The organism is Thalassobaculum sp. (assembly GCF_040219615.1).
Lineage (GTDB): Bacteria > Pseudomonadota > Alphaproteobacteria > Thalassobaculales > Thalassobaculaceae > Thalassobaculum_A.
On the sequence record NZ_JAVJSE010000007.1, the window covers coordinates 109,477 to 163,917 of the forward strand.

General features: G+C 70.3%; 53 protein-coding genes and 1 riboswitch (2 of these 54 cut by a window edge). Of the genes, 34 read left to right on the plus strand and 19 right to left on the minus strand.

What is annotated here, in order from left to right; all coding sequences use genetic code 11:
• On the minus strand, window positions 1-188 hold the 5' portion of the coding sequence (locus tag RIC31_RS02745) for a hypothetical protein (RefSeq protein ID WP_350102745.1). Its footprint begins 169 nt before the window's first position; the window shows 188 of its 357 coding nt (coding positions 1-188); the start codon lies at window positions 186-188; its stop codon lies off the left edge, out of view.
• Window positions 189-229: 41 nt separating this feature from the next.
• Here RIC31_RS02745 and RIC31_RS02750 point away from each other — a divergent pair, with 41 nt between their 5' ends.
• Window positions 230-949 (plus strand): lysophospholipid acyltransferase family protein, encoded by a 720-nt coding sequence (locus RIC31_RS02750; RefSeq protein ID WP_350102748.1) that lies wholly within the window; start codon window positions 230-232, stop codon window positions 947-949.
• 10 nt (window positions 950-959) lie between these two features.
• On the opposite strand, the gene RIC31_RS02755 is transcribed toward RIC31_RS02750, so the two are convergent.
• From RIC31_RS02755 to RIC31_RS02770, 4 genes are all read right to left on the minus strand, one after another.
• Window positions 960-1,403 (minus strand): DUF2501 domain-containing protein, encoded by a 444-nt coding sequence (locus RIC31_RS02755; protein ID WP_350102751.1) that lies wholly within the window; start codon window positions 1,401-1,403, stop codon window positions 960-962.
• A 28-nt stretch (window positions 1,404-1,431) separates the two neighbouring features.
• A complete protein-coding gene (locus RIC31_RS02760; protein WP_350102753.1) occupies window positions 1,432-2,487 on the minus strand; it encodes a hypothetical protein in 1,056 nt (351 codons plus the stop codon).
• Window positions 2,488-2,521: 34 nt separating this feature from the next.
• Window positions 2,522-3,529, minus strand: coding sequence for an N-acetyltransferase DgcN (gene dgcN, locus RIC31_RS02765; RefSeq protein ID WP_350102757.1), 1,008 nt, complete (start codon window positions 3,527-3,529; stop codon window positions 2,522-2,524).
• A 163-nt stretch (window positions 3,530-3,692) separates the two neighbouring features.
• Window positions 3,693-4,661, minus strand: a complete 969-nt coding sequence (locus RIC31_RS02770; RefSeq protein WP_350102762.1) for a tripartite tricarboxylate transporter substrate binding protein — start codon at window positions 4,659-4,661, stop codon at window positions 3,693-3,695.
• A 121-nt stretch (window positions 4,662-4,782) separates the two neighbouring features.
• On the opposite strand from RIC31_RS02770, the gene RIC31_RS02775 reads away from it, so the two are divergent.
• Window positions 4,783-5,586 carry an aspartate dehydrogenase gene (locus tag RIC31_RS02775; RefSeq protein ID WP_350102765.1) on the plus strand — a complete coding sequence of 268 codons (804 nt, stop codon included), beginning with the start codon at window positions 4,783-4,785 and terminating at the stop codon, window positions 5,584-5,586.
• A gap of 33 nt (window positions 5,587-5,619) precedes the next feature.
• On the opposite strand, the gene RIC31_RS02780 is transcribed toward RIC31_RS02775, so the two are convergent.
• On the minus strand, window positions 5,620-8,124 hold the full coding sequence (locus RIC31_RS02780; protein ID WP_350102767.1) for a DUF1217 domain-containing protein: 2,505 nt from the start codon (window positions 8,122-8,124) through the stop codon (window positions 5,620-5,622).
• 234 nt (window positions 8,125-8,358) lie between these two features.
• Here RIC31_RS02780 and RIC31_RS02785 point away from each other — a divergent pair, with 234 nt between their 5' ends.
• A complete protein-coding gene (locus tag RIC31_RS02785) occupies window positions 8,359-10,149 on the plus strand; it encodes a gamma-glutamyltransferase family protein (RefSeq protein ID WP_350102770.1) in 1,791 nt (596 codons plus the stop codon).
• 54 nt (window positions 10,150-10,203) lie between these two features.
• Window positions 10,204-10,476 (plus strand): hypothetical protein, encoded by a 273-nt coding sequence (locus tag RIC31_RS02790; RefSeq protein ID WP_350102773.1) that lies wholly within the window; start codon window positions 10,204-10,206, stop codon window positions 10,474-10,476.
• A gap of 22 nt (window positions 10,477-10,498) precedes the next feature.
• Here RIC31_RS02790 and RIC31_RS02795 read toward each other — a convergent pair whose 3' ends face one another.
• On the minus strand, window positions 10,499-10,759 hold the full coding sequence (locus RIC31_RS02795) for a hypothetical protein (protein ID WP_350102775.1): 261 nt from the start codon (window positions 10,757-10,759) through the stop codon (window positions 10,499-10,501).
• Window positions 10,760-10,873: 114 nt separating this feature from the next.
• Here RIC31_RS02795 and RIC31_RS02800 point away from each other — a divergent pair, with 114 nt between their 5' ends.
• The 7 genes from RIC31_RS02800 (at window position 10,874) to RIC31_RS02830 (ending at window position 17,305) form a co-directional block, all read left to right on the plus strand.
• Window positions 10,874-11,359, plus strand: a complete 486-nt coding sequence (locus RIC31_RS02800) for a flagellar basal body-associated FliL family protein (RefSeq protein ID WP_350102779.1) — start codon at window positions 10,874-10,876, stop codon at window positions 11,357-11,359.
• Window positions 11,360-11,406: 47 nt separating this feature from the next.
• Window positions 11,407-12,396 carry an N-acetyl-D-Glu racemase DgcA gene (dgcA, locus tag RIC31_RS02805; RefSeq protein WP_350102783.1) on the plus strand — a complete coding sequence of 330 codons (990 nt, stop codon included), beginning with the start codon at window positions 11,407-11,409 and terminating at the stop codon, window positions 12,394-12,396.
• Between the two features lie 14 nt (window positions 12,397-12,410).
• Window positions 12,411-13,259: a class I SAM-dependent methyltransferase gene (locus RIC31_RS02810; protein ID WP_350102786.1), complete on the plus strand. Its 849-nt coding sequence runs from the start codon at window positions 12,411-12,413 to the stop codon at window positions 13,257-13,259.
• A gap of 280 nt (window positions 13,260-13,539) precedes the next feature.
• The gene (locus RIC31_RS02815; protein WP_350102789.1) at window positions 13,540-14,730 is read left to right on the plus strand and encodes an acyl-CoA dehydrogenase family protein; all 1,191 of its coding nucleotides are present in this window, start codon (window positions 13,540-13,542) and stop codon (window positions 14,728-14,730) included.
• 59 nt (window positions 14,731-14,789) lie between these two features.
• Window positions 14,790-15,836 (plus strand): type III polyketide synthase, encoded by a 1,047-nt coding sequence (locus RIC31_RS02820; RefSeq protein WP_350102791.1) that lies wholly within the window; start codon window positions 14,790-14,792, stop codon window positions 15,834-15,836.
• A gap of 2 nt (window positions 15,837-15,838) precedes the next feature.
• Window positions 15,839-16,348, plus strand: a complete 510-nt coding sequence (locus tag RIC31_RS02825; RefSeq protein WP_350102794.1) for an isoprenylcysteine carboxyl methyltransferase family protein — start codon at window positions 15,839-15,841, stop codon at window positions 16,346-16,348.
• Between the two features lie 72 nt (window positions 16,349-16,420).
• Window positions 16,421-17,305, plus strand: coding sequence for a division plane positioning ATPase MipZ (locus RIC31_RS02830; protein ID WP_350102797.1), 885 nt, complete (start codon window positions 16,421-16,423; stop codon window positions 17,303-17,305).
• Here the strand turns inward: RIC31_RS02830 and RIC31_RS02835 are convergent.
• Window positions 17,262-19,505, minus strand: coding sequence for a patatin-like phospholipase family protein (locus RIC31_RS02835; RefSeq protein WP_350102801.1), 2,244 nt, complete (start codon window positions 19,503-19,505; stop codon window positions 17,262-17,264). The genes RIC31_RS02830 and RIC31_RS02835 overlap by 44 nt on opposite strands.
• A gap of 69 nt (window positions 19,506-19,574) precedes the next feature.
• Window positions 19,575-20,024 carry a GNAT family N-acetyltransferase gene (locus RIC31_RS02840; RefSeq protein WP_350102804.1) on the minus strand — a complete coding sequence of 150 codons (450 nt, stop codon included), beginning with the start codon at window positions 20,022-20,024 and terminating at the stop codon, window positions 19,575-19,577.
• 97 nt (window positions 20,025-20,121) lie between these two features.
• Between RIC31_RS02840 and RIC31_RS02845 the strand changes: the two genes are divergently transcribed.
• The 6 genes from RIC31_RS02845 (at window position 20,122) to RIC31_RS02870 (ending at window position 26,061) form a co-directional block, all read left to right on the plus strand.
• On the plus strand, window positions 20,122-20,829 hold the full coding sequence (locus RIC31_RS02845; RefSeq protein ID WP_350102809.1) for a vWA domain-containing protein: 708 nt from the start codon (window positions 20,122-20,124) through the stop codon (window positions 20,827-20,829).
• A gap of 3 nt (window positions 20,830-20,832) precedes the next feature.
• Window positions 20,833-21,546 carry a DnaJ domain-containing protein gene (locus tag RIC31_RS02850; protein WP_350102814.1) on the plus strand — a complete coding sequence of 238 codons (714 nt, stop codon included), beginning with the start codon at window positions 20,833-20,835 and terminating at the stop codon, window positions 21,544-21,546.
• Window positions 21,547-21,630: 84 nt separating this feature from the next.
• Window positions 21,631-22,500, plus strand: coding sequence for a UTP--glucose-1-phosphate uridylyltransferase GalU (galU, locus tag RIC31_RS02855; protein WP_350102817.1), 870 nt, complete (start codon window positions 21,631-21,633; stop codon window positions 22,498-22,500).
• A 50-nt stretch (window positions 22,501-22,550) separates the two neighbouring features.
• A complete protein-coding gene (locus RIC31_RS02860; RefSeq protein ID WP_350102819.1) occupies window positions 22,551-23,894 on the plus strand; it encodes a UDP-glucose dehydrogenase family protein in 1,344 nt (447 codons plus the stop codon).
• On the plus strand, window positions 23,891-25,279 hold the full coding sequence (pgmG, locus tag RIC31_RS02865; protein ID WP_350102823.1) for a phosphoglucomutase/phosphomannomutase PgmG: 1,389 nt from the start codon (window positions 23,891-23,893) through the stop codon (window positions 25,277-25,279). The genes RIC31_RS02860 and pgmG overlap by 4 nt, the downstream gene beginning before the upstream one ends.
• A 65-nt stretch (window positions 25,280-25,344) precedes the next feature.
• Window positions 25,345-25,496, plus strand: a riboswitch (FMN riboswitch).
• A gap of 76 nt (window positions 25,497-25,572) precedes the next feature.
• A complete protein-coding gene (locus RIC31_RS02870; RefSeq protein WP_350102827.1) occupies window positions 25,573-26,061 on the plus strand; it encodes a 6,7-dimethyl-8-ribityllumazine synthase in 489 nt (162 codons plus the stop codon).
• 95 nt (window positions 26,062-26,156) lie between these two features.
• Here the strand turns inward: RIC31_RS02870 and RIC31_RS02875 are convergent, their stop codons facing one another.
• The gene (locus RIC31_RS02875) at window positions 26,157-27,431 is read right to left on the minus strand and encodes a serine hydrolase (protein ID WP_350102830.1); all 1,275 of its coding nucleotides are present in this window, start codon (window positions 27,429-27,431) and stop codon (window positions 26,157-26,159) included.
• A 358-nt stretch (window positions 27,432-27,789) separates the two neighbouring features.
• On the opposite strand from RIC31_RS02875, the gene RIC31_RS02880 reads away from it, so the two are divergent.
• The 3 genes from RIC31_RS02880 to clpA all read left to right on the plus strand — a co-directional run bounded on the left by RIC31_RS02880 (window position 27,790) and on the right by clpA (window position 31,251).
• Window positions 27,790-28,314, plus strand: a complete 525-nt coding sequence (locus RIC31_RS02880) for a phasin family protein (RefSeq protein WP_350102833.1) — start codon at window positions 27,790-27,792, stop codon at window positions 28,312-28,314.
• 263 nt (window positions 28,315-28,577) lie between these two features.
• Window positions 28,578-28,904, plus strand: a complete 327-nt coding sequence (gene clpS, locus RIC31_RS02885) for an ATP-dependent Clp protease adapter ClpS (protein ID WP_350102837.1) — start codon at window positions 28,578-28,580, stop codon at window positions 28,902-28,904.
• A 4-nt stretch (window positions 28,905-28,908) separates the two neighbouring features.
• Window positions 28,909-31,251, plus strand: a complete 2,343-nt coding sequence (gene clpA / locus RIC31_RS02890; RefSeq protein ID WP_350102840.1) for an ATP-dependent Clp protease ATP-binding subunit ClpA — start codon at window positions 28,909-28,911, stop codon at window positions 31,249-31,251.
• Window positions 31,252-31,435: 184 nt separating this feature from the next.
• Here clpA and RIC31_RS02895 read toward each other — a convergent pair whose 3' ends face one another.
• From RIC31_RS02895 to RIC31_RS02910, 4 genes are all read right to left on the minus strand, one after another.
• Window positions 31,436-31,621 carry a hypothetical protein gene (locus tag RIC31_RS02895; protein WP_350102842.1) on the minus strand — a complete coding sequence of 62 codons (186 nt, stop codon included), beginning with the start codon at window positions 31,619-31,621 and terminating at the stop codon, window positions 31,436-31,438.
• A 170-nt stretch (window positions 31,622-31,791) separates the two neighbouring features.
• Window positions 31,792-32,964 carry a GNAT family N-acetyltransferase gene (locus tag RIC31_RS02900; RefSeq protein WP_350102845.1) on the minus strand — a complete coding sequence of 391 codons (1,173 nt, stop codon included), beginning with the start codon at window positions 32,962-32,964 and terminating at the stop codon, window positions 31,792-31,794.
• Window positions 32,965-32,996: 32 nt separating this feature from the next.
• Complete coding sequence (locus RIC31_RS02905; RefSeq protein WP_350102848.1) at window positions 32,997-33,464, minus strand: RidA family protein; 468 nt, start codon at window positions 33,462-33,464, stop codon at window positions 32,997-32,999.
• Window positions 33,465-33,954: 490 nt separating this feature from the next.
• Window positions 33,955-34,758: a universal stress protein gene (locus RIC31_RS02910; protein WP_350102851.1), complete on the minus strand. Its 804-nt coding sequence runs from the start codon at window positions 34,756-34,758 to the stop codon at window positions 33,955-33,957.
• A gap of 209 nt (window positions 34,759-34,967) precedes the next feature.
• On the opposite strand from RIC31_RS02910, the gene RIC31_RS02915 reads away from it, so the two are divergent.
• From RIC31_RS02915 to RIC31_RS02925, 3 genes are all read left to right on the plus strand, one after another.
• The gene (locus RIC31_RS02915) at window positions 34,968-36,383 is read left to right on the plus strand and encodes an aminotransferase family protein (RefSeq protein WP_350102854.1); all 1,416 of its coding nucleotides are present in this window, start codon (window positions 34,968-34,970) and stop codon (window positions 36,381-36,383) included.
• A 140-nt stretch (window positions 36,384-36,523) separates the two neighbouring features.
• Window positions 36,524-37,711, plus strand: a complete 1,188-nt coding sequence (locus RIC31_RS02920; RefSeq protein WP_350102856.1) for a pentapeptide repeat-containing protein — start codon at window positions 36,524-36,526, stop codon at window positions 37,709-37,711.
• 102 nt (window positions 37,712-37,813) lie between these two features.
• Window positions 37,814-38,956: an aminotransferase class V-fold PLP-dependent enzyme gene (locus tag RIC31_RS02925; protein WP_350102858.1), complete on the plus strand. Its 1,143-nt coding sequence runs from the start codon at window positions 37,814-37,816 to the stop codon at window positions 38,954-38,956.
• A gap of 6 nt (window positions 38,957-38,962) precedes the next feature.
• Here the strand turns inward: RIC31_RS02925 and RIC31_RS02930 are convergent, their stop codons facing one another.
• Window positions 38,963-39,625: a hypothetical protein gene (locus RIC31_RS02930; RefSeq protein ID WP_350102860.1), complete on the minus strand. Its 663-nt coding sequence runs from the start codon at window positions 39,623-39,625 to the stop codon at window positions 38,963-38,965.
• Between the two features lie 202 nt (window positions 39,626-39,827).
• On the opposite strand from RIC31_RS02930, the gene RIC31_RS02935 reads away from it, so the two are divergent.
• The 4 genes from RIC31_RS02935 to RIC31_RS02950 all read left to right on the plus strand — a co-directional run bounded on the left by RIC31_RS02935 (window position 39,828) and on the right by RIC31_RS02950 (window position 44,108).
• Window positions 39,828-41,096: an MFS transporter gene (locus RIC31_RS02935; protein WP_350102863.1), complete on the plus strand. Its 1,269-nt coding sequence runs from the start codon at window positions 39,828-39,830 to the stop codon at window positions 41,094-41,096.
• Between the two features lie 56 nt (window positions 41,097-41,152).
• A complete protein-coding gene (locus tag RIC31_RS02940; protein ID WP_350102865.1) occupies window positions 41,153-42,661 on the plus strand; it encodes an FAD-dependent oxidoreductase in 1,509 nt (502 codons plus the stop codon).
• A gap of 65 nt (window positions 42,662-42,726) precedes the next feature.
• Entirely contained in the window at window positions 42,727-43,413 is a 687-nt protein-coding gene (locus tag RIC31_RS02945) for a 3-oxoacid CoA-transferase subunit A (RefSeq protein ID WP_350102867.1), read from the plus strand.
• Window positions 43,410-44,108, plus strand: coding sequence for a 3-oxoacid CoA-transferase subunit B (locus tag RIC31_RS02950; RefSeq protein WP_350102869.1), 699 nt, complete (start codon window positions 43,410-43,412; stop codon window positions 44,106-44,108). The genes RIC31_RS02945 and RIC31_RS02950 overlap by 4 nt, the downstream gene beginning before the upstream one ends.
• Before the next feature lie 15 nt (window positions 44,109-44,123).
• Here the strand turns inward: RIC31_RS02950 and RIC31_RS02955 are convergent, their stop codons facing one another.
• Window positions 44,124-44,675 carry a dihydrofolate reductase family protein gene (locus tag RIC31_RS02955; protein WP_350102872.1) on the minus strand — a complete coding sequence of 184 codons (552 nt, stop codon included), beginning with the start codon at window positions 44,673-44,675 and terminating at the stop codon, window positions 44,124-44,126.
• A gap of 114 nt (window positions 44,676-44,789) precedes the next feature.
• Here RIC31_RS02955 and RIC31_RS02960 point away from each other — a divergent pair, with 114 nt between their 5' ends.
• Window positions 44,790-45,299, plus strand: a complete 510-nt coding sequence (locus tag RIC31_RS02960) for a winged helix-turn-helix transcriptional regulator (RefSeq protein ID WP_350102876.1) — start codon at window positions 44,790-44,792, stop codon at window positions 45,297-45,299.
• Between the two features lie 14 nt (window positions 45,300-45,313).
• Here RIC31_RS02960 and RIC31_RS02965 read toward each other — a convergent pair whose 3' ends face one another.
• The 3 genes from RIC31_RS02965 to RIC31_RS02975 form a co-directional block, all read right to left on the minus strand.
• Complete coding sequence (locus RIC31_RS02965; protein WP_350102880.1) at window positions 45,314-45,730, minus strand: VOC family protein; 417 nt, start codon at window positions 45,728-45,730, stop codon at window positions 45,314-45,316.
• 15 nt (window positions 45,731-45,745) lie between these two features.
• A complete protein-coding gene (locus tag RIC31_RS02970) occupies window positions 45,746-46,717 on the minus strand; it encodes a lysylphosphatidylglycerol synthase domain-containing protein (RefSeq protein ID WP_350102883.1) in 972 nt (323 codons plus the stop codon).
• Between the two features lie 114 nt (window positions 46,718-46,831).
• The gene (locus tag RIC31_RS02975) at window positions 46,832-47,425 is read right to left on the minus strand and encodes a PAS domain-containing protein (protein ID WP_350102887.1); all 594 of its coding nucleotides are present in this window, start codon (window positions 47,423-47,425) and stop codon (window positions 46,832-46,834) included.
• Between the two features lie 137 nt (window positions 47,426-47,562).
• Here RIC31_RS02975 and araD point away from each other — a divergent pair, with 137 nt between their 5' ends.
• The 6 genes from araD to cydB all read left to right on the plus strand — a co-directional run.
• On the plus strand, window positions 47,563-49,287 hold the full coding sequence (gene araD / locus RIC31_RS02980; RefSeq protein WP_350102890.1) for an L-arabinonate dehydratase: 1,725 nt from the start codon (window positions 47,563-47,565) through the stop codon (window positions 49,285-49,287).
• A 138-nt stretch (window positions 49,288-49,425) separates the two neighbouring features.
• Window positions 49,426-50,124 carry an SDR family oxidoreductase gene (locus RIC31_RS02985; protein ID WP_350102893.1) on the plus strand — a complete coding sequence of 233 codons (699 nt, stop codon included), beginning with the start codon at window positions 49,426-49,428 and terminating at the stop codon, window positions 50,122-50,124.
• A gap of 21 nt (window positions 50,125-50,145) precedes the next feature.
• Complete coding sequence (locus RIC31_RS02990; RefSeq protein WP_350102897.1) at window positions 50,146-51,381, plus strand: TCR/Tet family MFS transporter; 1,236 nt, start codon at window positions 50,146-50,148, stop codon at window positions 51,379-51,381.
• A 99-nt stretch (window positions 51,382-51,480) separates the two neighbouring features.
• Window positions 51,481-52,341 carry a TauD/TfdA dioxygenase family protein gene (locus RIC31_RS02995; protein WP_350102902.1) on the plus strand — a complete coding sequence of 287 codons (861 nt, stop codon included), beginning with the start codon at window positions 51,481-51,483 and terminating at the stop codon, window positions 52,339-52,341.
• A 107-nt stretch (window positions 52,342-52,448) separates the two neighbouring features.
• Entirely contained in the window at window positions 52,449-53,867 is a 1,419-nt protein-coding gene (locus RIC31_RS03000) for a cytochrome ubiquinol oxidase subunit I (protein WP_350102906.1), read from the plus strand.
• Window positions 53,868-53,872: 5 nt separating this feature from the next.
• Window positions 53,873-54,441, plus strand: the 5' portion of a protein-coding gene (gene cydB / locus RIC31_RS03005; RefSeq protein WP_350102908.1) for a cytochrome d ubiquinol oxidase subunit II. 463 nt of this gene lie beyond the right edge of the window; 569 of the gene's 1,032 nt are visible here — the first part of the coding sequence; the start codon lies at window positions 53,873-53,875; its stop codon lies off the right edge, out of view.

Below are 54,441 nucleotides of genomic sequence, written 5' to 3' on the forward strand. Positions count from 1 at the left end.
AGGGGCCGGCCGGCGGCATGGTCGTCGCGCATCAGCGCCTCCAGGGCGTGGGTGACCCGGTGGATGGCGCGCGGCGGCACGAGGCCGGCGGCGGTCGCCAACTCCAGGTAGGTCACGGTCGTGCCGCGGCCGGCGGCGTCCTCCAGGATCGGTCGCAGGCGATCGGCCAGGGAGATCGGATCGGTCACGGGATCTGGCGCTTTCTTCGGCGGCTCGCTATAGCCGAGGGATGATCGTCGTCCGCAGTACCCTGTTCAACCTCCTGTTCTACGGCTTCACCCTGCTGGTCGGGGTGCTGGGCCTGCCGTCGTTCCTGTTGGGGCGACGGGCGGTGCAGAGGGTGTCGCGGTTCTGGTCGGGCACGCTGGTGGCGATGGCCCGCGTGGTCGCCGGCATCGACGTCGAGCTGCGCGGCACCGAGAATCTTCCCAAGGGGGCGGCGATCGTCGCGGCCAAGCACCAGTCGGCCTGGGAGACGCTGTACTTCACCGAACTGCTCGACCGGCCGGCGGCGGTGATGAAGGAGGAACTGGTCAGGGTGCCGGTGGTCGGACCCTACATGCGGGCGATGGAGATGATCCCGGTCGACCGCAAGGCGGGTGCCTCGGCCCTGCGGCGGATGGTCGAGAAGGCGCGCGAGGCGACGGCGGCCGGGCGGGCGATCCTTATCTTCCCGCAGGGCACGCGGGTCTCGCCGGGCGCCAAGGCACCGTATCATCCAGGCACCGCGGCGCTGTATGTCGGCCTCGGCCTGCCGGTGATCCCGGTCGCCCTGAACTCCGGCATGTACTGGCCGCGCAATGCCTTCTGGAAGCGGCCGGGCAGGATCATCGTGGAGTTCCTGCCGCCGATTCCGCCGGGTCTGGACCGCAAGGCGTTCATGGCCCGGCTGGAGGAGGCCCTGGAGAGCGCGACCGCCCGTCTCGAGGCCGAGGCGCGCGCCGAGTAGTCCTGTCCGCTCAGCCGCCGAGGAAACTGGAGACCGCCCGGTCGGCGATGGCGCCGCACACCTTCTTGCCGACCACGTCCTTCAGCTTGCCGAGGTCGAAGGAGCCGCCGTCGCCGGCCTGCAGGACGCCGCCGAGCCCGCTCAGATAACCGCTGTCCCGGGAGGCCTTCTCCTGGCCGCCGACCTTGGCGAGCAGCCGGTCCTTCACCGTCGTCGCGGCGTCGGGCGCGTAGCCCTGCTGCTGGCAGTAGGCGAGGGCGCCGGCCGCGTTCTGCGGGCTGGCCAGCGACGTCGAGCCGGAGGCGAGGCCGCTCAGGAGCGACGCCCCGGTCGACGACTGGCCCGGGAGCGCGCTGCCGCCGAGCGTCGACAGGTCCTTGAGGGACTGGGCGGCGGCCGGCGCCGAGAGCGCGGCCAGGACCAGCAGGGCGGCGAGGGCTTCACGGGGCTGCATCGGGCTCTCCAGGCGGCGGTTCGTTGCGTCAGTAGCGGCAGGTCTCGGGCATCGCCCGGCCGCCGGCCAGGCCGGACACCCGGAACGGCGCGTGCGGGTTCGCCGGATCCACCTCGACCACCGCGATGTCGAGGGGCAGGGTGAAGTCGCCCCAGGCGTTCAGCCGCCAGAACAGCGGCCGGCCGTCGGCCGAGGTGATCGCCTCGAGACAGGCCGCTGTGGTGTCGCCGTGCACCAGCAGCACCGGCCCGGGATAGGCCAGGGCCTGCAGGGCCAGTTCGCGGCAGACCGGCGCGAAGGCCGGGCGCTCGAGGCATCGGGTCAGGCGCTGTTCCGCACCTGTCGGGGCCTTGTCCCGGTCGGGCGTGAACGGGTCGGCCTGCATGGCGATCACCACCGCGCCGGCGCGGCCGGCCCTGGCCGTCCGGAACGCTTCTGCGATCCAGGCCAGGTTCGCCGCGTCGCGTGCGTCGGCCAGGGCCAGGGCCAGATCCCGGTCGTCGAGTTCGATGCCCCGGCGGCCGTTCGCGGTGCCGACGACGTGGATCGTGGCGAACTGCACGCCACCGGTCGACCACAGGGCGTTCTCCGGCTGGCCGGGCTGCGCGCGATAGTGCCATTTCGCGTCGACGGAGGCCGGCGGCACCGCGAAGTGGATGCGGCGCAGGGCGTCCAGGCGGGCCAGCTCGGACACCGGGTGAGGCACGCGCTCGGCGTCGCAGTCGGTCCAGTCGTTGTCGCCGGGGGTCAGGAACACCGGCTTGCGGAAGCCGTCTCGCCACAGGGCACGCTGGGCGACCTGCCACTCGTCGGTGCAGGAGGTCGTCCCGCCACGCACCTCGGTCGCGGCGTTGCGGGCAAAGCCCTCCGGCCGGCCGAGATCGCCGAGGGCGACGACGAAGGCGATGCCGTCGTCGCCGGCGATCCGCCCGGCCGCCTCGCCGGCCAGGAAGTCCTGTTCCGATTCGCTGTACGGCATATCGCCGTAGACCGCGAAGCGCAGCCCGTCGGCGAGGGCGGGCGACCCCAGCAGGAGCAGGGCGAGGGCCGGGACGGCCGCGGCGATGCGGGCTGACGAGGCCATCCCGAACCCTCCCTTCCGAACGATCGGCGTGCGGCTACCCTGCCATCAGCCGGTCGACGATCGGCGCCACGCCGTCCTTCAGCGGGTCGACCACCGGCAGGCCGGTCTGCTCGGCGGTCTTCTTCTTGAACGCCGTCGCCTCCTCGGCCGAGACGTTCGAGCTGTTCAGGCTGACGCCGACGAACTTCACGTCCTCGTTCACCATCCTGGCCATGTGCAGGATGGTCTCCATGCAGGTCGGGATCTCCGGCACCGGATAGTCCGGCAGGCCGCGCATGTGCGGGCGGCCGATCTCGTGGCACATCACCAGGGCGTCGGCCTGGGCGCCGTGGATCAGGCCGAGCGTCACGCCGGAATAGGACACGTTGTACAGCGATCCCTGGCCCTCGATCAGGTCCCAGTGGTCCTCGCTGTTCTCGGGCGCCAGGGTCTCGACGCAGCCCGAGATGAAGTCGGCGATCACCGCGTCGATCGAGGCGCCGGAGCCGGCGATGAAGATGCCGGTCTGGCCGGTCGCCCGGAAGTCGGCGTTCAGGTTGCGGGCCCGCATCTCCTTCTCGATCGCCAGGGTCGTGAACATCTTGCCGACCGACACATCGGTGCCGACGGTCAGCAGCCGCTTGCCGGTGCGCGGCTTGCCGCTGGCGACCGGGTAGTCGCGGCTCGGATGGCGCACGTCGAACAGGTGCCGGCCCTGCCGGGCGGCGGCGTCCTTGAGCGCCGGGATCGCGGTGATCTTGGTGTGAAGCCCTGACGCGATGTCCATCCCCAGATCCAGAGCCTTGACCAGCTCGACGATCCAGCTCTCCGGGATGAAGCCGCCGCGGTTCGCGACCCCGAGGATGACGGTCTTCGCGCCCTGCGCGGCGGCTTCCTCGATGGTCAGGTCGGGCAGGCCTAGGTCGGCCTTGCAGCCCGGCAGCCGGAACTGCCCGATGCACCATTCCGGGCGCCAGACCTTGACGCCGTTGGCGGTCTTCGCCGCCAGCTGGTCAGGGGCGTCGCCCAGGAAAAGAAGATACGGATTCTGGATCGTCGCCACGGATAACCCCCTCGGATCGGAAGAGCGCCGGCCGCGGTGGCGGCCGGCTCACACGGGTGGCGGCTGTCCACCGGACGGAGCCGGTCGTCGCCGCGTTTCGATCGGAAAATAGAACGGACGGCAGGCGAGCACCACTGGGAAGGCGGCCCGGCCGCCGGGCAAGTCAATCGTTCGGCTTGTACAGGCCGGCGTCCTTGGCGACCCGGCGCCATTCCGCGAAGCTGTCCTGCCAGTAGCCGGCATAGGCCTTGGGCCCGAGATAGCCCTCGACCGTTCCGTGCTCCCGCAGCAGGGCGGTGACCCTGGGGTCGCCCAGGGCGGCCTCGAACAGTGTCGAGTAGTGCTCGACGACCTCCGGCTTGGCACCCTTCGGCAGCATTACGCCGCGGTCGATCGTGAACACCAGGTCGATCCCCTGCTCGCGCAACGTCGGGACATCGGGACTGTCGACCAGACGGTCTGCGCTGGTGACGGCGAGCACCCGGACCGGACCCTCCCCGGTGAGCCGCCGGGCGATCGCCTGGTTGAGCTCGGTGACGTCGATGGTGCCGTCGAGCAAGGCGTTCAGCCGCTCGCGCATACCCTCCAGGAACACCTGGTTGAACGCCGCCCCGGTGCGGTCCGCGATCAGCAGGAACAGGAAATGGCTGGCCAGGCCCTCGGTGGACCCGGCCTTGACGCCCTCCGGGCCGCGGGCTGCCTCCAGCATCTCGGGCATGGTCTTGAAGGCGGCCTCGGTCCCGGCGGCGACCACCACCGGCGTCCTGGTCAGGCGAGCGACCGATGTCAGCGTGTTCCAGTTCAGCTTGGACGTACCGGCGATGTAGCTGGTCATCAGGCTCTGGTGCACCGCCAGCACCGTGCAGCCGTCGGGACGGGCTCTGGCGGCCGTCTCGGTGCCGCGAACGCCTTCCTCGCCGCTGAGGTTGACGACCTCCAGGCGTGGCTTGGCCCCGCCGCGGTTGGCGGCGTCGGCGAGGGCGCGGAAGATCAGGTCGGTCCCGCTGCCCGAGCCCCAAGGCACGATCAGCCGTGCCGTCAGGCAGGGCAGGTCGGCGGCGGCGGCCGGCAGCGACAGGCCCAGGCAGACCGACACCATCGCCGCTACCGGCAGGCTGATCGCGAATCGCATCTTGGGCGGGGTTCCTCCTGCGCGCCTGGACTCGCCTGCGGGCTGGGTCTACGAACGCATCGTGGATCATCAACGTGTTAACGGCGAGGGCAAAGTGTCGGGACAACCAGCAGAGGGCAGCTTGACGGTCGCCGTCGGGGGACTCGGGGCGATCGGTCTGGCCGTGGCGCAGGCCCTGGACGAAGGGCGTATCGAGGGGCTGCGGCTGACCGCCGTGTCGGCGCGCGACGTCGCCAAGGCGCAGCGCGCCATGGCCGGCTTCCGCATGCCGGTCCGGGTGGTGCCGCTCGGCGAGCTCGCCGACCTCGCCGACGTGGTGGTGGAGTGCGCCCCGGCGGCGGTGTTCGGCGAGGTCGCGGGACCGGCGGTGGAACGCGGCCGGATCTTCATGCCGATCAGCGTCGGCGCGATGCTGCGCCACATGGACCTGGTCGAACGGGCGCGCAGGACCGGGGCCCGGATCGTCGTGCCGACCGGGGCGCTGATCGGCCTCGACGCGGTGCGGGCCGCGGCCGAGGGAGAGATCCGGGAGGTTCGGCTGGTGACCCGCAAGCCGCCGCTCGGCCTCGCCGGGGCGCCCTATCTGGTCGAGAACGGCATCGCGGTCGAGGGACTGACCGAGGCGAAGCGGGTGTTCGAGGGCTCGGCGCGCGACGGGGCGGCCGGCTTTCCGGCCAACGTCAACGTCGCCGCCGCCTTGTCGCTGGCGGGAATCGGACCGGACGCGACCCGCCTGGAGATCTGGGCGGATCCGGCTGTGACGCGCAACACCCACACCATCGTGGTCGACGCCGACAGCGCCCGCTTCACCATGACCATCGAGAACGTGCCGAGCGAGGAGAACCCGCGGACCGGCAAGATCACCGCGCTCAGCGTGATCGCCGCGCTCCGCCGGCTGAAGGCTCCGCTGGTCGCCGGGACCTGAGGTTCGACGGGGCCGCCGTTCGGCCGAAGGCGGCTAAGCCAGGAAGTTGATGCCGCCGCCGCCCTGCGGGAGGATCGAGCCGATCTGGCTGGCGATCGCCGCCTTGGCGTTGTAGGTGCTGCCGCCGACGCTGAGGCCCTGGGACTCGAGGTCCTTCTGGACCAGGTAGCGCTCGATGAACTTGAGCGCCTCGGCGGTGTACTGGACCGGCTTGAAGAAGTTGCCCGCGCTGCCGCCCTCGCCCTCCAGGAGGGTCTTCTGTTCGGTCAGGACCGATTTCTGCACGTTCAGCGCATAGGTCTCGGCCTTCAGCCGGCCCTGGGTGGTTCCGGCCGTGAACAGGAGGTCGTTCAGGGCGCTGGTCCGGTCGTCGATTGTGCCGCCCGACAGCACCGAGGTGTTGAACGCCTCCAGGCTGGCAAGGAAGGCGTCCTTGAAGCCGTCCTGGGCGTCGACGTTGATGGTCGAGCCGACCGAGCCGAGCGTCACCCGCAGGTCGTTGCCGGACGGCGACAGCAGGTTGGTCTTGTCGGACTTGGCATCCTCGATGAGCGTGTCGATGTCGGCCTGCAGCTTGCGGATCTGGGCGTCGAGCTTGCCGCGCGGATCGGCCGTGCTGTAGACGAAATCGAGCACCTTGCGGTCGCGGGTCAGGTCGTCGACCGCGTCGTCGAGCGCGACCTTGTAGACGTCGTCGACGTCGGTCGCCAGCTGGGCGCCGTTGCCGGCGGTGATGGTGCCCGGCAGGGCCGCCAGGATGCTGTTGGCGAGGTCGCCGCCCTCGGCCTGCACCACGGTGCCGGCCCGCACGCTGTAGGTGGTGGTGCCGCCGGTCAGCAGGTTGTCGAAGTTCACCGTGCTGGTGCCGTCGGTGATCGAGCCGGCGTTCTGGATCAGGTCGGTCAACTGCGCGACCCGGTCGGCATACTCGGTGTTGATCGCCGTCAGGTCGGCCCCGACCTCCTGGGCATCCTCGCCCAACGACTTGATGGCGTCCAGGACGCCCTCGATGGTGGCGGCGCGCTCCAGCGCGTCGGTCGCCGACTCGAAGCCGAGCGCCAGCTGGTCTGTGTCGAGCTCGACCGCGAAGGTCGTGGCGCTCAATGCGTTGTTGATGCTGGCGACGTTGATCTGGGTCTGGAACTCGGCTCCATCGAACGTGGTCTTGGCGGTGTCGAGGCTGGTCTTGGCGGTGTCGAGGTCGGCGGTCAGGGTCGCGAAGCTCGCGTTGGCGACGCCGTCCCGGAACGCCTGCAGGTCGGTCAGGAAGCCTGCCAGGTCGGTCGACTTGGTGACCACCCGGGTGCCCTCGGTATCGAGTGTGACCGACAACTCGTCGGCGGTCGCGTCGACGCCGGCCGGAAGGGCGCCGCCGGTACCGTTGCGCAGCAGGTTCTGCACCTCGCCGGTATTCGGATCGGCATAGACCGCGCCGCTGATGTAGCCGCTGTCGCCGAGGATCTTGTCGGCGATCTCGATGAAGTCGGTCTGGATGCCGGCGAGCGCATCGGCGTCCTCGGCGCTGCGGGCCTGGTTGTACAGCGCCTCGAGCTGGGTGAGGGCCTCGCGGGTGTCGACGACCGCGCCGTTCGCCGCCGCCACGAGGCCGCGCTGCTTGATCAGGTCCGGCAGCGCCGCCTGCTGGATCGGGATCTCGGCGGCATGCACGCCGGCCGGATCGATCACCGAATCGTAGTCGGCATAGAGGGTGCGCAGGCCTTCCAGCTTGCTCACGATCGTGTCGATCACGGTCTGGCTCTTCTGGATCGCCGTGCTGGCGTTTCCGATCGCCGCCAGGTCCGTGGTGAGAGTGTCCAGGCGGCTGGCGCTCTGCGTCGACGACGTCGTGGTCCTGAACGCGTCGAGGTTCAGCTTGGCGTCGATCAGCGAGGCCTGCTTGCCGACCGACTGCCGGGCGATCTCCCTCGGCAGGTTCAGCGCGTCGGTGACGATCGTGCGCAGCGGCAGGTCGCCGAGGATCTCGAAGGTATTCTCGACCTCGCCGATGCGCCGCAGGAAGAACAGCGCGTCGCGCGCCGCCGGGTTCTGGGCGGCCAGAGACTTCTCGAAGGTGGTCGTCAGGTAGTTGTCGATGACCGTGGATTGCTTGTCCGACAGCCGCAGGTTCTTCAGCCCGAACTGGGGGGTGTCGAGGAACTTGGCGAGTTCGCCGAACCGGCTGTCGGCGAGGCGGTTGGCGAACGAGTTGATGTCGTTCGGGTCGCTGTTCAGGACCGCCTTCAGCTTGCCCGGATTGTTGAGCTCGCTCTCCAGGCCGAAGGCCGAGAGCACGAACTCCAGGGTCTTGCGGTCCTTGAGCAGGTCCTCGACCTTGTCGAGCTTGCCGACGGCCTTCTTGAACTGCTTGATATCGCGCTGGATATCTTCCCGGTTCGCGAACGCCTTGCGGGCGGCGACCTGGTCTTTCTGATAGTTCTTGAAGGCTACCAACGCCGAGACGGTGGGCGCGCCCGTCGAGCCGCCCAGGAGGCTCGACCCGCCTCCCAAAATCCCAAGCGCCAGTTCTGCGTTCAACACGGCAAAGACTCCTGTTTCTGCCGCAGATCCCGATGTACATCCGCACACCGGGACCGGCCGTTTCTCGGCCACCTGACACCATAACCGAACGCGGGCGACCCGGCAATCGATTCCGGCCGACCGGCCCTGACGGTGCGGGAAGCGGCCGCCCCGGCAATCCTTGCCCAGCGATCCGGCCCGCTCCTATAGTGGCCGCCTTCCTCCATGCGAGAACCGCGCCAGCGAGAGCCCCCGATGTTCACCACGCGCCCCGAGATCCGCGGCACCTTCGGCGTCGTCACTTCCACGCATTGGGTCGCATCGGCGGTCGGCATGGCCGCCCTGGAGCGTGGCGGCAATGCCTTCGATGCGGGCGTCGCCTGCGGGTTCACGCTGCAGGTGGTCGAGCCGCACCTGAACGGTCCCGGTGGCGACCTGCCGGCGGTGTTCTACAGCAAGCGCGAGGACCGCGTGCGGGTGCTGTGCGCCCAGGGCCCGGCCCCGGCGGCGGCCAGCATCCCGGCGTTCCGGAATCTCGGGCTTGACCTGATTCCCGGCAGCGGATTCCTGGCGGCGGTCGTGCCCGGCGCCTTCGACGGCTGGCTCACCCTGCTGCGCGACTATGGCACCCAGTCGCTGCGCGACGTGCTGACCCCGGCGATCGGCTACGCCCGGAACGGCTATCCGGTGGTCGAGCGGATCACCGCGACCGTCGAGACCGTGCGCGAGCTGTTCGAGACCGAGTGGCCGACCTCGGCGGCGGTCTACCTGAAGGGCGGCCGGGCGCCGCAGCCGGGCTCGCTGTTCGCCAACCCGGTAATGGCCGAGACCTACGCCCGGATCCTGGCGGAAGCGGAGGCCGGCGGCGGTTCCCGCGAGGCGGTGATCGACCGGGCGCGGGCGATCTGGGCCAAGGGCTGGGTCGCCGCGGCGATCCATCGCTTCGTGCATGCCGAGCCGCTGATGGACGTCTCCGGGCGGCGCCATCACGGCATGCTGTCCGCCCAGGACATGGCGGAGTGGCAATGCCACTACGAGGAGCCGACGACCTACGACTACGGCCGCTATCGGGTGTGCAAGGGCGGGCCTTGGAGCCAGGGCCCGGCGCTGCTGCAGGCGCTGGCGATCCTCGACGGCCTCGGCGTCGCCGACATGGATCCGCACGGCCCGGACTTCGTCCATACCGTCACCGAGGCGATCAAGCTGGCCTTTGCCGACCGCGAGGCGTTCTACGGCGATCCCGACTTCGTCGACGTTCCGATGCAGGCTCTGCTGTCGGCCGAGTACAACGCCGGGCGCCGCGCCCTGATCGGCGACCGGGCGTCGCTCGAACTGCGGGCCGGCACGCTGCCCGGCTACGAGCGCTCGCTGGACGTCGCCCTCGGGGTCGACGCCTCGATCGACCCGCGGGCCCTGGAGAGCATGGGGGTCGGCGAGCCGACGGTGTCGAAGAGCGGCGTATCCTCGGGCGACACCGTGCACATGGATATCATCGACAGCGACGGGAACATGTTCAGCGCCACGCCCAGCGGCGGCTGGCTGCAGTCCTCCCCGATCATCCCGGAACTCGGCTTCTGCCTCGGCAACCGGGCCCAGATGTTCTGGCTCGACGAGCGTTCGCCCTCGGCGCTGGCGCCGCGCAAGCGGCCGCGGACCACGCTGTCGCCCGGCTTCGCGCTGCGCGACGGCGAGCCCTACATGGCGTTCGGGACGCCGGGCGGCGACCAGCAGGACCAGTGGTCGCTGCTGCTGTTCCTGCACCATGCCGACCACGGCATGAACCTGCAGGAGGCGATCGACTGCCCGGCCTTCCACAGCGAGCATTTTCCGAGCTCGTTCTGGCCGCGCGGCCGCACGCCGGGCCGGGTGGTGGTCGAGGGCCGCTTCCCGCAGGGCACGGTGGAGGCGCTGGCGCGCCGCGGCCACGACGTGCAGGTCGGCGAGGACTGGTCGGAGGGCCGCCTGACCGCTGCGGCCAAGGACGGGGACATGTTGAAGGCGGCGGCCAACCCGCGCGGCATGCAGGGCTACGCGGTCGGGCGGTGATCGCCGGGACGCAGGGAGCGCCGAACCGGCTGCCGGCCGGGCGGCGCAGGTGGGATGCCGGGACTCTCGGAACAAGAGGCGCTCGAGCTGTTCGCGCGCTGCATCGCCGAGGTGGTGGGTCAGCGCACCGAGGCGTATCGCGACATGCTGAAGGCGGTGCAGAGCGGCGAAGTGGTCGACCTGCTGCTGGCACAGTCGTCGTTCGACGCGCTGAAGCCGGAGGTCCGGCTGCGGATCTCGGAGATGGTCAGCGGCCTCGTGGCCCGGCATCTGGCCGGCGAGATCGACGCGACCGACCCGGATGTGCTCGACACCGGGAAGGCATGACGCCGGCGGACGGCGGACAGGTTCACGACCGCGGGCGGATGTACCCGATGCTGGCGAGGCCGTTGGTCAGGTATTCGCGGAGATACAGGGCCATGTCGGGGGACAGTTCGACCAGCGCGATCTTGCCGTCCTCGCGGCGGATCTTCAGCAGCAGCCCGTCCTCGGTCAGCTCGATCGCAAACGAGGCGGCGCGCGGGGCGGCGCCCGGCGCGCGTTCGGCCTCGGCCACGGCGGGCTGCGCCTTGACCATGTTCTTCCAGCTGTCGTCGGCGGGGTCGGCCATCGCCATACACACTCCGTTCCGCGAGGCGTGGCTCCGCGGCTCTCGGTTCGCTAAACCTAGAGCGGCCGGAGCGCAATCTCAATCCAGCGCTCGGAAAACCGAGGGTGGCGCCACATGAAGAAGCTGATCCTGTTCGTGCTGCTGCCCCTGCTGCTGCTGATCGGCGCCGGTCTCGGCGCCCTGGTCGCCGGCATGATTCCCGGCGTCTCGATCCCGGGTCTCGGCGGCCACGAGACCGCGCCGGAGGAGAAGAAGGAACTGGGGGCACCGCCGACCAGCCAGCCGAGCCCGGTCGACTCGTCGGTCTACGTGCTGCCGGAGTTCGTGGTGAACATCCGGACCAACCGGACCTATCCGGTGTTCATGCTGCTGAGCCTGGCGGTCGAGATGCGCGACGAGGGCGTACGCCCGACCATGGCGGCCCAGGAGCCGCGGATTCGTGACGCCATGATCATCTATCTCAGCAGCCTGACCCCGACCGACCTGAACGGCTATGAGGGGATCCAGAGAGTCCGCGACAACACCTGGAAAATCCTGCACAAGTTCGTTCCGGAGGGCGATCTGGTGAACGTCCAGATCGCCAAGCTGACGGTGAAGTGACGCCGTCCCGCCGCCCGCCCGATGCCGCCTTTCCGATGAGGAGCCCGATGTCCCGAACCCTGTCCGTCGCCGTGGAGAGCTGGCCGATCCGCGGCGTGTTCCGGATTTCCCGCGGCGCGCGCACCGAGGCGCAGGTCGTGGTCGCGACCGTGCGCGACGGCGCCGCCACCGGCCGCGGCGAGTGCGTGCCCTATGCCCGCTACGGCGAGAGCGTCGACAGCGTGGTGGAACAGATCCGCGGCGTCGCCGACGCGATCGCCGGCGGGCTGGACCGCGAGGGCCTGCTGTCGGCACTGCCGGCCGGGGCGGCGCGAAACGCCGTCGACTGCGCGCTGTGGGACCTGGAGGCCAAGCTGTCGGGGGTTCCGGCGTGGAAGAGCGCCGGGCTCGCCGCCGCGCCCAGCACTGTGACGACGGTGTTCACCCTGTCGGTCGACACCCCGGAAGCCATGGGCGAGGCGGCCGCCCGCAACGCCGCTCGGCCGCTGCTGAAGCTCAAGATGACCGGTGACGGCCTCGACCTCGACCGGGTCGCACGGATCCATGCCAACGCCCCGGACACCCGCCTGGTGGTCGACGCCAACGAGGCCTGGGACGTCGCGACCTACCTGGAACTGGCACCGAAGCTCGGCGCGCTCGGGGTCGAGATGATCGAGCAGCCGCTGCCCGCCAAGGACGATTCCGGGCTGCTCGGCCTGGAGCGGCCGGTGCCGGTATGCGCCGACGAGAGTTGCCACGACACCGCGACGCTCGACGCGCTCGTCGGCAAGTACGACAAGGTCAACATCAAGCTCGACAAGACCGGCGGCCTGACCGAGGCGCTGCGGCTGCGCGCCGAGGCCGAGCGCCGGGGCTTCGGCATCATGGTCGGCTGCATGATCGGCACCTCGCTCGGCATGGCGCCGGGTATGCTGGTGTCGCAGGGCGTCGACCTGGTCGACCTGGATGCGCCGCTGCTGCTGGCCAAGGACCGGGAGCCGGGGATGCGCTACGACGGCAGCATCGTGTATCCGGCCGACCCGGCGCTCTGGGGCTGAGCGGGGGAGCGGGCATGGACCGGGACAACCCCGTCGCCGCGCATTACGACCGGACCTCCCTGGCCGAGGCGCTGGTCGCCCGGCTGCGGGACCACGGGGTCGAGCGCGACGCGGTGACCCTCGAGCACCTGGCGGCGCTCGACCAGATGCATGTGCGCGGTCACGAGGCGACGGTCGAGCTGCTGGACGCCCTGGAGATCCGCAAGGGCATGAAGGTGCTGGACCTCGGTGCCGGAATCGGCGGTCCGGCCCGGGTGCTGGCGTCGCGGTACGACGCCCGGGTGACCGCGCTCGACCTGACGCCGGCCCTGTGCGAGGCCAACCGCGAACTGAACAGGCTGGTCGGGCTGTCGCGCCGCATCAAGGTGATCGAGGGCGACGCCACCGACCTGCCCTTCGAGGACGCGACCTTCGACCGGGTGGTGACCATCCACGCGTCGATGAACATCGACCGCAAGCGCACGATGTACCGCGAGGCCCATCGGGTGCTGAAGCCGGGTGGCCGTTTCGGGTTCTACGACATCGTCGCCGGCGTCGCCGGCTCGCCCGACTACCCGATGCCCTGGGCCGGTGACGACTCGGTCAGCTTCCTGGTGCCGCCGAGCACCATGCGGGCGCTCGCCGAGGAGGTCGGCCTGCGCGCGCTGGACTTCCGCGACCTGACCAACGCGTCGCGCGCCCACATGGTGCGCCAGCAGGAGGCGGCCGCGGCCGGCAAGGCGGCTGGCGGACCGCCGCCGCTGCAGGCCGGCGACATCCTGATGGGCCCGACCGCCGCCGCCAAGCAGCGCAACCTGCGCCGCGCCGTCAAGGAGGCGCGGGTCGGCATCGCGATGGCGGTGTTCGAGAAGCCGCGGAAATAGGGCGGGCGGCGACTCCAACGGAATGAGAGCCATTCGCCAAAGAAATTCGGAGCCGAGGGGGGCAATCCTCGGCTCCGGAGTCTGGTCCACGATGGGACGGAGGATGTCGGGCGTGTGGGGGCACGCCACGGATTAACGGATGATAATAATTGACCAATCAAGATGCACGCAAAAAGTGTCTTGGTGTGAAATTCTATTTCGGCGCTCGACCTCCCAGTGGGCCAGGGCTATTTCAGTCGGGCCCTGACAGTCCGACCCCGACCGCGAGGAGTTTGTTCCCATGGCGCAGCCCGCCGACGTCACCGCCACCGTCACGCCGGACGACGTGATCGAGGATATCCGGGCGGCGGTCCGCGACCTGTGCGCCCGCTTCCCCGGCAGCTACTGGCGCGAGAAGGACCGCGAGCGCGCGTATCCGGGCGAGTTCGTGAAGGCGCTGACCGACGCCGGCTACCTGGCGGTGCTGGTGCCCGAGGAATACGGCGGCAGCGGTCTCGGCATCCGGGCCGCCGCGGCGATCCTCGAGGAGATCCACAAGAGCGGCTGCAACGGTGCGGCCTGCCACGCCCAGATGTACATCATGGGCACCCTGCTGCGGCACGGGAACGCCGAGCAGAAGCAGAAATGGCTGCCGGGCATCGCCACCGGCGAGCTGCGCCTGCAGGCCTTCGGGGTGACCGAGCCGACCAGCGGTACCGACACCCTGTCGCTGCGCACCACCGCCCGCAAGGACGGCAACGACCGCTACGTGGTCAACGGCCAGAAGATCTGGACCTCGCGCGCCGAGCATTCCGACCTGATGCTGCTGCTGGCCCGCACCACCCCGAAGGACCAGGTCGCCAAGCGCACCGACGGGCTGTCGGTGTTCGTGGTCGACATGCGCGAGGCGGTCGGCAAGGGCCTGACGATCAGGCCGATCCGCACCATGGTGAACCACTCCACCACCGAGGTGTTCTTCGACGATCTCGAAGTCCCGGCCGAGAACCTGATCGGCGAGGAGGGCAAGGGCTTCCGCTATATCCTCGACGGAATGAACGCCGAGCGGCTGCTGATCTCGCATGAGAGCCTGGGCGACGCCCGCTGGTTCATCCGCACCGCCACCGAATACGCCAAGTCGCGCGAGGTGTTCGGCCGGCCGATCGGCCAGAACCAGGCCGTGCAGTTCCCGATCGCCCGGGCCTATGCCGAGACCGAGGCGGCAGCCCTGATGGCCGAGAAGGGGGTGCGGCTTTTCGAAGCGGGCCAGCCCTGCGCGCCGGAGGCCAACATGGCCAAGATGCTGGCTTCGGAGGCGGCCTGGCACGCGGCCGAGATCTGCATGCAGGCGCATGGCGGCTTCGCCTTCGCCGAGGAGTACGACGTCGAGCGCAAGTTCCGCGAGGCCCGGCTGTACCAGATCGCGCCGATCTCCACGAACCTGATCCTGTCCTACGTCGCCGAGCACGTCCTGGGCCTGCCGCGGTCGTTCTGAGCGGGCGCCGTCACGGCAAAGCGATTTGAATCCGCTTGGCGGCGCCCCATCCTCCCGGGATGCAACCGGCCCGCATCCTGTCCCTGGAAACCGCCGTCCCGCCGCACCGCGCCACCAACGACGAGGTCAAGGCGTTCGCGCGCTCGGTGTTCGCCGAGAGCCTGGCCGGCAACCGCGCGCTCGACCGGGTGTTCGACAGCAGCACGGTCGAGGAACGCTGGCTGGCGATGCCGGTCGACTGGTACGCCGCCGACCACGGCTGGGCCGAGCGGGCCGGCGCCTTCGAGCCGGCCGCGATCGCGCTGCTCGCCGACGTCGCCGGACGGGCGCTGGCGGCGGCCGGGGTCGCCGCCGCCGCCGTCGACCACGTGCTGTGCATCTCGACCACCGGCTTCGCCGCCCCCAGCCTGGACGCCCGGCTGATCGGCCGGCTCGGCCTGCGCGCCGACGTCCGGCGCACCCCGGTGTTCGGCTGGGGCTGTGCCGGCGGGGTGATCGGGCTGGCCCGGGCCGCCGACCTGGCCCGGCTGGAGCCGGGCCGGGTGGTGCTGTGCCTGGTCGTCGAGCTGTGCAGCCTGGCGTTCCGCCCGGACCCCGAGCCGGTCAACGTGATCGGCAGTGCACTGTTCGGCGATGGCGCCGCCGCCGCGGTGCTGTGCGCCGGCCCGGGCCATGAGCAGCGGCCGTCCCTCGTCGCCTCGGGCGAGCACACCTGGCCGGATTCCCTGGACGTCATGGGCTGGCGGATCGACGACGTCGGCTTCGGGCTGGAGCTGCGGCGCGACCTGCCGGCCTTCCTGGCGGCCCGGCTACGGCCGGTGGTCGACGGCTTCCTGGACGGCTGCGGCCTTACGATCGCCGGGCTCGACGGGGTGGTCGGCCATCCGGGCGGGCCCAAGGTGCTGCAGGCGGTCGAGCAGGCGCTCGGGCTCGGGCCGGCGGCGCTGGCCGACAGCCGGGCGGTGCTGACCCGCTACGGCAACGCCTCGGCGGCCGGGGTGCTGATGGTGCTGCGCCGGGCGATCGACCGCGGCGCCCGCGGGCGCCACCTGATGCTGGCTCTCGGGCCGGGCTTCACGGCCGCTCTCAACCTGCTGGAGCTGTAGGCATGGATCTCGACGCCGCGCGCATCGTCGTCGCGCTGGTCGCGGCCCAGCGCCTGGGCGAGCTGGTGCTGGCACGCCGCAACACCGCCCGGCTGCTGGCCGAGGGCGCGGTCGAGCACGGCCGCGCGCACTACCCGGCGATCGTGGCGCTGCATACCGCCTGGCTGGCCGTGCTGGCGGTGCAGGCCGAAGGGACGGTGGCGCCGTGGTGGTTGGCGGCCTTCCTCGCGCTGCAGGCCGGCCGGGTCTGGGTGCTGGTGACCCTGGGACGGTACTGGACCACCAGGATCGTCACCCTGCCGGCGGCCCCGTTGGTCCGGCGCGGGCCCTACCGCTGGGTCCGGCACCCGAACTACCTGGTGGTGGCATTGGAGATCCCGGTGCTGGCCCTGGCCCTGGGGCTGCCGTGGACGGCGCTCGGATTCGGGCTCGCGAACGCCGCGCTGCTGGCCTGGCGAATCCGCACCGAGGACCGCGCGCTCGCCGGCAGGCGCGGGATATCGCCCGCCTGAGCGCCGCCTTCGCCGCGCTTGAACCGCTGCGGGCGTCCGGGTATCGAGGGGCGGGATGCACATTCGGGAACGATGTCCGTGGCGGATCTGGCCCAGGGCCTGGAAACTCAATCGTCGGCGGCGGCGTCCGCCCCGGCGCATGTCATCGTGGTCGGATGCGAGAAGGGCGGGTCCGGCAAGTCGACCACGTCGATGCACCTGATCGTGGCGCTGCTCCGCCTCGGCTACCGGGTCGGCACCATCGACCTCGACGCCCGGCAGTGGACCCTGACCCGCTATCTGTCGAACCGGGCCGCCACCGTGCAGCGCGAGGGCCATGCCCTGCCGATGCCGCGGCACTTCTTCCTGGCGCCGTCAGAGAAGGTCAACCGCACCGAGGCGCAGGAGGAGGACCGGGCCCGCTTCGAGGCGATCCTCGGCCGGCTGGTCGGCGAGGTCGACTACGTGGTGATCGACTGCGCCGGCACCGACAGCCATCTGGCGCGGCTGGCGCATTCCTACGCCGACACCCTGGTCACTCCGGTGAACGACAGCTTCGTCGACCTGGACGTGGTCGCCCATGTGGACGGCCGCACCGGCGAGGTGCAGCGCCCGAGCGTCTATGCCGAGATGGTGTGGGACCAGCGCAAGGCGCGGGCCAAGCGCGACGGCGGCTCGATCGACTGGATCGTCATGCGCAACCGGCTCTCCAACCTCGACGCCAACAACAAGCGCGAGATGGGCGAGGTGCTCGAGAAGCTGGCCAAGCGCATCGGCTTCCGCCTCGCCCCGGGCTTCAGCGAGCGGGTGATCTTCCGCGAGCTGTTCCTGCAGGGCCTGACCATGCTGGACGTGTTCGACCGCTCGCAGCGCGACGGCAGTGCCAAGCCGCGGATGTCGCATGTCGCCGCGCGCCAGGAAGTACGGGCGCTGATCAATTCATTACAGTTGCCGGAGCGGGCTCCCCGTCGGGCATGACCGTCGCCGGCAGCATCGCCTCGAGCAGCCGGTCCATGGCGTCGCGGTTGCCCCGGGCGCAGGCCAGCATGCCCCGGATCGCCTCCGCCGACTGACGGGACAGCACCCAGCCGAGCGGTGGGTCGATGGCTTCGGCGCCCGGGCATCTCGCGGTCCTGTCGATCTCGGATCCCGGCGGCATCCTGAAGTGCACCCAGAGCGGGTCGGTCATGCTCGCCTTGTCGGGGCCGAGCGACTGCGGCCAGCGCCGCAGGGCGTTGGCCGCCAGGGTGCCGCGCGACGACCGGGCATTCAGGATGCCGCCGGCCGGGCCGCCGACCACGTTCCACAGCCGCGATCCCGGGCCGCCGCGGTCGACCGCCGGGTCGATTCGGCCTCCCGTCAGGGCATTCCCGATCTCCGGGTCGCTCGAGATCTGCACGACGATCGGCCGGATCGGGCAGCGGAGCGGATCGCTGCGGCTGCGGATCTGCAGGTATCGCAGCAGATCGAGCAGGGTCTCGGCCCCGAAGTTCTCGAAGTAGCCGCCGTCGACCACCATGCTGCGGCCGCGCGGCCAAAGGCCGCCCGGGCTGATCACCGGGAACCGGGCGCTGTTGTGGGCGGCGGTGCTGAGCCGCATGTCGGGTCTGCGGCCGTCGGGGTCGTCCGAGAGGTAGGCGTGCTGGTCGAGGGCGTCGACGATCACCTGCTGCGGCCGGTCGCCCCGGGCGTCCCGCAGCGCGACCGTAGAGGCGACCATGCGCTGTCCGGTCACCGTGTTGGTGCCGTTCAGCAGCAGTCGCGGAATCCAGCCGCCGCGCGGGGTCTCGAAGCCGGTGAACGCCGCCAGCCCGGCCGCGAGGCCGTCGCCGCCCGGCCACCGGGCCGCCCAGCTGGCCTCGAAGGCACGTTCCAGGATGGCGCCGCGGTCGGTCAGCAGGGGCCATGGCAGGAAGGTCTGCCAGAGATCGTGGTACAGAAGTCCGGTCAGGGTCGGCCCCAGGAAGTCGGCGGAAAGCGCCTGCTGCAGGGTCTCGGTGTTGGAGGTGGCGGCGCCGACGTCGCGGAGCGCTGTGACGTAGAAGGCCGCGCCGACGCTGCCGCCGGAAACCCCGCTGACGGCGAACAGGTGGTCGGAGAACGAGCGGCCATCGCCGAGCTTGCCGCGCACCTCGTCCTCGATGCCGGACAGCACCGTCGCGGTCCAGTAGGCGGCCCGGACGCCGCCGCCGGCGGTCGCCACCGCCACCACCGGCACCGGCTCGGTGCACGCACCATGGCGAGCCAGCATGGCGTCCAGGCTCTCCCAGGCGCCGGGCTTGGCGGCGGCCGGGCCGTCGATCGCCCGAACCTGGTTGTTGGCGTTCACGAAGCTGAACAGCACGGCCGCCGCGACGATCGCCGACAGCACCGGCCTGCCGCGCTCGCGGGTCGCCCAGATCGCCAGCGAGCCGGCCGGCAGGATCGATGCCAGGCCGATGAACACCACTGCCGCCGACCCCACGGCGAAGCCGTAGCCGACCGGATCCGCCAGCGCCCAGGCGCTGGTCGCCGCCATGACGGCGACGCCGGCCAGGATGGTGTAGGGCGCGAGGGTCGGCATGTCGGTATCGCCGCGCCACGCCGGGCGCAGCCGGAACAGCGGCTCGGCGATCCAGGCGATCCAGCCGGCGGAGATCTGCGCCCCGGACAGGACGGCCGATCCCGAGAACCGCCGGCGGATCCGGCGCCGGAAGATCACCAGCGCTGCGTACAGCGCGATGGTCGCGAGGTTGATCCCGACGAACCGGTCCAGCACGCCGTAGCTGGCGACCAGCGCGACGGTCGCCAGCGCCATCGCAAGCAGGCCGAGCGCGCGCGGATACCAGCGCACGAAGCGCACGGCGCCCGCACTGGCCGCGCGCGGGGCCCGGCACGGGTCGCGGTTCGCGCACGCCTCCTTCTCGCGATCGAGCGCGAGCTCGAGCTCGGTCAGCCGGTCCTGCAGCATGAAACGGGCCCAGAACCAGCTCTGCCAGCCCCAGGCGAACACCGCGAGGAAGAACAGCGCCTGGTGCACCGGGTCGCCGGTGGCGAGGCCTCGGACCACGTCGGCGCCCTGCTCGGCGCCGACCAGGAAGACGGCACCGAGGGCGATGACCCCGAGATTGAAGCGGGTGTAGTCGAGCGTCGCCCAGATCAGCGAACGCTCCGCCTGTCCCTTCGCGACGACGCGCATGTGCCGGCCCTCCCCGAGTGAAGGAAGGCCATTGACGGCCAGCCGGTGTGAATCGAGCGTGAAACGCCGTCAGTCGACCGCCAGCTCGAAATCCGCCGCCCGATAGCGCCGGGCGCCGAGCGCCCGGTAGAAGGCCAGCCCCTCGAGGTTGTCGGGATGTACCTGCCACACCACCCAGGTGCCGCCGCGGCGCCGGGCCTCCGCGGCCACGGCGGCCATCAGCGCCCGGCCGACCCCGTGCCGGCGGACCGCCGGTTCGGCGTAGAGGTCCATCAGCATCAGCCCCGGCATGCCCCGGCCGACATGGAACCCGTCGTGGAACAGCGCGTATCCGACCGCCCGGCCGCCGCGGTCGGCGACCATCCCGTCGAAGCGCCGGCCGGGCCCGAAACCCCAGCGCCGCACGGCTTCGGCGTCGAACGGCGGAGGCGCCGCGCCCTCGTGCGCGGACAGCGCTCTGGCCATCCGGGCGATCGCCGGGGCGTCGTCGGGGGCCATCGGGCGTATGGTGACGGTCATGCGACTGGACCCGACCGGTTGGAACGCCGCATCATGACACTAATTCTAAACTCATCGGTCGCCACGACGGATCGCCATGTCGACACGACGAGATCGGATGCCGGCTGAACGCCCGGGGCAGCAGGTGTCGAGCCGCTCCGAGGTCGACGCGTTCCTGGAGACGGTGCGGGCCAGGCCGGCGCGGCCGGGCGGCGCGCGGCGCGGCCGGCTGATCTTCGCCCTGGACGCCACCGCCAGTCGCAAGCCGACCTGGGACCGGGCCTGCCACATCCAGGCGGAGATGTTCCACGAGACAGCGACTCTGGGCGGGCTGGACGTCCAGCTGGTGTTCTACCGGGGCTTCCGCGAGTGCAAGAGCTCGAAGTGGCACTCCGACCCGGATGCGCTGGGGCGGGTGATGACCGGCGTCGCCTGCCTCGGCGGCCAGACCCAGATCGGCAAGGTGCTGAGCCATGCCAAGGCCGAGACCGGCCGCGACAAGGTCGATGCGCTGATCTTCGTCGGCGACGCCTTCGAGGAGGACATCGACGCGGTCTGCCACGTCGCCGGCGAACTGGGCGTGCTCGGGGTCCCGGTGTTCGTGTTCCACGAGGGCGGCGACCCGATCGCCGCCGATGCCTTCCGGCAGATCGCCCGGTTGACCCAGGGTGCGTATTGTCCGTTCGACCTGTCGAGCGCCGACCGCCTGAAGGATTTGCTGGCGGCGGTCGCGGTGTATGCCGCCGGCGGGCGCAAGGCCCTGGCCGACTTCGGCGCCAAGCGCGGCGAGGCGGTCAAGCTGCTGACCAGCCAGATGAGGCGCTGACGGATGGCATATGTGGTGCTCGGCCTGTCGCTGGTGGTCGGGCTGGCCCTGATGGGGCGCTGGCTCCTCGATACCGAGCCGAAGACGATCCTGAAGGTGGCGCGGTGGGTCGGGCTCGGTCTGCTGGCGGCGATCGCTCTGTTCGTGCTGATGCGCGGGCGGCTGGAATGGATGGTGATCGCGGCCACCGTGCTGCTGCCGCTGGTGATCCGCTGGGGCGGCGTGATCCGGGCCATCCGCAATGCCGCCAAGGCGGCGCGCGGGCCGACGCCGGGGCAGAGTTCGGACGTCCGCACCCGCTACCTGGCGATGAGCCTCGACCACGACACCGGCCGGCTGGACGGCGAGGTGCTGGAAGGCCGTCTGGCCGGGCGCCGGCTGTCGGAGCTGACACCGGGCGAACGCGCCGCGCTGCGGGCCGAGGTGGCCGACGATCCGGCGTCGGCGCAGGTGCTCGACGCCTGGCTCGAGCGCGCCGGCGAGGACGGCGGGCCGGCGGGTGCCGGGACCGGCGCCGGCGCCGACGCACCGAGCGACGGAACGATGACACGGGATCGGGCGTTGCAGATCCTCGGATTGTCCGAAGGCGCAAGCGAGGAGGAGATACGGGAGGCCCATCGCCGGCTGATGATGGCCAACCATCCTGACAAGGGCGGGTCGTCCTGGCTCGCCGCCCAGATCAATCGTGCCAAGGACATCCTGCTTGGCCGCCCGTGACTTCAGCGCTGTTGCGTGCGCCGAGGGGTTCGGGCGATAACCCGCCCCGTTCCGCCGTAGCGGTGGCCGTCGCGAGAGGACTCCATGCCCGTACCCGTTCGTAAGGCGATCTTTCCGGTCGGTGGTCTCGGTACCCGGTTCCTGCCGGCCACCAAGTCGATGCCCAAGGAGATGCTCACGGTCGTCGACAAGCCGCTCATCCAGTACGCCGTCGACGAGGCTCGCGAGGCCGGCATCGAGGAACTGATCTTCATCACGGGACGCGGCAAGGCCTCCATCGAGGACCACTTCGACCACGCCTACGAACTGCAGGACATGCTGGCGGCGCGCGGCAAGGACGAGGCCCTCCGGCTGGTCAAGGAAACCATTCCGAAGCCCGGACAGCTGGCGTTCACCCGGCAGCAGGAGCCGCTCGGCCTCGGCCACGCGGTGTGGTGCGGCCGCAACTTCGTGGGCTCCGAGCCGGTCGCCGTGCTGCTGGCCGACGACCTGATCCTCTCGGAGAAGGGCTGTCTCAAGCAGATGATCGACGCCTACAACCAGGTCGGCGGCAACATGGTCGCCCTGATGGAGGTCTCGAAGGAGCAGACCGCCTCCTACGGCGTGGTCAAGCCCGGCGACATCACCGACCGCCTGGTCGAGGTCCGCGGTCTGGTCGAGAAGCCGAAGCCCGAGGAAGCGCCGTCGAACCTCGCGGTCATCGGCCGCTACATCCTGCAGCCGAAGGTGTTCGAGGACCTGGGCCGCATGGAGAAGGGGGCCGGCGGCGAGATCCAGCTGACCGATGCGCTGGCCCGCCAGCTCGGGCTGCAGCCGTTCAACGGCTACCTGTTCGAGGGCCGCCGGTTCGACTGCGGCAACAAGGTCGGCTTCCTGGAGGCCAACCTGGCGTTCGCGCTCGACCGGCCGGACATGCGTGACGACATCGCCGGGTTCCTGAAGAACTACATCTGACCCGTCGGCCGTCCCGCGGGCTCGGCACCGGTTGCATCAAGGAGAGTTCGATGCGCATCGCGATGATCGGCACCGGCTATGTCGGCCTCGTCACCGGCGCGTGCTTCTCGGAGTTCGGGGTCGACGTGTGCTGCGTCGACAAGGACGCCGACAAGATCCGGCGCCTCAAGCAGGGCGAGATCCCGATCTTCGAGCCGGGCCTGGAGCAGTTGGTCGAAGGCAACGTCAAGGCCGGGCGGCTGTCGTTCACCACCGATCTCCGGGAGGCCGTCACCGGCGCCGACGCTGTGTTCATCGCGGTCGGTACGCCCAGCCGCCGCGGCGACGGCCACGCCGACCTGTCCTACGTCTACGCCGCCGCCCGTGAGATCGCCGAGAACATGCGCGGCTATACCGTGGTCGTCACCAAGTCGACGGTGCCGGTGGGCACCGGGCGCGAGGTCGAGGCGATCATCCGCGAGTGCCGGCCGGACGCCGAGTTCGACGTCTGCTCGAACCCGGAGTTTCTGCGCGAGGGGGCCGCGATCAACGACTTCATGCGGCCCGACCGGGTGGTCATCGGCTGCGAGTCCGAGCGCGCCCGCGAGGTGATGCGGACGCTCTACCGCCCGCTGTACCTGATCGAGACGCCGATCGTGTTCACCGCGCTCGAGACCAGCGAGATGATCAAATACGCGGCCAACACCTTCCTCGCCACCAAGATCACCTTCATCAACGAGATCGCCGATCTCTGCGAGAAGGTCGGCGCGGACGTCCACGACGTCGCCCGCGGTATCGGCCTGGACGGCCGGATCGGCCGGAAGTTCCTGCATCCCGGGCCCGGCTACGGCGGGTCGTGCTTCCCCAAGGACACGCTGGCGCTGGTCAAGACCGCGCAGGACTTCGGCTCGCCGCTGCGGATCATCGAGACCGTGGTCGACGTGAACGACCGGCGCAAGAAGGCGATGGCCGAGCGGATCGTCGCCGCCTGCGGCGGATCGGTCGCCGGCAAGACGGTGGCGGTACTCGGGCTGACCTTCAAGCCGAACACCGACGACATGCGCGACAGCCCCGCGCTCGACATCGTGCCGGCGCTGCAGGCGGCCGGTGCCATCATCCGGGCCTACGACCCGGAAGGCATGGACGAGGCGGCCAGGCACATGGATGGCATCAAGTTCGGCCAGAGCGCCTACGAGGCGATGGACGGCGCCGACGCAGTGGCGATCGTCACCGAGTGGAACGAGTTCCGCGCGCTCGACCTGGCCCGCATGAAGAAACTGCTGAAGGCGCCGGTCGTGGTCGACCTGCGCAACGTCTACGACCCCAAGGACATGCGCGCCGCCGGCTTCGAGTACACCTGCATCGGCCGGGGTACCGGACGACCGGCGCGCGCCGCTTCGGAGGCTGCCCAATGATCGGCCCGCATCGCTTCGACCCGACCATCCTGCGCGAGTACGACATCCGCGGAGTCGTCGGCAAGACCCTGTCGCGGACCGATGCCGAGGCGATCGGACGGGCCTTCGGGACACGGGTCGCCGAGAACGGCGGTCGGCGCGTGGCGGTCGGTCGCGACGGCCGGCTGTCGTCGCCGGAGATGGAGGCCGGGGTGGTGGACGGCCTGCGTGCCGCCGGGATCGACGTGCTGCGGGTCGGCGGCTGCCCGACGCCGACGCTGTATTTCGCCGTGTACGAGCTCGAGGCCGACGGCGGGATCATGATCACCGGCTCGCACAACCCGCCGGACTACAACGGCTTCAAGATGATGATCGGCAAGCGGCCGTTCTTCGGCGCCGACATCCAGGGAATCGGCCCGCTGGCCGCCGAGGGCGCCTATGCCACGGGCGCCGGCTCGGTGCAGGACGTCGACCTGCTCGGCCGCTACACCGAGCGGCTGCTGCAGGACTACCGGCCGGGGCGCGAGCTGACCGTGGTCTGGGACTGCGGCAACGGCGCGACCGGGCCGGTTGTGGAGGCGCTGGCGGCGCGGCTGCCCGGGCGCCACAAGGTGCTGTTCCCGGAGGTCGACGGCACCTTTCCGAACCACCATCCCGATCCGACGGTGCCGGAGACCCTGGAGATCCTGCGCGAGGCGGTGGCCGAGGCGAAGGCCGATCTCGGCATCGCCTTCGACGGCGACGGCGACCGCATCGGGGTGATCGACGAGAAGGGCCGGGTGCTGTGGGGCGACCAGCTGGTCGCGATCTACGCCACCGAGATCCTGGCCGAGCACCCCGGTGCCACCGTCATCGCCGACGTCAAGGCCAGCCAGGTGCTGTTCGACCGCATCGCCGAGCTCGGCGGCAAGCCGCTGATGTGGAAGACCGGGCATTCGCTGATCAAGACCAAGATGGCCGAGACCGGCGCACCGCTGGCCGGCGAGATGAGCGGCCACCTGTTCTTCAAGGACCGCTACTACGGGTTCGACGACGCCCTGTACGCCGCCGTCCGGCTGATGTCGCTGCTGGCGCGGACCGACCGGCCGATGTCGGCCCTGCGCGACGAGCTGCCGGAGGTGCTGAACACGCCGGAGGTCCGGTTCCCGTGCTCCGAGGAGCGCAAGTTCGCCGCCGTCGTCGAGGTCAAGGCGGCGCTGGCCGGCCGCACCGACGTCCAGGTCAACGACGTCGACGGGGTCCGGGTGACGTCCGAGGACGGCTGGTGGCTGCTGCGGGCGTCGAATACCCAGGACGTGCTGGTGGCGCGCTGCGAGTCCCGCACCGAGGCCGGGCTGGAGCGCCTGAAGGCGCAGCTGCGGGCCGCGCTCGACGGCGTCGGGATCGCCGCCCCCGACAGCTTCTGATCGGACCGGCTGGCGAGTACCCGGCAACGTGCTAGAACACCCCTGCCGTCCGGCGGTTCGGGCGGCAGCGTTCTCGGGGCGGGGTGGAAGTCCCCACCGGCGGTGATGGCGAGGTTTGCCTGAGCCCGCGAGCGCCCGTCGCCACCCGGCGGCGGGGTCAGCAGATTCGGTGCGATTCCGAAGCCGACGGTCACAGTCCGGATGGAAGAGAACGGGTCTTTCGACGGGGCCGATCATGCGCCCGTCCGATGCTCCCGTGCGCCCTGATTCTGGATCCAACCGTGGAGCAAGCCATGAATCAGAGCCTGACCGAAAACACCAACACCGACCCCGGCGCCGGCCGCATCGCCTTCGTGCGGGCGGGCTGGCACGAGGACCTGCTGGAGCACGCCTGGCGCGCGTTCGGCGAGACCATGGCCCAGGGCGGCTGGCCGTCGCACATGATCGACCTGGTGCGCGTTCCGGGCGCCTTCGAGATTCCGCTGCGGTGCCGGCTGCTGGCCGACAGCGGCCGCTACCGGGCGGTGGTGGCCAGCGCCCTCGTGGTCGACGGCGGCATCTACCGTCACGAGTTCGTGGCCGGTGCCGTGATCAACGGGCTGATGACCGTGCAGCTGGAGACCCGGGTGCCGGTGCTGTCCGCGGTGCTGACGCCGCATCACTTCCACGAGCACGCCGAGCACCACGGCTTCTTCGCCGGGCACATGGCGGTCAAGGGGGAGGAGGTCGCCCGTGCCTGCCTGGCGGTGCTGGAGCCGGAGCCCTCGGTCCGGGCCGCCTGAGCGGGAGGGTACTGCCCGGAACGAAATCGGGGCCGGCGCTGCCGCCGGCCCCTGTCTCCGTCTTCTGTCGGCCGCGGGTTTCGCGCGGCGGCGGCTCAGCCCTTCGGGCCGGCGGCCAGTTCGATGTCGTCGCGCCCGGGAACCGGGACGCAGGGCAACTGCTGGCGCTTCAGGCTGAGGCAGGCCGAGCGGGCTTCCTGCTCGCTCAACCCGAACAGCCGGGCGCGGAAGATCGTGCCGGTGCGGCGGTCCAGCGGCTCGACGGCGGCGTCGGCGCCGGTCAGCAGGTCGTTCAGATGGCCGCGAGCCAGGGCGATCGAGCGCTGGGCCCGGATCTCGGACGCATAGGCCCCGACCTGGATGCCCCACTCGACGCCCTCGTCGCGGGAGCCGGCTTCGAACTGCGGAGCCGGCTGCGGCAGCGGCGGCAGCAGGGCGGCGGCCTGGGCACCGATCGAGCCGGTGTCGGCCGGCACGGCCTCGGCCGACGCCACCTGCACGTCGCGGTCCGGCCGCGGCGCCGGCAGCGGCGGCACGACCAGGTCGGCGATCCGGATATCGCTGGCCTTCTCGAATCCGGAGTCGAGAAGGCGTTTCATGTGGCGGTCGCGGCGCGATCCGCTCTTGCCGCCGAACACCACGCCGATCAGGCGCCGACCGTGGCGCTCGACGGATGCCACCAGGTTGAAACCCGAGGCGCCGATGTAGCCGGTCTTGATGCCGTCGGTGCCCTTGTAGTGGCCGAGCAGCTTGTTGTGGTTGTTGTAGGTCCGGCCCTTCCAGCTGAAGCTGAGGGTCGAGAAGTACTCGTACTGGCCGGGGAAGTCGCGCCGGATGGCGAGCGCCAGCGTCGCCATGTCGTAGGCGGTGGTCACCTGGCGCGCGTCGTGCAGGCCGGACGCGTTGCGGAACCGGGTGCTGCGCATCCCGAGGCGCCGGGCCCGCTCGGTCATCAGCCGGGCGAACTTGGACTCGGTGCCGCCGAGCGCCTCGGCGACCACCACCGCGACGTCGTTGGCGGACTTGGTCACCAGGGCCAGGATCGCATCCCTGACCCTGATCGTCTCGCCGGGCCGCAGGTTCAGCGCCGACGGCGGCTGGGCGGCGGCGTGCTTCGACACCTTGAGGCGGTCGTCGAGGCTGATCCGTCCCTCGTCGATCGCCTCGAACAGGAGGTACAGGGTCATGATCTTGGTGAGCGACGCCGGATGGCGCTGGGCGCCGGCATGGCGCTCGAACAGCACGGTCCCGGACGCCGTGTCGATGATCAGAGCCGCGTATTTGGTCGCCGCCTGCGCTGGCGTGGCCACCGCCAGCCAGAGCAGTCCAAAGGCGATCATTGCCAGGATCCGGACGCCGCACCGCGCCATCACCGTCTCCCCTGCGTGCCGTCGTCGTTGCCCGATCGTCGGCACCGGGATCCCGCCCCGCCACCCGACGAATATCCAGAATCCTAGGTGACGTCTTAGCATTTGTCCATAAGCAATTGATTCAGTGTTCTTAGTCGATCTTCGCCAACCACGGTATTTGAGTATCCGCGTGCACAGACGCAGGTGCGGGAGCAACGTGCCGGTGGAGATGGTGCCGGGCCTTGCTCCATAAGGCGCTCAAGAATTTGTGCGCTGCACAAAATTTGCTCTTGACCCTGAGCCCAGGTTAACTACCTTTCAGTCATGTTGCGGTGCACAATCGCAGCCAATAAATTCCACCAGGACGATGGAGCAAGCCATGACCAGCAAGAAGACCACCGCGCCCGCGACGCCGGTCGATGCCGCCGTTACCGCCGGCAAGGAGACCCTCGAGCAGATGACCAAGATCGGCCAGGACGCCGCGCAGAAGAACATGGAGCAGGCGATGTCGATGGCGAAGGACAACGTCGAGAAGGCCTCGCAGACCCTGTTCAAGGGCTACGAGCAGGCCAACACCCTGGCGCAGGGCAACTACGAGGCGGTGACCAAGTCCTTCGGCATCCTGTCGAAGGGCCTGGAGGACGTCTCCAAGGCCTGGGCCGCCTACACGCAGGGCACCGTCGACTCCACCATGTCGTTCAGCAAGCAGGTGCTCGGCGCCAAGTCGCTGAACGAGGTCGTCGACCTGCAGAACACCTTCACCAAGTCGGCCTTCGACTCCTTCGTCGCCGAGAGCACGAAGATCTCGGAGCTGTCGGTGAAGACCGCCAGCGAGGCGATCGAGCCGATCAAGGCCCGGGTCGACGAGACCGTCGAGACCCTGAGCCGTCCGATCGCCGCCTGACCGGCGATCCGCATTCAGGCGACTCCGCCGCCGCTGCGGCGGCGCGAAGAGGCCCGGCCGATTTTCGGCCGGGCCTTTTTTGTTGCGCATGCACAGGCCATATTCGAGCACAGGCCGCGAGTCGCGGCCGCCGCCGGCCGGTTCCGGGCGAAGCCCGTCGGGCGCCCCCCTTTTCCGAGCCCCGGCAAATCTCATATGCTGAACGCCAACTGGAGTGGAGGCTGGCGATTCTCGCTGAATCGAACCTTTTGCGGATTGTTGCGATGAGTGACGACGATCGCGGGACCGGCGGGCGCCCCACCACCGGCGTGGTGGTGAAGACGCGTCCGAAGACCAAGAAGCCGTCGATGTACAAGGTCATCATGCTGAATGACGACTACACGCCGATGGAGTTCGTCGTTCACGTCATCGAAAGGTTTTTCGGAAAGAGTCGGGAGGAGGCGACCCGGATCATGCTGCACGTGCACCAGCGGGGCGTCGGTATATGCGGTGTCTTCACCTATGAGGTGGCCGAGACCAAGGTGACCCAGGTGATGGATTTCGCACGACAGCATCAGCACCCGCTTCAGTGCACCCTGGAGAAAGATTGACACCATGCTCTCCAAGAACCTGGAACAGAGCCTGCACCGCGCGCTCGGCATCGCGAACGAGAAGCATCACGAGTACGCGACGCTCGAGCATCTGCTCTACGCGCTGACCGACGACCAGGACGCGCTTGCCGTCCTCAAGGCGTGCGGCGTGGACGTGGACAAGCTTCGCCACGACCTGATGACCTACATCGACACCGAACTGAACGGCCTGGTCGGCGCGGCCATGGAGGATGCCAAGCCGACGGCTGGCTTCCAGCGGGTCGTGCAGCGCGCGGTCATTCACGTGCAGTCGTCGGGCCGCGAGGAGGTGACCGGCGCCAATGTGATGGTGGCGCTGCTGTCCGAGCGCGAGAGCCATGCGGTGTACTTCCTGCAGGAGCAGGAGATGACCCGGTTCGACGCGGTCAGCTACATCAGCCACGGCATCGCCAAGGTGCACGGCCAGACGGGCGCCGAGCAGCGCAAGGTCGACGGCGCCGACGAGCAGGCGAAGGCCGACCAGGTCAACAAGCAGGGCCACGAGGCGCTGGACGCGTATTGCGTCGACCTGAACAAGAAAGCGGCCTCCGGCAAGATCGACCCGCTGATCGGCCGCGAGGCCGAGGTCGAGCGCACCATCCAGATCCTGTGCCGGCGGACCAAGAACAATCCGCTGTTCGTCGGCGATCCCGGCGTCGGCAAGACCGCGATCGCCGAGGGCCTGGCCAAGCGCATCGTCGACGGCGACGTGCCGGCGGTGCTCATCGACGCCGTGATCTTCGCCCTCGACATGGGCTCGCTGCTGGCCGGCACCCGCTACCGCGGCGACTTCGAGGAGCGGCTGAAGGCGGTGGTCAACGAACTCGAGCAGAACCCGCACGCCATCCTGTTCATCGACGAGATCCACACGGTTATCGGCGCCGGCGCCACCTCCGGCGGCGCCATGGACGCGTCCAACCTGCTGAAGCCGGCCCTGCAGTCCGGCGGGCTGCGCTGCATCGGGTCGACCACCTACAAGGAATACCGCGGCTATTTCGAGAAGGACCGGGCGCTGGTCCGGCGGTTCCAGAAGATCGACGTCAACGAGCCCTCGATCGAGGATTCGATCAAGATCCTCAAGGGGCTGAAGCCGTACTACGAGAAGCACCACAACGTCCGCTACACGGCCGAGGCGCTGAAGACCGCCGTCGAGCTGTCGGCCAAGTACATCGGCGACCGCAAGCTGCCGGACAAGGCGATCGACGTGATCGACGAGGTCGGGGCGGCACAGATGCTGCTTCCGGCCTCCAAGCGCCGCAAGACCATCGGCGTCAAGGAGGTCGAGGAGGTGGTGGCGAAGATCGCCCGCATCCCCCCGAAGAGCGTCTCGACCGACGACAAGACCGTGCTCATCAACCTGGAGCGCGACCTGAAGACCGTGGTGTTCGGCCAGGATGCCGCCATCGCCTCGCTGGCGACCGCGATCAAGCTGGCCCGTGCCGGGTTGCGCGAGCCGGAGAAGCCGATCGGCAGCTATCTGTTCTCCGGCCCCACCGGCGTCGGCAAGACCGAGGTCGCCCGCCAGCTCGCGCATATCCTCGGGGTCGAGCTGATCCGTTTCGACATGTCGGAATACATGGAGCGGCACAGCGTCAGCCGGCTGATCGGCGCCCCGCCGGGTTATGTCGGCTTCGACCAGGGCGGCCTGCTGACCGACCAGATCGACCAGCATCCGCACTGCGTGCTGCTGCTCGACGAGATCGAGAAGGCGCATCCCGACCTGTTCAACGTGCTGCTGCAGGTCATGGACCACGGCAAGCTCACCGACCACAACGGCAAGAACGTGGACTTCCGCAACGTCATCCTGATCATGACCACCAACGCCGGGGCCGCGGACCTGGCGAAGGAGGCGGTCGGCTTCGGGCGATCGGTCCGCGAGGGCGACGACACCGAGGCGATCACCCGGATGTTCACGCCGGAGTTCCGCAACCGGCTGGACGCGATCGTCGGCTTCAAGCCGCTGTCGCCGGAGACCATCGGCCGCGTGGTGGACAAGTTCATCATGCAGCTGGAGGCGCAGCTCGCCGACCGCGGCGTGTCGATCGAGCTGACCGCGGCGGCCCGTAGCTGGCTCGGGACGAAGGGCTACGACCGGCTGTACGGTGCGCGGCCGCTGGCCCGGATCCTCCAGGAGCACGTCAAGAAGCCGCTGGCCGAGGAGCTGCTGTTCGGCAAGCTGGTCAAGGGCGGGCTGGTGCGCGTCGACATGGTCGACGACGCCCTGGTGTTCGACATCGGGCAGGAGCCCAAGCCCGGCCGGCGCCCACCGACCCGCGGCGACGGTTCGGACGGCGGCGGGGCGGCCAAGGTGCCCGAACTGGTCCAGTAGGACCGGCGCCTGCTGTCGAGATACCGGGCGGGCGGTCCTTCGGGGCCGCCCGTTCGCGTTCCGCCCGGCGGCCCCGATCCCCGGTGACATGAAGAGTCCCGGACACACAAAAGCCCCGCCGGGGCGGGGCTCGTGAGGCAGTCGGTTCCTGCAGCGGCCGCAGACGCGGCCGCTTGATCCGCGGTCAGGCGGCGTTCCGGAAGCCTTCGTTGGCCAGGGCGGACGCCAGAGCCCACGGGTCGATGCGGACGGCCTCGGCCACCACGGTCGACACGCCGGAATGGTCGGCGGCCAGCTTCAGAACCGTCTCGAGCCTGAGGCCCGTCTGCTCGGCCGCTTCGCGCGGCGTCAGCACATGAGTGTCGCGCATGATGCGACCTCCCTTCGCTATCGTCGTTGTCGAAATTGCACGCACCGGCCACCCGTGGCGCCCGGTCGATAGTCTGCATATTGGGAATCCGGTCGGCGAGCGCAAGCCGGCTGCGGCCGAAAGGCCGCAGGAAGTTCGACTCTGTTGCACTGCAGCAACAGCGTGCCGGATCAGCCGTCCTTCCGGAACGGCGAGTCGGCCGCCATCAGTTCCCGCTCGCGGGTCACCTGCCGGCGCTCGCGTCGGAGGAAGTCGGCGATCGCGTCGCGCAGCCGCGGATCGGCGAACAGATGGGCGCTGTAGGTCTCGACCGGCAGGTAGCCGCGCTGCAGCTTGTGCGGGCCCTGGGCGCCGGCCTCGACCTTGGCCAGGCCGCGCTCGATCGCGAACTCGATGGCCTGGTAGTAGCAGGCCTCGAAGTGCAGGAACGGGTGGTCCTCGACGCAGCCCCAGTTGCGGCCGTACAGCGTGTCGTCGCCGATCAGGTTGAGCGCTCCGGCAACCGGCGTGCCGTCGCGCTCGGCGACCACCAGCAGTATCCGCTCCGACAGCCGCTCTCCGAGCAGGTCGAAGAACCGCCGGTTGAGATATGGCGACCCCCATTTGCGGTCGGAGGTGTCGACGTAGAACCGGAAGAACGCTTCCCAGTGCCGGTCCTCGATCGCCGACCCGGTCAGCCGGCGGATCGTCAGGCCGGTCTCCGCCACTTCCCGGCGCTCCTTGCGGATCGCCTTGCGCTTGCGCGATGACAACGCGGCGAGGAACGCGTCGAAGTCGGCGTAGCCGTCGTTCGACCAGTGGTACTGCAGCCCGGTGCGCTGCAGGAACCCGAACTCGCCGAACCGCTCCCACTGGTCGCGGGGCAGGAAGTTGACATGCGCGGACGACACGCCGAGCCGCTCGATCAGGCCGACCACGCCGCCCGCCAGCACCTCCTCGACCCGGGCCCGGTCGGCATCCGGCCGGACCAGCATGCGGGGCCCCGGGACCGGGGTGAACGGCACGGCCGACAGCAGCTTCGGGAAATAGCGTCCGCCGGCCCGCTCATAGGCGTCGGCCCAGGCCCAGTCGAACACGTACTCGCCGTAGGAATGCCCCTTCAGGTAAAGCGGCATGGCGCCGACCACCCGGCCGGCCGCGTCCTCCACCACCAGGTGGCGGGGCAGCCAGCCGGATTCCGCGGTTACGGCACCGCTGTCCTCCAGGGCCGACAGGAAGGCATGGCCGAGGAACGGGTTGGCGGACCCGGCGCAGGCATCCCACTCGGCGGCGGCGACGTCTCCGATGCCGGGCAGCACCCGGACCGCCGCCTCGATGCCGCCGGTGTCGTCACCGTCCGGCATGGCGTCTCCGTCGCGACCCTCGCGGCCGTCGATCAAGCGACCTCGAACACCGCCTCGACCTCGACGGCGACGCCGCGCGGCAGTGCGTTGGTGCCGACGGCGAAGCGCGCGTGCCGGCCCTTGTCGCCGAACACGTCGACCATCAGGTCGGAGGCGCCGTTCACGACCTCCGGCTGCTCGGTGTAGCCGTCGACGCAGTTCACGAAGCCGCCGAGCTTCACGACCCGCGTCACCTTGTCCAGATCGCCGCCGCAGGCGGCCTTGGCCTGGGCGATCAGGTTGATGGCGCAGATCCGGGCGATCGCCTTGGCCTGTTCGGTGGTCAGGTCCTGGCCGACCTTGCCGATGCCCTCGATCTTGCCGGCGACGAGCGGGATCTGGCCGGACACGAAGACCAGGTTCCCGGACTTCACGAAGGGGATGTAGTTGGCGGCGGGGGCGGCCGGAGTCGGGATCTCGATTCCCAGCTCCTTCAGGCGTCCGTCGACGGTGCCGGCCATGGCGTCACTCCTGGATCGGTGGATCGTTGCGTTGGTGTTCAGGCCGGAGCCTACCCGCCAACCGGGGGGCGACGCCAGCGGTGAACGGCACGTGGCTGTCGTGCCGCCGGATGGCGTCCGCAAGGGCGGGACGCACGAAAAAACCGGGTGCGCCACGACGATCGGCGCACCCGGAAGGTTGGACGACAGAGGATCGTCCTAGGAGCTTCACAGGGTGGACGGAGTGGCGGCGAGGGATCCCCGCCACTCCCGACTTCCGCCACCGGGGCAGCGGCGGAACCAGGACCTGGACGGGACTGAGGATCGATGCCGGTCCCGACCAGCGAATCACATTCAGTACGCGAGATATTGTATGATGACCCTATGGCGAGCACAAGATTTATCTGTGCCGTTCGACCGGCCCGCGCGCGCTCTGGGGATGTGGAAAGATCGGCTCGGGCCGGCCCGGCGCAAGGACAAGCCCCGCGCCGGGTCGCGCCGGGGGAGGCGCTCAGTGGTGCAGCAGGACCGGCATGCGGGCCGCGGTGACGATCTTGCGGGTCGCCCGGCCCAGGCCGAAAAGCGCGCCGATGGCGTTCTCGCCGTAGGCCCCCATCACCAGCAGGTCGGCCGACAGGTCCTCGGCCGTCTTCAGCAGGGCGCGAGCCCGGCCGCGGGCGGTCATCTGGTCGGCGGTGAACGCCTCGACCGTGATCGCTACCCCGTAGCTCTGCAGATACATCTTCAGGGCTCCGAGGCTGTCCGCCGACTGGTCGCCGGACAGAACGGTCACGCGGCCCGCCAGTTGCAGCAACGGCACCGCAGACTTGACCGCCAGCGCCGCCTCGCGGCTGCCGTTCCAGGCGATCACCGGCGTGGTCGCGATCGTCGCCTTCGGCTCTGGCGCCGTGATGAAGACCGGTCCGGCACCGTCGAACACGGCGGCGTTGAAGCCCGCCGCCGACGGTCCCTCCTCACGCGACAGCCGCTCCATGATCACCAGGTCGGAGAGCGGGCCCAGGCGGGCGATCGCGTCGGCGCTGTACTCCTCGGTGGTCGACAATGTGGCGCCCGGCCACTCGCCGCAGGCGGTTTCGAAGGCCGCCCGCGCACGTTCCTGCGCGACCTTGGCCTCCTCGGAGTTGTCGAACACCACCGGGGCGGTGGTCTCGGCGTAGCCGTAGAAGGCCTCCGCCGGCAGCGCCGTGAAGACGACGCTGAGTTCGGCCCCCAGACGCCGGGTAAGCTGCATCGCCGACATCAGCGAAGTGTAGTCGTTGGCGCTGCCGTCGATCGTGATCAAGAGCCGCTTCATCGTTGTCTGGCTTTCCTGCGGTGACTGGGCATTTTTCGATTCTATCATTCCCTGTGCTTCAGCATCCACCTCGCAGATATGCCAGTTGTCTTGGGGTCCGGGGGCGGGCGGTCCCGCCTTGCGACGCCGGGCCGGGAGCCCCGTGAATTGCCTTGGCGTGCCGATCGGCGGGCGCCACACTCGGACCCTTCGTAAACGGGGACCCCGACATGGCCGAGCTGCTGCGCAATTCGCTGGACCACCACCTCGCCGAGCCGACGCCCGCCCTCGGCACCCTGGAGCGCGGCGAACCCGTCCAGGTGTTCGCGTTGCCGCCCGGATCGCCGGCCCGGCCGCGGATCGAGCGGGCCGAGGGCATCTACATGTGGGACAGCACCGGCCGGCGCTACGTCGACGCCGGCTCCGGCCCGGTCGCGTGCAACATCGGCTACGGCAACCGCCGGGTCATCGAGGTTCTGCACCGACAGGCCGAGGCCGCCACATTCGCGCATCCCGGCACCTTCGAGAGCGCCGCCAACCGGCTGTTCGCCGAGCGGCTGTCGGCCGCCGCGGGACCCGGCTACGAGCGGGTCTTCGTGGTGTCCGGCGGATCCGAGGCGAACGAGGCGGCGATCAAGCTGGCGCGGCAGATGGCGGTCGCGCGCGGCGAAGCGTCGCGCTGGAAGGTCGTCTCGCGCCAGCCGTCCTACCACGGAAGCACCCTCGGGGCGCTGTCGGTCAGCGGCGACCCGGCCGCCCACGACATGTTCGGCCCGCTGATGCAGCGGATGCCGAAGGTGCCGGCACCCGTCACCTATCGGATCCCGCCGGGGTTCGACCAGGAGAGCTGGGCCGGGCACTGCGCCGACGTGCTGGAGCGCACGATCCTCGAGGAAGGGCCGGACACCGTCCTCGCCTTCATGCAGGAGCCGGTCGGCGGACTGGCGACCGGGGCCCTGGTCCCGCACGCGACCTACATGCGCCGGGTGCGCGAGATCTGCGACCGCCACGGCGTGCTGCTGATCCACGACGAGGTGATGAGCGGCGGCGGCCGCACCGGGGCGTTCCTGTCGCATGAGCACTGGCCGGACTGCCGGCCGGACATCGTGGTGCTGGCGAAGGGGGCGGGGGCCGGATACTTCCCGCTCGGCGTGGTGCTGGCGCCGCGCGACCGCGTTGCCGAGGTCGCCGCCGGCGGCGGCTTCATGCACGGCCACACCGCGCTCGGCAATCCGCTGGCCTGCGCGGTCGGCCTGGCGGTGCTGGACGAAACCCTCGACCGCGGCCTGGTGGCCAATGCGGCCGCCCAGGGCGCCCGCCTGCGGGCCCGGCTCGACGATCTGGTCGAGCGATCGCCGATCGTCGGCGACGTGCGCGGCAAGGGGCTGCTGATGGCGCTGGAACTGGTCGCCGACAAGGCCGCGAAGACGCCGTTCTCGGCGGCGGCCATGGCGGCCGGAACGCTGGCACGGGTGGCCATGGAGCAGGGGATGATCCTGTATCAGCGCCGCACCAATGCCGGGCGCGACGGCGACTGGGTGATGGTGGCGCCGCCGCTGATCGCCACCGCGGCGGAGATCGACATGATCGCGGACGGCATCGCCGCGGCGGTGGCCGAGACCGAACGCCGGCTCGGCGTGGCCTGAGTGGTTGTCGCCTGAGGGGTTTCAGTCATCGATCTGGCGCACAACCGAACCATTGAACGGGTACGGGATTAACGGGTCGTTAAGCGGTGGCGATCTAGTGTGATCTCATGACCAGAGTTCCGTTCACTCCGCGCGATGTCGTGCTTCGCAAACTGGCGTCCCACCGGCGCTGGCTGGACGGTGCCGATGACGGGGTGCCGGCGTCGTTCGCGCTTTCCAATCTGTTCGGCTTCGACTTCACCGGGGCCGACCTGCGCGAAGTCGATTTCGCCGGAGCGTCCCTGCAGGGCGCCCGGTTCGTCGGCGCCGACCTGACCCGCGCTGTCCTGTCCGGCGCCGACCTGTCGGGGGTGAGCTTCGCCAATGCCACGTTGTTCGAGGCCGACCTGACCGGTGCACGCCTGGTGGGGGCCGTCTTCGAGGGCGCCGACCTGCGGTCGGTCTCGCTGCGTGGTGCGTCCGGGTTGCCGGCAGAGTCCTCGGCCGGGTCGCCGGCGCGCGGCGATCCGGTGATCTTCGCCGGCGCCCGCATGCACAGCGCCAACCTGACCGGCGCCAGGCTCGAGAGTGCGGTGATGGCGCAGACCGACCTGACCGGCGCGAATCTCGAGCGTGCATCGCTGCGGCGGGCCTCGATGTCCGGGGCGGTCCTGCGAAACGCGATCCTGATCGACGCCGACCTCAGCCACGCCGACCTCACCGATTCCCTGGCGACCGGTGCCGATCTGTCGGGCGCCCAACTGGAAGGGGCGACGGTGGAGCGCGCGAATTTCGTCGGAGCGCGACTGCGGGACGTCGACCTGAGCCGGGTCGACACCTCGCTGGCGCGGCTGACGCCGCCGACCGACGCGGTGACCACCGAGGTTCAGCGCACGCTGGTCGACCACGATCGCTGGGTGCGCAGCGACGGCAAGCGCGGTTCGCGGGCGTCGCTCGATGGGGTCGACCTGGCCGACGCCGACCTGCGCGGCCTGAATCTGTCCGGTGCCGACCTGCGCGGCGCCGTGCTGCGCCGGGCCTTGCTGACCGACGCGCTGCTGGTCCTGGCGGACCTGTCGGGTGCCGATCTGACGTTGGCGTCGCTGGCGCGGTGCAACCTGTCGGGCGCCAATCTGGCCGGTGCCAACCTGTCGCGCGCCGACCTGACCGACGCGATCATGACCGCCGCGTCGATCCTGACCCATTCAGGCGAGGATACCGGGCGTCGCCAGCGCACCCGGCTGGGCGGCGCGGTGCTGACCGGGGCAGTCCTCAACGGCGTCGACCTGGACGATACCTCCCTGACCGACACGGCGACCCAGGCGACCGGTACCGACCAGGCCCACTGACGCCGCGCCGGCATCGGCGTGGCAGTCCGCCCATGCTGAGGGTTAACGCGAGCCCGGCTCGGCTCTACAGTCGAGCCGTCAACGACCTGCCGGAGCCACCCGATGTCCCTCGCGAACCAGCGACACCTGTTCGACATGCCGGACGGCGTGGTCTACATGAACTGCGCGGCCCAGGGGCCGGCGCCGATCGCCGCCCGCGACGCCGGTCGGCGCGCCGTCGACCGGAAGGCCCGGCCCTGGGAACCGGAACGCCAGCGACTGACGGCCGAGATGGCGCGGTGCCGCGAACTGTTCGCCGGCTTCATCGGGGCCGCGGCGGACGACATCGCGCTCACCGGCGCGACCAGCTACGCGATGGCCGTGGCGGCGGCCAACGTCCGGGTCGAACCCGGCAAGACCATCGTGATGCTGGAGGCGCAGTTTCCCTCGAACTACTACATCTGGCGCCGGGTAGCGGCCCGCGACGGCGCCGAGGTGGTGATCGTGCCCCGGCCCGCGGACGGCGATTGGACCAGCGCCGTGCTCGAGCGGCTCGGACCCGAGACCGGGCTGGTGGCGCTGCCGAACGTGCACTGGGTGGACGGTGGGGTGGTCGACCTGCTGCCGATCGCGACGGCGGCGCATGCCGACGGCGCCATCCTGGTGATCGATGCGACCCAGTCGGTCGGCGCCTACCCCTTCGACGTCCGCCGTATCGACCCGGATTTCGTGGCTTGCTCGGCCTACAAGTGGCTGCTCTCGCCGGACCAGTCCGGCTACCTGTATGTCGCCCCGCGGCACCAGCATGGCGAGCCGGTCGAGCACAACCACGCCACCCGGATCGGCGAAGCCCCGATGACGCTGTCGCCGGGCTACGGCGAGCGGTTCCGGCACGGGGCGTCGCGCTTCGACCAGGGAACCGCCGATTCCATGATCCATGTGCCGATGGCCGCCGCCGCGATGGAGCAGATAGCGGAATGGGGCGTGGAGCGCATCGCCGGCGCGATGGCACCGCTGGTCGACCGGATCGCCGACGAGGCCGAGGTCCGGGGCTGGCGGGTGCCGCCAAAGGCGCACCGGTCGCCGCACTTCATCGGCCTCACGCTGCCCGAGCCACCGGCTCCGGACCTCGCCGAGCGGCTGGCGGCGGAGGACGTGCATGTGAGCCTGCGCGACGGCAGGATCAGGGTCAGCCCCTATCTCTTCAACGCTGTCGAGGATGTGGCGGCGCTGTTCGCCGCGTTGGACCGGGCGCTGCGGCGCTGACGACGCTCAGCCGGCGACCGCGGTCGCGTCCGGAACGTCGAGCGCGACGGCCGGGGCCGGGCGCTGGACCGGAATCCGGCGCTGCCGGACCTCGGACATGATCACCCCCGAAACCCCGTCGCCGAGCACGTAGTGGGCGGCGATCTTCAGGGTCTGTTCCATCTTGGCTTTGGAGTACCGGATCACCGGGTCGGTGACGGCGACGGCGAAGGCGTTCTCCAGATAGCTCTTCAGCATGTCCGGGTTCTGCTTGAGCTTTACCAGCGGATGCTCGGTGTCGAGCGCCAGCGTGACCTTGCAGGAGCATTCGAACCGGGAGAGCGTATCGCCGCCGGGGGGGCTGGTGACGATCGCGTAGGGCAACGGCACCAGGATCGACGCCCGGCGGATGGCTTCCAGCCGCAGCCGCATCAGATGCGCGACCACCGCACCGGCGCCGAACAGGACGCCCAGCTCCAGGACGCGAATATAGGTCGAGTATCCGAACACCGGGGCCTGCGCGTTGAACAGAAGAACCGTATCCAGGATGTAGATGGCACCGACGACCGTGAGAGCGATGGTCGCCATCAGGGCGCAGGCGATTGTGGCGAGCCAGAGCAGGTAAGGGATGTCGATTACCTGACCGACCGTCAGCGCCGCAGCCACCGCTTTGCCGCCTTTTGTCGCCATCTGATCTGTCGCCTCCCGATCTCGTCCGATAAGCCGGACATTGCCTTCAGCGGTAATATAGTTCAGTCCAATCGGCTTTTCAATCGGAAGCTAGAAGCGGATTCACGCTTTCCGAATGGCTTGCCGATCCCGCGATCGGGCGGGCTGACAACGGTCGGTGCCGGCGCTACCGTTCGCCGACCCGCCCCGAGAGACCCCCGAGATGCCCGCCGCCACCGGCACGCGCGCGATCCTGCGCACCCTTCGCCAACCCGACTACGGCCTGTACACGCTGGGCAACAGCGTCTCGCTGATCGGCATGTGGATGCAGCGGGTGTCGGTCGGCTGGCTCACCTGGGAACTGACCCATTCGGCGACCTGGCTGGGCGCGGTGGCGTTCGCCGACCTGTTCCCGACGGTGTTCGTCGGCCTGGTCGGCGGGGTCGCCGCCGACCGCTTCGACCGGGTGCGGATCATCATGATCTGCCAGGCGATCGCCATGGTGCTGGCGGCCGCGATGGGCGTCCTGACGCTCGCCGGCCACATGACGGTCGGCTCGCTGTTGGTGCTGGTCCTGCTCGGCGGCATCGTCCTGGGCTTCAACCAGCCGTCCCGGCTGGCACTGGTGTCGAGCCTGGTGCCGCGCGAAAACCTGACGACGGCGGTCGCGATCAACTCGATCGTGTTCAACCTCGCCCGGTTCGTCGGCCCGGCGTTGGCCGGTCTGGTGATCGTGGCGGCCGACGTCGGCTGGGCGTTCGTCGCCAACGCCTTCAGCTATCTGGCCATGCTGGCGGCGCTGATCGCGATCCGGCACCGCAACCCGGCGGCGGGAAGGGACCGCAGCGCCGTGCGGCCGGCGCGCTCGGGCCTGGTCGCCGACATCGGCGCCGGCCTGGCCTATGCCGCCCGGCACCCGGGCATCGGGCCGTTGCTGGCGCTTCACCTGGTGGGCTCGATCATGGTGCGGCCGGTGCTCGAGCTGCTGCCGGGCTTCGCGGACCACGTGTTCCAGGGCGGCGCCGACACCCTGGCGACCCTGACCTCGACGGTCGGCGTCGGGGCCGTGATCGGCGGCTGGCTGCTGGCGCGGCGGACCGGGACGACCGGGCTGGTGACCCTGGTGCTGGCCAGCACCACCGGCGTGTCGATCGGCGTGCTGGCCTTCGTGGCGACCGACATCCTGTGGGTCGGCATCGCCTCGGCCGGATTCCTGGGCGGCGTGATGGTGGCGTCAGGGGTCGGGCTGCAGACCGTGGTCCAGCTGGCGGTCGAACCGGCAATGCGGGGCCGGGTGCTTAGCCTGCACGGCCTGATCTTCCGCGGCGGCCCCGCGGTCGGGGCGCTGATGATGGGCACGGCCGGCGACTTCGTCGGCCTGCGGTGGCCGCTGGCCGCCGGTGCGGTCGTCGGGCTGGCGATGGTCGCCCTGGTGGCGATGCGGCGCGCCCGCCTGCGGGAGGCGATCGAGCGGCCGGACGAGCAGCCGTGACCGGCACCGGCACCGCCGCTACTGTCGAGATCGATCGGGCGCGAACGGGGACGGCGATGACGGGCGTGGGGCTGGCGGGCGAGCGGCTGGCGGGCGACGGGCTGGCGGCACTGGAGCGGCAGGCGGCCGCCGACCTGGAGCGCATCGCCTATCCGCGCGGCGCCTGGGTGCCGGCGCGTCAAGACGGCGACGGCCGGCGGGTGCTCGACGTGCTGGTGGTCGGCGGCGGGCAGGGCGGTGTGGCGATCGCGCACGGGCTGCTGCGGGCCCGGGTCGACAACTTCCGCATCGTCGACCGGGCGGAACGCGGCCTGGAGGGGCCGTGGCTGACCTACGCCCGGATGGCGACCCTGCGGTCCCCGAAGGAGGTCAACGGCCCGGACCTGGACGTGCCGTCGCTGACCTTCCAGGCCTGGTTCGAGGCGCAGCACGGCGCCCCGGCCTGGGCCGCTCTGAACAAGATCCCCAAGCAGGACTGGGCGGCCTATCTGCTGTGGCTGCGCCGGGTGCTGGGTATCCCGGTCGAGAACCGGGTCGAGCTGCGCCGGGTCGAGCCTGACGGCGAGCATCTGCGCGCCACGCTGGTCCACCTGGACGACGGCCGGACCGAGACGGTGGCCGCCCGCAAGCTGGTGCTGGCGACCGGCATCGAGGCGTCCGGGCGGTGGTGGACGCCGCCGGCGGTCGAGGCGCTCGACCGGCGGTTCTGGGCGCATACCGGCGATTCGATCGACTTCGCGGCGCTGGCCGGGCGCCGGGTCGCCGTGCTGGGTGCCGGCGCCTCGGCCTTCGACAATGCCGCCACCGCGCTGGAGGCCGGTGCGGCCGAGGTGACCGTGTACTGCCGGCGGCCCGACCTGCAGCGCGTGCAGCCGTTCAAGTGGCTGTCGTTCCCGGGTTTCCTCGGGCATTTCGCCGAGTTGGACGACGCCTGGCGCTGGCGCTTCATGAACCACCTGCTGACCCTTCGCGAGGCGTTCCCGCGCGAGACCTGGGAGCGCGCCGCCCGCCACCCGGGCTTCCGGTTGGAGACCGGTGCCGAATGGCAGCGCTGCGAGGCGGTCGGCGGGGCGGTGCGGCTGCATACGCCGAGGGGCCTGTTCGAGGCTGATTTCCTGATCGTCGGCACCGGCTTCGACGTCGACCTGGGCGTCCGCCCGGAGATGGCCGGCGTCGCCGGGCATGTCGCCCTGTGGGGCGATCGCTTCGAGCCGCCGGCCGAGGAGCGCAACCCGCGGCTGGCGCGCTATCCCTATCTCGGCCCGGGCTACGAGCTGCTGGAGAAGGTCCCGGGCGCGGCCCCGTGGCTGCGGCACATCCGGCTGTTCACCTACGCCACCACCGTCAGCTTCGGGCCGTCGGGCGCGTCGATCAACGCCATGAAGTTCGCGGCACCCCGGCTGGTGTCGGCGATCGTCAGCGACCTGTTCCGCGAGGACGTCGCGGCCCACTGGGATTCGCTGCGCGCCTACGACCTGCCGGAATTCCTGCTGACGGGCGAGACCGGCGAGGCGGCGCCGGTAAAGCCGGTGGTCGAGCGGCAGGCCGACGGCAGGTTCCGCTAGCCGCACGGGCTGGACGCCGCGGACGGCGGCGCTATGGTGGCGCACCGACAGCAGCGGAGCGTCGCATGGCCATCGACAAGATCGTCCCGAGCGTGGCGGAGGCGGTCGCCGGAATCACCGACGGCATGACCATCATGATCTCGGGCTTCGGCTTCGCCGGGGTGCCGAACGACCTGATCCACGGCGTGCTCGACCTGGGCGTGACCGACCTGACCGTGATCTCCAACAACGCCGGCACCGGCACCGAGGGGCTGGCGGCGCTGATGGGCAGCGGCCGGGTGAGGCGGATCATCTGCAGCTATCCGCGCTCCAAGGGCTCCGACAATTTCGACGCCCGCTACGCCGCCGGCGAGATCGAGCTGGAACTGGTGCCGCAGGGCACGCTGTCCGAGCGCATGCGCGCCGCCGCGGCCGGGGTCGGCGGGTTCTACTGCCCGACCGGGGTCGGCACCGACCTGGCCGCCGGCAAGGAGGTGCGGACCATCGAGGGCCGGGACTACGTGCTGGAACTGCCGCTGCGCGCCGACGTGGCGCTGGTGCAGGCGCAGGCCGCCGACCGCTGGGGCAACCTGACCTATTCGAAGGCGGCGCGGAGCTTCGGCCCGGTGATGGCGATGGCCGCCGACCTGACGATCGTGCAGGCCAAGGAGATCGTGCCGCTCGGCGGGATGGACCCGGAGACCATCGTCACCCCGTCGGTGTTCGTCGACCGGGTGGTGCATATCGACAACCAGCGGGAGTGGGACATATGAGCGCGACCGTGTCCGCCGACGCCGTCACCCGCCTCAGCCGCCGCCAGCTGGCCTGGTGGGCCGCCCAGGCGATCCCGGACGGGGCCTATGTGAACCTGGGGATCGGCGTGCCGACCCTGTGCGCCAACGTCATGCCCGCCGACCGCGAGATCGTGCTGCACAGCGAGAACGGCGTGCTCGGCTTCGGCCCGGCCCCGGCCGCCGGCTCGGAGGACCGCGACCTCATCAACGCGTCGAAGGAGTACATCACCATGAAGCCGGGCGGTGCGTATTTCATGCACACCGACGCCTTCGTGATGATCCGCGGCGGGCATCTGGACTTGGCCCTGCTCGGCGCCTTCGAGGTGTCCGGCAGCGGCGACCTGGCGAACTGGACCACCGGCGACCGGCGGTTCCCGCCGGGGGTCGGCGGCGCCATGGACCTGGCGGTCGGCGCCAAGGCGATCTGGGTGCTGACCGAGCACACCAGCAAGAAGGGCGAGCCGAAGATCGTCCACAAGTGCAAATACCCGCTGACCGCCGCCGGCGTGGTCCGCAAGATCTTCACCGACCTGGCCGAGATCGACGTGACCCCGGCCGGGCTGGTGGTTCGGGCGATGGTCGAGGGCCTGACCCTGTCGGCGCTGCAGGCGGTCACCGAGCCGAAACTTGCGCTGGCCGAGGACTGCCGGACGATGGCGGTCCCGGCGGCCTGAGCGGGATCGCGGCCGCTACCCGGCCGCGGCGTAGGTCAGGATCGTCCCGCCGGTCTTCAGCGGGCGCGCGCCCTCCAGGCGCATCCGGATCGGCTGGTCCTGCGGCTTGAACAGCGGGGTGCCGCCGCCCAGCACCACCGGCGCCAGGCACAGGCGGTATTCGTCGACCAGACCGGCGGCGAGCAGCGAGTCCAGCAGGTCGGCGCTGCCGAACACGTAGACGTCCTTGCCGTCCTCCGCCTTGAGACCCCTGACCGACTCGACCGCGTCGCCCTTCAGCAGCCGCGTGTTGTTCCAGGTCGCCTCGTCGAGAGTTCGGGTCGCGACCGCCTTCTCGATCGAGTTCATCATGTCGGCCACCGCGCCGGTCTCGGCGGTCCAGTAGCGGGCCATGCCCTCGTAGGTGCGGCGCCCGAACAGGACCGTGCCGATCTCCTCGCCCTGCTCGAGGGAGAAGGCCTCGAGCTCGTCGCCCCAGACCGTCTCGTGGAAGCCGAGGTCCCACGGGGCCCGGCCCTCGAAATAGCCGTCGAGGGTCATCAGATTCCAGGCCAGCAGCCGTCTCATCGCCTCTCTCCTCCGCGTGTCGCGGTTGATCGAGAATAAACCAGTTGCAAAACGCAATTGGTTGCAGCCTGCCTGAACTGATACGATATTGCAATCGGTTTTCGGGGGTCGGCGATGCGCAACGAACAGAGGTCCGGCTGCCCGATCAATCTGAGCCTTGAGGTGTTCGGCGATCGCTGGAGCCTGATCGTTCTCCGCGACATGATGTTCGGTAACCGCCGGCACTTCCGCGAGATTCTCTCACGGTCTCAGGAGGGCATCGCCTCCAACATCCTGTCGGCACGCCTGAAGCATCTGCTCGATCTCGGCATGATCACCAAGGCCGACGACCCGAGCCACAAGCAGAAGGCGATCTACAGCCTGACCGAGAAGGCGATCGAACTGGTGCCGGTGTTCGCCACGCTCGGCGCCTGGGGCCGTCGCCACCTGCCGGTCAGCCGCGAGTTGGCCATCCGCGCCCGGCTCCTGGAGGAGGGTGGCCCGGAGCTCTGGGCGGCGTTCATGGAGGAATTGCGCAGCCTGCATCTCGGCGCGCCCAGGAAGCCGGGTGCGCGCCCGGTGCTGGCCGAACTTCGCGCCGCCTACGAGAGGGAACTGGCGGAGGTCGAGGCCGAGGCCGGGTGATGAGTCGGCCGGGCTCAGCCGTCCCGGCTGCCCTGCGCCGGGTCCGCGCAGAAGATCGCGAGCTTGTTGCCCACGGGGTCGCGGAGATATCCGACATAGAAGTGTGCGCTGTACTCCGCCCGGAAGCCGGGGGCGCCCTCGTCTGAACCGCCCGCCCGGAGGCCGGCGGCGTGAACGCTGCGGACCATCTCGTGCGTCCCGGCCCGGAAGGCGGTCATGGAGCCGTTGCCGACGGCGGCCGGTTTCCCGTCGTATGGCTTCTTCACGTAGACCGTGGCGGAGCCGCCGTCCCGGCCGGGCACTGCCGGCGCGGTGAACGCGATGCCCTCCGGACTCTCGGTCTTCTCGTAGCCGAGCGGGGTCAGGACGGCGGCGTAGAAGCGTCCCGAGGCCGCGACGTCGTTGGCGCCTATCGTGATGTAGCTCAGCATCCGGTCACTCCTGCTCTACCGCCGCGGCTTGCGGAACGAGGCGGCCGCGAACAGGGTGGTCGCCAGGGCCAGCGGCCCGAGATAGTAGATCAGCCGGTAGGCCAGCATGGCGGCCAGCAGCGACTCGGTCGGCAGCTCCGGCAGCATCAGCACCATCGCGCCCTCGAACACGCCCAGGCCGCCCGGTACGTGGCTGGCCAGCCCGATCGAGGTGGCGACCACGTAGAGCCCGACGAAACCCACGGGGCCGATCGGCAGGTTCGGCAGCAGCACGTAGAGCGCCAGGCCGGCCAGTGCGATGTCGATCGCCGGGACGACGATCTGCAGCGGTGTCAGCACCGGTCCGGGGGTTTCCAGCCGCCGTCCGCGCCATTCCACGTGGCGTCGCCGGATTCCCAGCAGCAGGTAGGCGAGCAGCCCGAGCAGCAGCGCCGCCCCGGCGGCGTGGGTCACGATCGGCGGGCCGGCGACCAGCCGGGCGATCCGGTCGGCCTCGCCGAACATCGAGACGCCGGCGACCAGCGCCGCTCCCAGGCAGAAGGTCCAGGCGGTGAAGGTGCTGACCAGCACGATCTGACCGACCGAGAGCCCGGCCGGCCCGTATAGCCTCAGCCGGGCCGAGCCGCCGGTGATCAGGGCGAAGCCGAGGTTGTGGCTGAACACATAGGCGCAGAACCCGGTCACCGACGACCGCAGCAGCGAGACCTTGGCCCGCACATAGGCGATGCCGAGCCGCTCGTAGACCAGCAGCGCGATGTAGCTGGCGATCGTCAGCAGCACCGACAGCAGCAGCCCGACCTGCGGCAGGCGCTCGAACTCGGCGAGGACGTCGGCCAGGCTGACCTTCGAGAACTCCCGGTGCAGCACCCAGCCGGCACCGCCGAGCAGGGCGAGGCCGACCGCCGCCTCGGCGGCGTAGCGCAGGCGCCGAAGAAGAACGGTTCGCCGGTCGCGGGGCGCCGGCGGCGGGGCGGAGGGCTCGGTCATGGCGCGGCCTGTATATGGTAGTCCGCGGCCCGATGCCATGGGCGAAAGCGCACAACCGGCGGCGTCCCGGACCGGCCGGCCGCAGCCGGTTGCCGGCGCCGGCGGAGGCACCCGTCATTCCGCAGGTCCGCGGCGAATCGGCACGTTGCAGACCACGATCCGGTCGACCCGATCGTCGGCGTCGCACATCGGCAGCGCGAGCCGGCACCAGCGGTAGATGACGGAGACCTCGCGGACCGCATCGTGCTCGGCATAGACCGCCGCGCGCCACTGCACGATCGCCCGGTACTGGGTGCCGAACACCACCGGTCCCGGCGGGTTGAACGAACTCAGCCAGCGCCCTGTCATGTCGCGGCGGTGGTGCTCGGCGACGTGGCTTCCGTACAGCCGGTACAGGAAGTCGGAGGCGTCGGCATTCGGTTCGATGAGCATGATGTAGCCAAGCGCCGACACCACCTCTGTCGGATCGAAATCCGCCGAGCGCGGCAGCCCGCCCCGGCGGTCGCGCTCCCGGCACCAGTATTCGGCCATGCTGCGGTGCGCCGGCAGGCGGAACAGGGCGGGATCGACGAGGTTTGCGGGGATCGAGAGATACTCGTGGCGTTCCAGCCCGTAGCTCTCGGGATCGGGCATCGGGCCGCGCAGGCGGTCGCCGGAGACCGGCGGGTCCGTCAGCTGGGTGAGGCGGCCGGCGTCGATCGGGACCATGCCTGCTCCTCCATCCGGACGACGTTGCCGGATCTGCCGGGATGCGCGGCTCTGCTTGACCATGATGCGCCCGGGTGCTCGACTCGCGATCGGCCGCGCCCGCGGTCCAAGGATAGTCCGCATCCCGGGAGGAAGCGATGGCGCGGAAGCGCTACGAGGATCTGCGCAGCTACCGCTGGTACGGGGCCGACGACCTGAGGTCGTTCGGCCACCGCTCGCGCACCCTGCAGATGGGCTACGACCGTGCCGACTGGTCGGGCAAGCCGGTGATTGCGGTGATCAACACCTGGTCCGAGATCAACCCCTGCCACACCCACTTCAAGGACCGGGCTGAGGAGGTCAAGCGCGGCATCTGGCAGGCCGGCGGGTTCCCGGTCGAGCTGCCGGCGATCTCGCTGAGCGAGCCGTTCCAGAAGCCGACCACCATGATGTACCGCAACCTGCTGGCACTCGAGGTCGAGGAGCTGCTGCGCTCATACCCGGCCGACGGCGCGGTGCTGATGGGCGGCTGCGACAAGACCACGCCGGCCCTCCTGATGGGCGCGGCCAGCATGAACCTGCCGGCGATCTTCGTGCCGGCCGGGCCGATGCTGCGCGGCAACTGGCGCGGCAAGAGCCTGGGCAGCGGTTCCGACACCTGGAAATACTGGGCCGAGCTGAAGGTCGGGAACATCACCCGCAAGGACTGGGAGGAGATCGAGGACGGCATCGCCCGCACCCCCGGCACCTGCATGACCATGGGCACCGCCGCCACGATGATGAGCGCGGTCGAGGCGCTCGGCATGTCGCTGCCGGCCTCCAGCGCGATCCCCGCGGCCGACTCCAACCACTCGCGCATGGCCAGCCAGTCCGGCCGTCGGATCGTCGAGATGGTGTGGGACGACCAGAAGCCGTCCGACGTGATGACCGAGAAGGCGTTCGAGAACGCCATCATGACGGTGATGGCGATCGGCGGCTCGACCAATGCCGCCATCCACCTGCTGGCGATGGCCGGCCGGCTCGGCGTGCCGATCGACCTGGACCGCTTCGACAGCCTGTCGCGCCGGACCCCGTGGCTGGCCGACATCCGGCCGTCGGGCAGGTTCCTGATGGAGGACTTCTACTACGCCGGCGGGCTGCCGGCGCTGATGGGCGAGCTGCGCGACCTGCTGCACCTGGATGCGGTGACGGTCAGCGGCCGGACCCTGGGCGAGGATATCGAGCGGGCCGACGTCTACAACGAGGAGGTCATCCGCCGCCGCGCCAACCCGCTGAACAAGGAGGGCGGCCTCGTCGTCCTGAGGGGCAATCTTGCGCCCGACGGCGCGGTCATCAAGCAGACCGCCTGCGACCCCAAGCTGCTGAAGCACAAGGGGCCGGCGGTGGTGTTCGCCGACTACAACGACATGGCGGCGCGGATCGATGACCCGGACCTGCCGGTCACGCCCGATTCGGTCATCGTGCTGAAGCACGCCGGCCCGCAGGGCGGCCCGGGCATGCCGGAGTGGGGCATGCTGCCGATCCCGAAGAAGATCCTGGAACTGGGTGTCCGCGACATGGTGCGGATCTCCGACGCCCGGATGAGCGGAACCAGCTACGGCACCTGCGTCCTGCACGTCGCGCCCGAGAGCTGGGTCGGCGGACCGCTGGCGCTGGTAAAGGACGGCGACATGATCGAGCTGGACGTCGCCGGAAGGCGCCTGCACCTCGACGTCTCCGACGCCGAGCTGGACGCCCGCCGGGCCGCCTGGGTGCCGCCGGCCCGCAAGTTCGAGCGCGGCTTCGGGGCGATCTACGCCGACCACATCACCCAGGCCGACAAGGGCTGCGACTTCGACGTGCTGATGGGCACCAGGCCGACCCCGGAACCCGAGATCCACTAGCCCTTCGCGGGCCGCTTCGCGGACGCCTCAGGATGAAAGGGAGCAACCGGTCGACACTCCCTGTCGCCTTGAGGTGCCGCGCATCGCGCGGCCGCGAAGGGCCGGCCGGCAGACGACGAGCAGCTTGAGGACCGTCCCATGACCCGCACCGCCATCGTCACCGCCGCCGGCTCCGGCATGGGGGCGGCGATCGCCCGCAAGCTGGCCGCCGACGGCTGGTCGCTCGCCATCCTGTCGTCGTCCGGCAAGGGCGAGGCCCTGGCGGCGGAACTCGGCGGCCTGGGCGTCACCGGCTCGAACCTCGACCCGGGGGTGCTCAAGTCGCTGGTCGACCGGACCCTGGAGCGCTGGGGCCGCATCGACGCGGTGGTGAACTCCGCCGGCCACGGCCCGAAGGGCCCGGTGCTGGAGCTGACCGACGAGGACTGGCACCTCGGCCTCGATGTCTACCTGATGAACGTGGTGCGCATGACCCGGCTGGTGGTCCCGGCGATGCAGCAGCAGGGCGGCGGCAGCATCGTCAACATCTCGACCTACGCCACCTTCGAGCCGGAGGCGGCGTTCCCGACCTCCGGCGTGTTCCGGGCCGGCCTCGCCGCCTTCACGAAGCTGGTGGCGGACAACTACGCGGTCGACGGCATCCGCGTGAACAACATCCTGCCCGGCTTCATCGACAGCCGGCCGGAGAAGGAAGAGTTCCGGGCCCGCATCCCGATGGGCCGCTACGGAAAGGCCGAGGAGATCGCCGAGGTGGCGGCGTTCCTGGCGTCCAACCGGTCGAGCTACATGACCGGCCAGAACCTGCGGGTCGACGGCGGCATCACCCGGTCGGTCTGACGCCGGCCCGGGGGAACCGTCATGGAGGCGACCGGGCCCGATCGGAAGACCGCCGACAGTCACGCCACAGGCTTCGTCTGCGTGACGGTCGCGCTGGACGCCATGGGCATCGGCATCATCATGCCGGTGATGCCGGACCTGATCCGCGAGCTGACCGACCTGCCGATCGGCCCGGCGGCGCTGTGGGGCGGCTACCTGACCTTCGTCTATGCCGTGATGCAGTTCGCCTTCGGGCCGACCGTCGGCAGCCTGTCCGACCGGTTCGGGCGGCGGCCGGTGCTGATCGCGTCGCTGGCCGCCCTGGCCGTCGACTACCTGATCATGGGGCTGGCGCCCTCGCTCTGGCTGCTGTTCGTGGGCCGGCTGCTGGCCGGGATCGCCGGCGCCACCCATTCGACCGCCAACGCCTTCGTGGCCGACGTCACGCCGCCGGTGCGCCGGGCGGCGGCGTTCGGGCTGGTCGGCGCCGCCTTCGGCGTCGGCTTCATCCTCGGGCCGGTGGTCGGCGGGCTGGCCGGCGAACTGGGGACGCGGGCGCCGTTCTTCGTGGCGGCGGCGCTGGCCTTCGCCAACCTGTGCTACGGCGCCGCCGTGCTGCCGGAGAGCCTGGACCCGGCGCGGAGGCGGCGGTTCTCCTGGGCGCGCGCCAACCCGCTCGGCGCGGCGGCGCAGGTCGCGCGGCTGCCGAAGGTGGCATGGCTGGTCGCGGCGTTCTTCCTGTTCGGCCTGGCGCATTATGTCTACCCGGCGATCTGGGCGTTCTACGCCAAGGCGGCGTTCGCCTGGGGCAGTGCCGAGATCGGGCTGTCGCTGGCGCTGGTCGGGGTCGGCTTCGTGGTGGTGCAGGGCGGGCTGATCCGCCTGGTCCTGCCGCGGCTGGGCGAGGCGCGGACCGCCTGGGCCGGCTTCGTCCTTAGCATCGCCGGCCTGCTGTGGGTGGCGTTCGCGACCGAGGGCTGGATGGCGCTGGCGGTGATCCCGGTGGTGGCGCTGGGGGCCGTCGTCACCCCGGCCCTGACCGGGCTGATGGCCAATGGCACCCCCGACGACGCCCAGGGCGAGCTGCAGGGCCTGCTGGCCAGCGCCACCGCGGTCACCATGATCGTCACGCCGCTGTTCGCGACCCAGCTGTTCGGCCACTTCACCGGCCCGGCCGCGGCGACGCCGTTCCCCGGCGCGCCGTTCCTGGCGGCGGCGATCGTCATGGCGCTCGCCCTGGTTCCCTTCGCGATCGGCCTGAGACGCGTGCCGTCGTGAGAGCGTGAGCATGGACGCCGCGCCCGCATCGCGCGAAACTCCGTTTCATGCCAGCCGGCCCAGACCGGCGGACCAACGAACCCGCATGGAGGAGACGGCGTGTCCTACGAAACCATCCAGGTGACCCCGGTCGGCGGGTCGATCGGCGTGGAGATCGCCGGCGTGAACCTCGCCGAGCCGCTGTCCAACCGGCAGGCGCAGGAAGTGCATGAGGCGTTCCTGGCGAACTCCGTCGTGTTCTTCCGCGACCAGACGCTCGATCCCAACCAGCAGAAGCGGGCCGCCCGGCTGTTCGGCGAGCCGGTGGCGATCCCGTTCGTGAAGAGCCTGGACGGCCATCCCGAGATCATCGACATCGTCAAGGAGGCCGAGGACGCCGGGAAGTACAACTTCGGGGGCAACTGGCACACCGACACCACCTTCCTGGAGACCCCGGCGCTCGGCTCGCTGCTGTACGCGCTGGAGGTCCCGCCGCGCGGCGGCGACACCCTGTTCGCCGACATGTACGCCGCCTACGAGACCCTGTCGGACGGCATGCGCGCCCTGCTCGACGGCCTGACCGCGGTGCATACCGCCTCGCGCTCCTACGGCAGCCAGTCGAAGTTCCAGGGCGGGCGCAACGCCTCGGTGTCGATGAAGATCGACGCCAGCGAGGAGGGCGACAGGCTGATGGAGCACCCGGTCGTGCGCACGCACCCGGAGACCGGCCGCAGATGCCTGTTCGTGAACCCGAACTACACCCTGCGCTTCAAGGGCATGACCGAGGCCGAGAGCAGGCCGCTGCTGGAGTTCCTGTACGCCCACTGCATCCGCGACGAGTTCGTCTGCCGGTTCCGCTGGCAGGCCGGGTCGGTCGCGGTCTGGGACAACCGCTGCACCATGCACCGGGCGGTCAACGACTACGACGGCCATCGCCGGCACGTCCGCCGGGTCACCCTGCAGGGCGACCGGCCGCACTGAGCCCGGGCCGGCCGATCGGCGCGGCACCGTTCCGCGTCGTCCGGGGTTGCAGCGGTGAGGCTCGCGGGTGACCCTGCGGCCGTCGCATGCAACCCCCGGGGGTGCCGATGGACATCGATGCACTGCTGTTGTCGCGGATCCAGTTCGCCGCAGTCATCACCTTCCACATCATCTTCCCGTCCTTCACGATCGGGCTGGCCAGTTGGCTGGTGGTGCTGGAGGCGCGCTGGCTGCGGACCCGCGACGAGGCGTGGAAGCGACTGTACCGGTTCTGGCTGAAGATCTTCGCGGTGTCGTTCGGGCTCGGCGTGGTGTCCGGCGTGGTCATGAGCTACCAGTTCGGCACCAACTGGGGGCCGTTCTCGGTGTTCGCCGGCGAGGTGATCGGCCCGCTGATGGGCTACGAGGTGCTGACGGCGTTCTTCCTGGAGGCGTCGTTCCTCGGGATCATGCTGTTCGGCTGGGACCGGGTCGGCGACCGGATCCACTTCCTGTCGACGGTGCTGGTGGCGGTCGGCACGCTGATCTCGGCGTTCTGGATCCTGTCGGCGAACTCCTGGATGCACACCCCGGCCGGCTACGAACTGGTCGACGGCAGGGCGGTTCCGACCGACTGGCTGGCGGTGATCTTCAACCCGTCCTTCCCGTACCGCTTCGCCCACATGGTCGTCGCGACCTTCCTGGCGACCGGGTTCGCGGTGGCCGGCATGGCGGCGATCGCGCTGCGGCGGCGGCCGGGCGACACCGGGGCGCGGCGCAGCCTGGCGATGGCGCTCGGTCTCGCCGCCGTGCTCGCCCCCGCGCAGGTGTTCATCGGCGACGCGCACGGCCTCAACACGGCCGAGCACCAGCCCGCCAAGCTGGCGGCGATGGAGGGGCACTGGCGCAACCAGGGCGACGACGGGGTGCCGCTGCTGCTGTTCGCCTGGCCCGACCAGGACGCCGAGGAGAACCGCTTCGAGATCGCGGTCCCGCACGGCGCCAGCCTGATCATCACCCACAGCTGGACCGGCAGCTTCCCGGCGCTGACCGACTTCCCGGCCGACGAGCGGCCGCCGGTCGCGGTCGTGTTCTGGGCGTTCCGGGTGATGGTCGGTCTCGGCCTGCTGATGGTGCTGACGGGGTTCTGGGGGATGTGGCGGCACTGGCGCGGCCGGCTGTTCGAGGACGGCCTGTATCTTCGCCTGGTGCCGTTCATGACGCCGGCCGGCTTCCTGGCGATCCTGGCCGGCTGGTTCACCACCGAGATCGGGCGCCAGCCCTGGGTGGTGCACGGGCTGCTGCGCACCGCCGACGGCGCGTCCGGGGTTCCGGCCAACCAGGTGATCAGCTCGCTGACCGGCTTCGCGGTGGTCTACACCGTGATCTTCGGCGCCGGGCTGTACTACGTCGCCCGGCTGCTGGCCCGCGGCATCGTCGTCGACGAGCGGGAACCGGCGGCCGGACTGCCGGCGCTGCAGCAGCCGAAGCGACCGCTGTCGGCGCTCGACCGCGGGGTCGACGCGGGCGGCCCGGCGGGAGGGTGAGCGCGATGTTCGAGAGCTTCACGGAGGCGACCGGCCTGGCCCTTTGGCTGCCGCTGGCGGCGGCCGCCGTCATCGGCCTGGCGGTCGCCATGTACGTGCTGATGGACGGCTTCGACCTGGGCGTCGGGATCCTGTTCCCGGGCGCGGCCAGACCGGAGTGGCGCGACGCCATGATGGTGTCGGTGGCGCCGGTATGGGACGGCAACGAAACCTGGCTGGTGCTGGGCGGCGGCGGGCTGCTGGCGCTGTTCCCGCTGGCCTACGCCACGCTGCTGCCGGCCTTCTACCTGCCGCTGACGCTGATGCTGCTGGCGCTGATCCTGCGCGGCGTCGCCTTCGAGTTCCGGTTCAAGACCGAGGCGCACAAGCCGTTCTGGTCGGCCTCGTTCCACATCGGCTCGGTGCTGGCGACGCTGTCCCAGGGCGTCGCGCTCGGGGCGTTCGCGGAAGGCACCGCGACCTTGGAGGGGGCCGGGCACTGGGCCTGGCTGACGCCGTTCTCGGTGTTCGTCGGGCTCGCCATGCTGGCCGGCTACGGCCTGCTGGGCGCCACCTGGATCGTCAAGAAGACCGA

Excerpts from the sequence above, each read along its gene's own strand:
- RIC31_RS02840 (WP_350102804.1), bottom strand. The coding sequence starts at position 20,024 with ATGACCGTCACCATACGCCCGATGGCCCCCGACGACGCCCCGGCGATC.
- RIC31_RS02750 (WP_350102748.1), top strand. The coding sequence starts at position 230 with ATGATCGTCGTCCGCAGTACCCTGTTCAACCTCCTGTTCTACGGCTTC.
- RIC31_RS03000 (WP_350102906.1), top strand. The coding sequence starts at position 52,449 with ATGGACATCGATGCACTGCTGTTGTCGCGGATCCAGTTCGCCGCAGTC.
- RIC31_RS02830 (WP_350102797.1), top strand. The coding sequence starts at position 16,421 with ATGTCCGTGGCGGATCTGGCCCAGGGCCTGGAAACTCAATCGTCGGCG.
- RIC31_RS02825 (WP_350102794.1), top strand. The coding sequence starts at position 15,839 with ATGGATCTCGACGCCGCGCGCATCGTCGTCGCGCTGGTCGCGGCCCAG.
- RIC31_RS02845 (WP_350102809.1), top strand. The coding sequence starts at position 20,122 with ATGCCGGCTGAACGCCCGGGGCAGCAGGTGTCGAGCCGCTCCGAGGTC.
- RIC31_RS02955 (WP_350102872.1), bottom strand. The coding sequence starts at position 44,675 with ATGAGACGGCTGCTGGCCTGGAATCTGATGACCCTCGACGGCTATTTC.
- RIC31_RS02950 (WP_350102869.1), top strand. The coding sequence starts at position 43,410 with ATGAGCGCGACCGTGTCCGCCGACGCCGTCACCCGCCTCAGCCGCCGC.
- RIC31_RS02850 (WP_350102814.1), top strand. The coding sequence starts at position 20,833 with ATGGCATATGTGGTGCTCGGCCTGTCGCTGGTGGTCGGGCTGGCCCTG.
- RIC31_RS02960 (WP_350102876.1), top strand. The coding sequence starts at position 44,790 with ATGCGCAACGAACAGAGGTCCGGCTGCCCGATCAATCTGAGCCTTGAG.
- RIC31_RS02800 (WP_350102779.1), top strand. The coding sequence starts at position 10,874 with ATGAAGAAGCTGATCCTGTTCGTGCTGCTGCCCCTGCTGCTGCTGATC.
- galU (WP_350102817.1), top strand. The coding sequence starts at position 21,631 with ATGCCCGTACCCGTTCGTAAGGCGATCTTTCCGGTCGGTGGTCTCGGT.
- RIC31_RS02815 (WP_350102789.1), top strand. The coding sequence starts at position 13,540 with ATGGCGCAGCCCGCCGACGTCACCGCCACCGTCACGCCGGACGACGTG.
- RIC31_RS02925 (WP_350102858.1), top strand. The coding sequence starts at position 37,814 with ATGTCCCTCGCGAACCAGCGACACCTGTTCGACATGCCGGACGGCGTG.
- RIC31_RS02990 (WP_350102897.1), top strand. The coding sequence starts at position 50,146 with ATGGAGGCGACCGGGCCCGATCGGAAGACCGCCGACAGTCACGCCACA.
- RIC31_RS02945 (WP_350102867.1), top strand. The coding sequence starts at position 42,727 with ATGGCCATCGACAAGATCGTCCCGAGCGTGGCGGAGGCGGTCGCCGGA.
- araD (WP_350102890.1), top strand. The coding sequence starts at position 47,563 with ATGGCGCGGAAGCGCTACGAGGATCTGCGCAGCTACCGCTGGTACGGG.
- RIC31_RS02880 (WP_350102833.1), top strand. The coding sequence starts at position 27,790 with ATGACCAGCAAGAAGACCACCGCGCCCGCGACGCCGGTCGATGCCGCC.
- RIC31_RS02795 (WP_350102775.1), bottom strand. The coding sequence starts at position 10,759 with ATGGCCGACCCCGCCGACGACAGCTGGAAGAACATGGTCAAGGCGCAG.
- RIC31_RS02790 (WP_350102773.1), top strand. The coding sequence starts at position 10,204 with ATGCCGGGACTCTCGGAACAAGAGGCGCTCGAGCTGTTCGCGCGCTGC.
- pgmG (WP_350102823.1), top strand. The coding sequence starts at position 23,891 with ATGATCGGCCCGCATCGCTTCGACCCGACCATCCTGCGCGAGTACGAC.
- RIC31_RS02930 (WP_350102860.1), bottom strand. The coding sequence starts at position 39,625 with ATGGCGACAAAAGGCGGCAAAGCGGTGGCTGCGGCGCTGACGGTCGGT.
- RIC31_RS02965 (WP_350102880.1), bottom strand. The coding sequence starts at position 45,730 with ATGCTGAGCTACATCACGATAGGCGCCAACGACGTCGCGGCCTCGGGA.
- RIC31_RS02895 (WP_350102842.1), bottom strand. The coding sequence starts at position 31,621 with ATGCGCGACACTCATGTGCTGACGCCGCGCGAAGCGGCCGAGCAGACG.
- RIC31_RS02835 (WP_350102801.1), bottom strand. The coding sequence starts at position 19,505 with ATGCGCGTCGTCGCGAAGGGACAGGCGGAGCGTTCGCTGATCTGGGCG.
- clpS (WP_350102837.1), top strand. The coding sequence starts at position 28,578 with ATGAGTGACGACGATCGCGGGACCGGCGGGCGCCCCACCACCGGCGTG.
- RIC31_RS02975 (WP_350102887.1), bottom strand. The coding sequence starts at position 47,425 with ATGGTCCCGATCGACGCCGGCCGCCTCACCCAGCTGACGGACCCGCCG.
- RIC31_RS02760 (WP_350102753.1), bottom strand. The coding sequence starts at position 2,487 with ATGGCCTCGTCAGCCCGCATCGCCGCGGCCGTCCCGGCCCTCGCCCTG.
- RIC31_RS02915 (WP_350102854.1), top strand. The coding sequence starts at position 34,968 with ATGGCCGAGCTGCTGCGCAATTCGCTGGACCACCACCTCGCCGAGCCG.
- RIC31_RS02935 (WP_350102863.1), top strand. The coding sequence starts at position 39,828 with ATGCCCGCCGCCACCGGCACGCGCGCGATCCTGCGCACCCTTCGCCAA.
- RIC31_RS02910 (WP_350102851.1), bottom strand. The coding sequence starts at position 34,758 with ATGAAGCGGCTCTTGATCACGATCGACGGCAGCGCCAACGACTACACT.
- RIC31_RS02810 (WP_350102786.1), top strand. The coding sequence starts at position 12,411 with ATGGACCGGGACAACCCCGTCGCCGCGCATTACGACCGGACCTCCCTG.
- RIC31_RS02905 (WP_350102848.1), bottom strand. The coding sequence starts at position 33,464 with ATGGCCGGCACCGTCGACGGACGCCTGAAGGAGCTGGGAATCGAGATC.
- RIC31_RS02755 (WP_350102751.1), bottom strand. The coding sequence starts at position 1,403 with ATGCAGCCCCGTGAAGCCCTCGCCGCCCTGCTGGTCCTGGCCGCGCTC.
- RIC31_RS02970 (WP_350102883.1), bottom strand. The coding sequence starts at position 46,717 with ATGACCGAGCCCTCCGCCCCGCCGCCGGCGCCCCGCGACCGGCGAACC.
- RIC31_RS02940 (WP_350102865.1), top strand. The coding sequence starts at position 41,153 with ATGACGGGCGTGGGGCTGGCGGGCGAGCGGCTGGCGGGCGACGGGCTG.
- RIC31_RS02870 (WP_350102827.1), top strand. The coding sequence starts at position 25,573 with ATGAATCAGAGCCTGACCGAAAACACCAACACCGACCCCGGCGCCGGC.
- RIC31_RS02860 (WP_350102819.1), top strand. The coding sequence starts at position 22,551 with ATGCGCATCGCGATGATCGGCACCGGCTATGTCGGCCTCGTCACCGGC.
- clpA (WP_350102840.1), top strand. The coding sequence starts at position 28,909 with ATGCTCTCCAAGAACCTGGAACAGAGCCTGCACCGCGCGCTCGGCATC.
- RIC31_RS02820 (WP_350102791.1), top strand. The coding sequence starts at position 14,790 with ATGCAACCGGCCCGCATCCTGTCCCTGGAAACCGCCGTCCCGCCGCAC.
- RIC31_RS02900 (WP_350102845.1), bottom strand. The coding sequence starts at position 32,964 with ATGCCGGACGGTGACGACACCGGCGGCATCGAGGCGGCGGTCCGGGTG.
- RIC31_RS02985 (WP_350102893.1), top strand. The coding sequence starts at position 49,426 with ATGACCCGCACCGCCATCGTCACCGCCGCCGGCTCCGGCATGGGGGCG.
- RIC31_RS02785 (WP_350102770.1), top strand. The coding sequence starts at position 8,359 with ATGTTCACCACGCGCCCCGAGATCCGCGGCACCTTCGGCGTCGTCACT.
- RIC31_RS02770 (WP_350102762.1), bottom strand. The coding sequence starts at position 4,661 with ATGCGATTCGCGATCAGCCTGCCGGTAGCGGCGATGGTGTCGGTCTGC.
- RIC31_RS02875 (WP_350102830.1), bottom strand. The coding sequence starts at position 27,431 with ATGGCGCGGTGCGGCGTCCGGATCCTGGCAATGATCGCCTTTGGACTG.
- dgcA (WP_350102783.1), top strand. The coding sequence starts at position 11,407 with ATGTCCCGAACCCTGTCCGTCGCCGTGGAGAGCTGGCCGATCCGCGGC.